Genomic DNA, 57671 nt, shown 5'->3' with positions numbered 1-57671 from the left:
AGAGAAAAGAATCCTGAATTATGGAAGCGTTGGAAGCTCTGGACGAATTTTTGTTTGGATAAAAATGATAGAAGCATGCGATCAGCTGAATGGTTGATTGTATGCTTTTATCATTTTAGTGTTCAAAATGCCGCATGGCTTTCCGCTTAAAACACAGGTCATCACACCGGACGATATGCTGACTGTTGACGCATGATTCAGAGGAGAGTATAATATCGGGAAAAGGGCTTGAAAAATTCTTCAAGTATATGGAGCGTGAAATATGGATAATAAAAAGCTTGTTGAAAATATAAGAAGAATATGCAAAATGCGGAATATCTCTGTGTCGGAGTTGGAGCGCAGCCAGAATTTTAGTCCGGGGTTGATCAGCCGATGGGTCAGGATGAGCCCTTCCTTGGATAAGGTATTGTTGATAGCCCGTTATTTGGGGGTTTCCGTAGATGAACTTGCCGGGAATGCAGCATGTGAGTTAGAGAATGATTTTGTCGGACTTTTAATGCAGATGACAGAGGGGGAGAGCCACGAAATTTATTGGAGACCCTTTGATGAAGAAAACTTCAAGTGTGATTATGCCAGACAGATGCTTGAAGATGAACTGGTGACAGAATATGAGGCATTTGCCTGTAATTTTGAAGATGGGATTTTTCTGCTGTTGAGAGGCACAGAAGACAACGGCGGGGAAATATATCGATTATATATTATACCAGGTGAGGATGAACTGGCAGTGATGGAAGAGGAGTCCGCAGAACGGCTGGAGCCTCTGTGGAACGTGATTGAAGCTGAGTGCAGAGGAAAACAGAGCCGAGAAAAAGCAGATGAATTAAAAGGCCGGTTTATAAAAGCATTTGGTTGTGAGAAAACGCTGTAAGCTGATTGGATACAAGGGTGGGCCGGTATTATGACAAAGCGAAAGAAAAAGGCACATAAATCTGTGAAAACAGATTATGCGAAGGCGCGCCCGAACAAGATGGATGAGGATGCTCATAGTTCCGGAAACGGAGTATATGAGCGGGTCATGGGGCTTGTGAAGGCGGGAAATAATATAGTCTCTGGAGTCCTGCTATTGATTGGCAGTGTTGCAGGGATATATAGTTATATTGTTGGTCACAAGATGATCGCCGGGTGCGTCATATCGTTGGTATTAGCTGTTATATTGGGGATGGTCCTGGCAGCTAAGTGGAAACAGAGTGCGGCTACATGCATTTTAGCAGCCATACTCTGTTTTGGTGTGCTAACAACAGCATCGTTGGCAGCAGGCGGGCATGTGCGGTTTCAGGGTAAGAATGCTGATGAGCCTTATCAGGGAGAATCTGGCAATCATGAACTGCAAGACAGTAATGCGGAGGCAGATGTAAGTCTTGCTGCCGAAGCAATGCATGAATCTGTAGATTCAACGGAAAGCCCTCAGTCTGCGTCTGAGGTTCCCTTTGAAGCGCAAATTGAATCTCGCGTATGGAGCGAACTCTTAAATGAGATGGGGCGGATTGGAGTTACGGGGACGCAGGAGAATTTTGAGTGTCTATGTGATGCGGTATTGAGAATTATGAACAACTATGTGCCGGATTTTGAATCCAGGGTTTGGCGTAGTGCGAATTACGGAAAGCTTGCGAAAAATGTGGATAGGGTACAGCAATTAGATCAAGGTACGGTGAATTGGGAAGCGCGTAAGGAGATCTGCTTCTGTCGGAAGGAAAACTTTAGGATTGAACCGGCTATGAATAATGCACATGCGATGGGACAGTCTGGTTTGGATTGTCTTTTTGAGATTGGGAAAGAAAACGTACAGAGAAAGGTAGGTGAGAAGTCAGATATATATACGATAGAAAATATTGTATTATATGGAGGAATTGCTATTGATGGATTTGCTGGATTCTGGCATTTGGCAAAGGAGAAAAAAGAATACGGCGGTGACAGCTATTTTTTAGGAGAGGCATTTCATCACCTGGGGGATGCCAGGGAACTGACAACAGAACCCTTTTCGATTTGCCATCTGATTTTGGCTGCTGTTTTCTACAAACAGGAGGTAGCCGAAGATGATATATACCTGAAGGGGCTGGCATCCGATGAACAGTATAAAGCCTGTAAGAATATTGCGATTGTCTTCGATAAACTTGATAATAAAATGGAACCGGAAGATCCTTATTTCCTTCAGCAGGCTGATAAATACTATACTTATGCATTGCATAACAGTAATTTAACGAGTAGGGACAGAGAAAAATTAGAACAGTATTCCAGCACGGTTGAAGAGAAAAAAAGAATGCGGGGGATTCCGCTGGTTCCACAAATAAGCTGATTGACGTGGAAGCGAATGCCTGTTTTACCAGAGACAGAGTAGCTCTATAAGACAGCATATCAAAGCTATAATTTAGATATGATATGTGGTGAATGTGGTTGGTGTGTAGTAAGTGCCAGATATTAGGGTGGCTGGTATTTAACTACCATTTGCCTCATAATGAGTACAGCTAGATGCAAGCATTTTACTCCCGAATCTCTTTTATGTTTGGATAGATGTTGGCATTTTACTACATAATTATGGAGGTGTTTCGAACAATATCTATTTACAATGCCAGAGTACCGGTCGACCAGCAGTATCAGCTGATCATGGGATCCATCCAGGTACTTTTTACATCTGGGTAAGCCGCCTGAAAAAGAAGGCTTGCCATGATATACCGGATACGGTTTCCAGGGAAAATCTTAGTCCTTCTGCTATGCAGGAAGTGGTCAGGCTGGACCCTGGTTCAAAAACAGACAGCAATCCAGGCAGCGTGCTGTCTGTTGGTACGATTCAAGCAATACCGGCATAGTCTCAATGTTCCCATGGATGTTATCGTTGACCACGAAAAAACTCGGAAGCCCAGGCCATCATCTGGCGTCAGTTAGACTGGTTGCTCAGCGGGCTTGTCGAACAGCCCAAAGCGATCCAGGCCTGACAAAGATCCGTTGTGAAATTGCTAAATTTTTCGGGTTGTTTCTCATTCAGGGTCGTGGATAACAAATCCGTGTTTGGGGATTTTGCGGATAAGTTTCCGAAAATCCACAGTTTAGCCTGATATGCCGCAGATCCAAAGGCTTATTCTGTGGCTGAAAGCCCATTTTCTGGCGCTGATCCGACAATCCCGGTAAGTTATCCACCGTCATTATGATGGGACTGCACTATGGCAGGATTCGCTTTTTTTATGATTTCTTTAGAAATACCAGTAATAAGAAAAAGGAATGCAAGTCCATAACACCCAGCGCTAAGGATATCCAGCTCAGGGAACTGAAGGATACGATCGTATAACTGAATACGACCATCCGTATCCAAAACGACCTGATTCTGTCTCTGCAGCGGGTGCTGGAAGAACGCAATACCAGGGATGATGAAAAGGACCGGAATTCGTTGAACTGAATACCGGTAAGAAGAAACGTAAGCTCAAAGCGAGTTAGGACGGGATGTTTGCGAATCTTTCAGTCCACCTCCACATGACAGCAAGTAAAGGAGGAAAATATAGCAGGGAATCTGATCTTGTTTGCCCATTACATAGACCGTGAAACGTACCGGGAACCATATCGGAAGCTTCTTGATGAGGTGACGGCAAGCGGCATTATGAAGAACCGGGTACATATTGGGACGTTGCACTCAGGGTATGTGGCTCTGGAATCTTATCGGATCTATGAGGAGGGGCAGGTTTCAGAGTTTATGAAAAACATGCTGTTTGCCGCGGCGGAGATAGGAACACCGGAGGATCAAAAGCTTGATGAGGAAATTGGCTTGAAATTGAGGGACGATCCGGAAGGGACTGGAGAAAAATATCTTGAGGACTTGTACCGGTCAGAACAGATGTATGGAATGGCTCAGAAGTAGATGTATCGGGAGTTTGACCGGTATTATAAAGAGAAATATGAGGGTGGTAAATTGCTGTGGGGGCAGGGCTGTGTGCCGGGACTTGGGAGCAGCAGGAGCAGGGCGGTTATAGATATAAAAATGACGATGGAACTTATCTGACCAACACATGGTTTCAAGAGAACGGGAAGTGGTATTTCTTTGATGAAAATGGCCTGCTGGTTGTGGATTATACTATTGAGGGCTACCAGGTAGGCGCTGACGGTGCAGAGATCTCAGGTGCGGCTGCGATTACCAGCCAATATCCGCAGGTATTGATTCCAGCGGTAACACAGCAGGAATCGCAGACAGCGCAGGCAACAGTTGGTGAACAGAAAATTCCGGAAACTACGGCAGCAGCGACGAAGGTTACCTATGTGCTGAATAAGAATACAAAGAAGTTTCATAAACCGAGTTGTTCCAGCGTCAGTGATATGGCGGCAAAGAATCGCCTGGATTCCGGAAGCAGCCGGGATGAAGTGATTGCGCAGGGGTATGTGCCCTGCAAACGGTGCAAGCCATAATTTTGATATGATATAGTGATGGATGTGATCGGCGTGTATCATCTTGAACAGATGTTACATGCCGATTTATGATATTGGGCATATATGGAATACCGTATCCTAATTATCGCCAGATTCGCTACTGTGAAATCCGCTGGAGGTTATGTGAAGCTTGAAGGTGCATTAAAGGAAAGATGGGAAAAATGCCAAAGTGATTTTGACATGATTAGAATTGTATATATCTCATAAAAATAATATGTTTTTTTAGATAGCATTTACCTTGAATCTATTATAAAATGAAGCCATGCTATTATTCTGAAAACAAAAGTGTCTTGATTTTTTCAAAAAAGGCATTAAAAACGAATGAAGAAGGGAAGAAGACAATATGATGATTCGCAGCTTTTTACCTGTTGGCCAGGGGGCGTTTTACTGTGAGCAGTTTAGTGTAGCCGGGCCTGAAAAGATAAACATTGTCTATGATTGTGGCTCTTTAACGAGTGTATCTTTTGTAGAACATCAAATAAAATATAATTTCCAGGAAGATGAAGTGATCCATGCGGTTTTTCTTTCCCATTTGGATGCGGACCATATAAATGGCTTGCCATATTTATTAAAATATTGTAACGTCAAAAAGATTTTCTTTCCGCTTCTTACTGAAGAAAACAAAACGCTTATGGAATTATATGGACTGGTTCGTGGTATAGACCCGGATGATTTTGCATTTGAATTTTTACATAACCCATATAGCGCACTAGGACGTTTAAATTTAAGGAATTTCCCAACTTTATATCAAGTTCAGGAAAACAATGAAGACAGTTATAATGGAATAGATGCGCAGTCGGTTCCTTCTGGTGAGAATGTTGCGGATCGGATAGGGGCGAATACTGACAGCACAATATTTATTAAAAATGACTGGCTATATATTCCATTTAATTTTCGACGCGAGGATAGAATTAAAACCTTGAAAAAGGAGCTTAGAAATATATTTAAACGAGATATGCATAATGAAGATTTAAAGGAGATATGGAAACGCGGTAATAGCGTTGAAAAAGATAACGTGAAAGTGGCATATAGAAAAGTAAAAGGGGGATTTAATGTTAATTCCATGACACTTTTTTCGGGTGACCAGAAGGGGATTGCGAGTCAGCTTGTTGGAACGACTCCTATATTGCCATATTGCAGACATGGTTTTTACTGTTGTGATGAAAAAAACGGGGGATGTTTGTATACCGGTGATTATAATGCAAATGAGGAAATGAATTGGGAGCAGCTAAGAGTTGCATACGATGAGCATTGGAATCAGATTGGATGCGTACAAATTCCTCACCATGGTTCAAGCGGAAGTTATAACTCTGAATTGGCAAATCTGGATTCATATTTTGTGATTTCTGCAGGGAGTAAGAACAGGTATGGGCATCCTCATGCGATCGTCTTAAAAGATTTATTATTTCATGGGCACTGTCCCTTGGTTGTTACAGAGCACAGCGGAAGTGCAGTACACATTGTAGTAGAGTTATAAAATATTATACATAAAGGAATACCCTCATGGACCCACACAAACACCTGATAATATTCAAATCCCAGGACAAAACAACCGAAATCCAATCCGCCGAGTTCGACCAGAAAACCGGTAAATGGACCATCCGTTTTCACGGAAATCCACAGGAATATCATTGCAATCCGGGGACGGTTGAAGTCTACCAGGACCCGGAGATTTTAAATCCTGATGAATACCGTTTTTTACGCAATGGGAGACCTTTGTACAAGATAAAAGAGGTTTTAAAATTCGGCAGGGAATACCGCTTCTGGTTTGAAAATGGGAGCAGCTTGCTGCTGCATGAGACGGATCTGGAGGTTATCCGTAACTGCTTGACCGGGATTACAGAAAAGCAGGCAATGGAATATTTCCATGTTATTTCTGAGGTAGTGTCATTGAAAACTGAAGAGGGAGAGGCATTACTCAGTAAACAGTTGGAGAATCTGGGATTTATCGGCAGGAATGTTGTGCTCTCCTCCTATCTGAATTCGCAGAAGTATCCGATCCGGACATATGAACCCCGGCCTTTGATCTTTCCATTTGGCTGCAATGAAAGCCAGAAAAAAGCAGTGGAACAGGCTTTCACAAATCAGTTGACTGTGATTGAAGGGCCTCCGGGGACGGGGAAAACACAGACGATTTTGAATATCATAGCCAATGTATTGATCCAGGGGAAAAACGTGGCGGTTGTCTCAAATAATAATTCGGCAACGCTGAATGTGTATGAGAAGCTGAAAAAGAAGGACCTGGATTATTTGTGTGCGTTCCTGGGGAATCGTGAGAACAAAAATGCGTTTGTTGAGAAACAAAAAGCGAGGGTGTTTCAAACTCCAGTTATGACGAAGGAAGCGTGGGAGAAGAGTCTGGGGGAGGCAGACGAAGCACAAAAGGCGCTTAGCAGATACCTTGCCCTGCAGAACGAACAGGCCCAGCTGGAGACGGAGTGCCAGGAATTGGAACTGGAACGGAAGCATTATTATCATTATGTAAAGGAAACCTTTGGTGAGAAAGAGTTTGGAAAAATCCCCTTAAATCTGAGCAGCACGCAGGTGCTGGGTTTAAAGGTATCTCTGGAGGAATATGCGGAAAAATATGGGCGGGAGGCGCTTTCCTGGATACGGAAACTGTGGTTATATATTGGTTTTCATATCCGGAATCGGATGTTTTTAAGCCGCACAATCGGGGAGATTTTGACAGAATTTGAATGGCAATATTATGACCTTAGGATGCATGAGATTGAGGAACGGCAAAAGTTCATTCAAAAGAAACTGGGGACTTTTTCTTTTGATGAAAAGATGGAACAGATGGAGCAACTCTCCATGTTGGTCCTGAAAGAAAAGATGGCGCAAAGATTTGAGGAATATCCGGAGCGGAAATTTTCGCAGGAGGATTTATGGAAGCATCCGGATGATATTTTAAAGCGGTATCCGATTATTTTAAGCACGACGCATTCCATTCGTACCAGCCTTTCAGACACTGTGTATGATTACCTTATTGTGGATGAAGCATCCCAGGTTGATCTGATCACTGGTGTTTTAGCCATGTCATGTGCCCGCAATATGATCGTGGTGGGTGATGAGAAACAGCTGCCTAATGTGATCGCGAGTCGGGACATGGAGAGGATTGCGCTTATTGATGGGAAGTTTACTGTGCCGCCTGGTTTGTGTTATGGAGAACATAGTTTACTGACCTCGATGCGGCAGGTATTTCCAGATGCGGCGCATGTGATTTTGAGAGAACATTATCGATGCCATCCGAGGATTATTAAGTTTTGCAACAAGAAATTTTATCAGGATCAGCTTATTATTATGACCGAGGATCGACAGGAACCGGACGTGCTGAAGGTTTATAAGACGGTTGTGGGAAATCATGCACGGGGCAGGGTCAATCAGCGGCAGATTGATGAGATTAAGGAAGAGATACTGCCGGAACTTTTATCTTGCACGATTGAGGAAAAGGATATCGGTATTATCAGTCCATACCGCGATCAGGCCGATGCAGCAGCCATGGAGGTCTCTGACCAGTTGGCCGTGGACACGGTGCACAAGTTTCAGGGGCGGGAGAAAGAGGCCATTATCATTACCACAGTGGACAATGTAATCACAGAGTTTGCAGACAATCCGAATCTTTTGAATGTGGCGGTTTCCAGGGCGGTGAGCAAACTGCGGCTGGTGATTTCGGGCAATGAACAGAATGAGAATACGAATATCGGAGCGCTGGTCAATTATATTGCTTATGAAAAGGGGGACGTGATACAGGGAACTGTTTTTTCTGTATTTGATCTGCTTTACAGTCAATACCGTGAGGTGCGGGAGGCCTATTTGAAGAATAAGAGGCGGGTTTCACAGATGGAATCAGAAAATCTGTTCTATTATTTTTTGCAGGAACTGTTTTTGCGGGAAAATCTACAGGATTTTGCAGCAGCAGTCCATGTGCCGCTGCGTGAGATCATCAAAGATAAGACCAATCTGGACGAAACGGAAAGGAAGTTTGTACAGAATACCTGGAGTCATGTGGATTTTCTGATCTATCGGAAGGTAGATAAAAAACCGAAGTTGGCTATTGAAGTGGATGGCGCGGCTTTTCATAAAAAGGGCAGTGTGCAAAAAGAAGTCCGGGATAAGATAAAGGATCGAGTTTTTGATAAATGCGGGATGCCGCTTTTGCGGTTGTCAACAACGGGAAGCGGAGAGGCGGAGCGGATTATGGCGATGCTGAAAGGTTAAATTAAATAAAAAATGCTTTAAAAATTCTGAAATATAAATAGATTTTATTCAAATTAGTGTATCCTCTTTTAGCGGATGGTACATGCCGCCTCATTGTATTTGATTTAGATAATCATGAAGAAGATGCAGAAGATAATCTGATGCGCGTGAGCAGTAAGGCGATTGCTGCGGAGTTTTTGGAATTGACATTTGGGAGTTGGGGAGATGATGGTTATAGCGTAGATACTATTGTGATCTAGTATTTGTGATGCCTTGAATGTGTCGGCTTAAAGGGCTGGCAAACAAACCATATATGGCATTGTTAATAATACATAAAAATAATCCGGTTATTTGGCAAGTAATTACACTCTATTTATTATACAATAAAATTATATTTATGAATATATGATAATACGAGATTATCCTTTATAAAAACCAGAAAAGAGGGATTAAGCAAATGATAAATAGTTATATAATCGCTGTCAATAATTCTTATGAATTAATATCCAATTTTATGGTTAACCTCCTTGCGTCTACATCCAATGTGGATGAACTGATTATCATTTTGGATGGTTGCCAAAATCAGCAGACAAATACCTATTTGCAGACATTGTCCGAACAATATAAAAACATAAAACTGCTTTCTTTGCAGGAAAGGAGCGGGTTTGCGGCAGCAAATAACTATGGGGTCAGGCATTCAACCGGTGAAAATCTAATTTTTATGAATAGTGATGTTTTTCCCCAAAAAGATTGTATTTCAATTTTATTAGATAAGCTTAATTCATCTGAACAAATAGGGGCAGTACAACCACTCCTGGTCTATCCGCAGACAAACCGTGTACAAAGCACTGGTCATCTGTTTATTGACTACGAAAGCAGGCAGGTGTTTCATATGCAGGCTCCCCATGCTCCTTCAGTACAAATTTCTGGTAGCCGACAGTCACTTACAATGGCATTGTGTGTTATGAAACGGGAAATTTACGATAAATTTGGAGGGTTGGACGAGTATTATTTTAATTCTCATGAGGGAATGGAATTAACACTCAAAATCACATTAGGAGGGTACGATTGTATCTACTGTCCGCAGGCTGTCGCCTATCATTGCAGTAAAGGATCACGTAAGCATGTTCAGTACGATGAGATAAGACAGAAAACCCATTTTTACACAAAGTGGAAAGCGGAAATTCAAACAGATCTTGCACGTTATTTGGCCATGCAACTGGATCAGGATATGCTTGATGCATCTTATTATGTGATCAACTTTAGCAAATCACGTATCTGGGAGTCTGTGTTGAATCAACTTGAAATTCGATACGAGAATTTTACAGATTCAGATGGGAAATACGACGACAATATAAATCTGTATTATTATTTTCCATATCAGACCCTGCAGTATCCCGGACGATATCTTTTTCTATGTGATGAGATAACTCAGTTGGAAAATAATTATAACTGGGGTTTTCTTCGTGGACAACATAAGGATCTGATTTTTGATACCAATGGAAATGTTGTATATTTTCAGACGCTTAACAGGGAGGAGCCTATCTATGAAAAAACTATTATTTCTGACTAAGCACCTCCGCATAGGCGGTGCAGAAATATCGTTGCTTCGTCTCCTGCGTCAAATAGACCGTACTCAATATGAAATTGAAGTAAAACTGGTATTTCGAGATATCCAATACAATGAGTATTTTCCTGATGATATAAAATTCAGCTGGATTTTTCCTGAGATGACAGAAAAAGCAAAGTCATATGTGCGAGATGACCCTCAAACACTATGCAGGCGTTTTATCTCGGACAGCTATGATATTGTTATTGCTTTCCTGGAAGGATATCCCACTCGGATCCTCAGCTTCTATAACGCACCGAACTTGGTGAAAATTGCATGGATACATACGGATTTTAGAAATAATCATCATAGTATGAATGCATATCATACACTGGAAGAAGAGATGGACACATATAAAAAATTTGATCATATTATGTTCTGTTCTCACGCAGCACAAACCGGTTTCCAACAAATGATTGGCTTAAACCCTGGAATAAATCAAAAAGTATACCTGCCGCTGCCGGACGCAGAGGAACTGAACTTACTCTCTCGGGCTTATCACATAGAGGAATCCGTTCCATATTTTTGTACCATGGCTAGATTGGCTCCGGAAAAAGGGTTGGAAAAAATCCCTTATGCTGCAAATGCTCTAAAAGAAAATGGATACCTTTTTAAATGGCTGATTTTCGGGGATGGACCACTCCGCCAGCAGTTGGAGGATCATATCCACCGACTGCGGCTGGAGAATATCGTCCATTTAAAAGGCATTTGCGAAAATCCATTTCCATATTTAAAAAACAGCATGGCATATGTCTGTACTTCCAGTGGAGAATCCTTAGGACTGTCTGTGGTAGAGGCTCAGATGCTGTCTGTACCTGTTATAGCTTGCGACTCATCTGGAATCAGGGAAGCGCTTAACGGGATACAAACGAATTATCTAGTGCCAAATAGTGTGGAAGGGCTTTTAAGCGGAATACACCAATTTCTTAAAGAGCAGGATCCGTTTACCAGATTCTCGGATCGATCCACCAGCTGACAGAATCCACCATATTTTTAAAGCAAACCGTCACTTGGTTCCTTTCCGGTTCTTTAGGAAGGGAACGGTTGTGACGCACGATATGCTCATAAGAATTGCCGCATTCCTGAATGCTGTTTCCCGCTTGCTCCAGACTGCTTTGTACGGCGTTATAATCTCCTTTTAAATAAGCGAGCAGACCCATGAGGCTATACACCAAAAACACTTCTCTGCCTGCCAGCCGCGCATTGGTGGTAATGATAGCTTCATAAATATTGTTTTCCAGTTCCTCTATGTATGTTTCTTTGTCAGAATCTTTACGTTTCAATTCTTCTTGATAAATAAATACTTTGCAAAAGCATAGTTTGATAATTGCTTTAAAGTACTCACTGTAAAAACGTTCCTCCTTCAGTTTTTCAATGAGTGTTTCTATTTGCATAATCACTCCAGTCACGTCGTGCTGATACAGACACTTCAGGACAATCAAATCCAATTCACATAGCAAAACACGCCGCAGATTAATATCAGGATTTAAAAGTTTTTTACTCTCTTCCATACATTGAATAGCAAGATCCGGATTTTCATACGCCATGCCACGAGCAAAATCAAGCAGCCATTCCCCCCACATTGAGGAGTAGCGATCTGCTTCATCTGTCATCAAAAGCTGTGGATAAAACTCGTAAAAATTTTTAATTTTTTCACGGGCAGACTGATATTGATCTTTCAAAAGATACATGACCATTAAACGATTTTGACAAGTGGAAAGCGCAATATAGGTATCCAGTAAATGTTCCGGTTCTTTTTCACTGACGGTCTGTGATAAAAAACAGAGATCTTTTTCCAACTCAATGGCAAACAACTCATATCCCTGCGTGTTAAAACGCCAAAATCTGCTATTTAAGATTTCTGCACCTGCCATATATCTGGCAATAATGGTTTTCGGCGCTTTATCAAAAATATACTGAAAAACTTTCGAGCCTTTATACTGCAAATCACAATGCATCATACAAATACCGCTGTAAAATAATTGGATCCAGTCTTCTCCGTCTAAAAATTCTTCTTCAGACATAACAAATTCATAGTAGGCTTCGGCATAGAATACAGCGTTCTTGTATTCTCCTGAAAAGTATAATTGATGAAACCTTTTTCGAATTTCCCTGCCATAATCATCATAAATATTTCGATCACATTTTGTTAAAATAGTAAAGGCCTGATCGCTTTCAAAAGGATAATTTCTATCTGGCAGCATCAAAATGCGAATAAGTCTTTGAGCCAATTCATTTGTAAACAGGGCTTTTCCACGAAAATCCAGATAAGCTTTTCTGTATATAGTATGACGTGCAGTTACCTTTCCATTTTTCTGTGCGCAGAACTCACTGCATTTTACATTATCAATCAATGCTGCCTCAAAACCTGCATCTCGTAGGGCCAAATGCGAGATCCCTTCTGCAAAGATATAGATCATATCCATCAATTCCTGCATATCATGTACAGAGGAAAATTTGACAGAATACAGTTTATTGTCTCTACAGATTGTGTTGTACCGATGAATAATTTGAAGCAGGTTATTGCCGGAAGACTCCTGTTTTAGTATCGTTAATATATCGCTGACAAGAATCGGTTTAAGTGGAAATTGCCTTATAACATTGTCCGTCAGCCTCGAATTTTTGATATCTAAATTCTCCCGTATTGAATCCTTTATATCATTAAATGAGAGCTGGTCCAGTTCCCATACAGCCTGAGTATGATAAATAGAAGTATCTGTGTGTATGCCAGATAATACGATAACAGCATTTGTATACTTTTCACTTTGATTCATTATGGTCTTAAAGACTCGTTTCTGGCTCAGGTTTAAATATTGAAGATCATCACATAAGAGAATGCGGCTGACTGTACAATTTTGTGGGTGAATCAGATGTTGAGTTAAATATTTTTTTGAATCCACTGTATGAATAAAATCGCCGGCATCAATGGCGTTCAAACAGCCATTGACCAGTTGATCAATCCATTCTTTGCTAAACAAAACCTGACTTTGTGAATGCAGCAGTTGATCACATAGGTTTTTTATGTCGTTATCATCCATTTCTTCACTCAGATAATTGCCAATTGCGCCAAAATTTAAGTACATAATAATTCTGCATAGACGCACATTGTTGATGTGGACATCATCCAAAAAAGTGATTTTTGTAATATCTCTGTCAGCAAAAAATTCCTGTAAAAGCATATCCAACACATAGCTTTTACCACTTCCGTCAGGCCCCGTCAACCAAATAATACGACTGCGTTCTGATATGTTGCGGTATTTCAAAAATTGATACAAATTGATAAACGTGTCATTTTGTTTTGCATAAACTAATTTCGGTACAAATTTATAATAACAGCGGCAAGGAAAAACATGAGCCAGAGACACTCCATCCGGCAAGTTAACATTCATTGTTATATTGCCATTAAAATTACCAGTTACCTTGATAAGAAATTTTATATTATGAATTCCAGGCGTTATACTACATTTCTTTGGATTAGAATAAGTCGGGGCTTCACTGAATTGGATAGGGGAGTCTGGAGGCAATGTAATCTCAACTATTTCATTAACCACGGATTGAAACATGATATTCAATTGATAGAAATTGCCATACTCCAAGTCTATTGTCTGAAAGGGCATTCTCAGATCTTCATTTTTTTGATTTAGAAATGAAACAAATTCTATACTTACAGCCGGGATTGTCTCTTTGTCTGCGCTTGACAATTGCCGTTTGAAGAACTCTTTATAAATATCTTCATGGTTATACAGCCAATATTCCAACTGCGTTTTTGAAATGAAAATAACTGCAACATTATAATGAAAACTGAACTGATTTACCCGGTCTGTAATCGTATGCGGGATAGTAGTATTGGTAATAAATACTATGACACGAAGCTTACCATTGATAAGTCCAGACACAAAGGTACTGTCAATATCCTGACGTTTCAGTGGTGACAAATTTTTCTTATATTTTGCTTCCGCCCAAATATAATCGCATACTATAGATGTAAAATCCTTATTGCCATCCCATGATCCCGGCGTCTCTTCCCAATTATATTGTGGATACGTTTTTTGGAGATATAGCTTTGCCAATTTTTCAAATGCCATACCAGTTTTTTTATTATTTTTTCCATTTTCATTATATAGAATTTCCCAGTCAATCATAATTTCTCCCGTGGCTTACTATGTTTTTCGGCTGTTAAAAAAGATATTTAAAGGATAATCTCGTATTATCCTTTGTGCTTTCCGGTTTCAGCTAAAAAAAACTTGAATTTATGGGGCATTAAGATTGCAGCCAACCACATTGCATGATACTATAAAATAAATACAAAGGAGGCGCCGCTTATGGGAACACCTACATCGCTCAAGAGCAAAAATGAATACCAAACCATCAAAACAGGGGTCATATATGAACGCGTATATCAGGAATTTCAGGAGTTTACAGAGCAGCTGGAACCAGGGCAGATTGCGTGGCTGAACGACATTTTCTATGAACTCATCGGCAACAGACTGATCAATGAAGGCTACGTGGATGTGAGCCTGTTCCTGGACTATCCGATAGCAAAGCAAGCCCATGCACTGGAGTGGAAACGGAACCTGTCCTGCATATACCAGCTGTTCAGAGCGCGGACGGCAGGAACAGATAAGAGCCAGACAGCGGTGTTTCATGAATTTTGGAAGAAATATTCTGGCTCTGGGGAGCAGCTTTCAAGAAAAGGGCAGGAAGCGGTCATATACTGGTTCTTCACAAAGTATAGTGGGAGACTCCAGAGCCGAAAGGCCCTTCTAGTTGCGATGATAGAACATTTTTGCCCGGAAGATACGGAGCGGGAATGGAAGCTGGCAGGGAATATTTTGAGTAATGTTTTCTGTTGTGAAGTCATTACGGTGTCATCTTTGGAGGAATATGTGGATGTAGTAGCCGGTTTCCAGGCGGAATGCGGAGACGGAAAGCTCTATTACAGGGGACATGCTGATGTGAATTATGATCTGCTTCCGAGTATCAAACGGCAAAAAAACTGGGCAAGGAATGAAGACCGGATGTACCATGAATTGTTAGTTCGGTGTCCCAATGATTTTCGGGACTGCAAGTGTCATCTGGACTATCTTGTGGAGATGCAGCACTATGGATTGCCCACAAGGCTTTTAGATATTACCGAAAGCCCTATGGTGGCGTTGTATTTTGCCTGCTGTGATAGTGTAAAGAAGACAGGAGAGGTTATTTTGTTTCCAGCCAGACAGCATGAGGTGAAGTATTTTCACAGCGATACGGTGGCGGTTTTGGCAGCATTGTCTACCAGGACCTGGGAATACAGGGAAGAGCTGCGTCAAAGTGTGGATGAAGGGGATAAGAAAAAGGCGGAAAAGCTGCTGAAACAGCTTGCCCGGGAGATTAAATCCAAAAATCCAGCTTTTGAGCCGGAGATACATATGGAAGATGTAACGAGGAATCTGTTCGTCAGTCCTGTAAAATCCAACCAGAGAATTGTGAAGCAGGAAGGCGCCTTCATAATCTGCGGGCTGGACACGGAAGATACTGATCAGAATTCATTGCGGGAGCTGCGGATCCGGGAGTATGAGGGGGAAAGTGATCCTGATAAAAAGGGACGGATTGTGGTCTGCGCCGTGGAAAATAAAGGGGACATACTGGAGCAGTTAGATCAGTTTGGAATCAATCAGGCGGCGCTGTTCCCGGAGATTGACCAGGTGACGGGGTATATTAAGCGCAGATATTTATAAAGATAATACTGTTTCTAAGGGCATAGAATCATACTGATTGCGACTCCAACTAAATGGTTAAATAGAGTCGTTAAATATATCCCGGATAATCATGGGACGTCTTAAAATTCATTCCAGTCCGAACTGACTGGCTGAAATTTTAAGACGTCCTATCTTTCAGCAGCTGTTTTACTAACTTTATGTTTGAGCAGTTGAGCAGACTACGGCGCTGCAGAAACTGCCGGTTCTGAGGCGTTTGCAGCCCCATTGGCTGTTTCGTTTCCATCCAAATTACTGTCTGGACTTCCAGATCCCCCGGCACTCCTCTGCTCAAATTCCAGATTATCAAACCCGGTAGCAGTGCAGATTCCGTTTTCGCTGTCTATATACCTGATTGATACCTCATCGCCCGGCTGGGTCAGCGCCAGCTCATTGCTCAGCTCATAAGAAACTGTAAATATCCTGGAAGGCTGGCTTTTCAGGATGATCTTGTAGGTCAAAATATCCCCGACACTTTCCGAGGCGATCCGCAGTACTTCTCCCGTGGTCTCATCGGAAGTCTGCCCGGTAACGATGCCGCCGGAGCTGCCGCGCACCTGATGGAAATCGCGGAGGGCGCTGTCGATGGTCTCGCCGGTGCCTACGGAGGTGTAGTTGGCCACGGATACGAAGGCGTACTGTTTGATCAGGCCGGCATTGTCCTTTAAGGTCATAAAGTAAGTGGGCTGACCGTCTAAGTTGATGATCATCGGGAACGAGGCAAAGTAGCCGTACTGCTGCACCTTGCCTTCCGCGGAGCGCTGGGCGGCTACCTCTGTAGCGCCGCTCATCTGATAGCGGTAGGATTCCTTTGTCACCATGTCCACCAGGATAAAGCCGATGGCGGACTCATCGGAGCCTACGCTGGTCAGGCCGGTGAACAGGTAGCAGCGGTCGTCGTTGTAGATGATGATGTTGCCGTAGCTGGGGCGGAATTTGTCCTGGTTGGAAAAATTGAAGATTCCATGGACATACCGGCCCTGGTTGTCGATCTGCTGCATAATGAAGGATTCCGGCTGTACACGGTCCACCCACTCCGGGACTGCGTTGGTGTCATAATAGTTGCTGTCTCCGGTGGTGGCGTTGACGATCAGGACTCCGGATGCTTCCGGAAGACGGAACAGCCAGCGATTTTTATAAACGGTCAGGACCCAGTAAGGGACGCCGTCGTCGTCCAGCTCGAAGGAATAATCCGTCAAACCTTTGAACAGTCCGCCGCCAAAGAGCCGGACATGGCGGTTAAGATCGTCCAGGATATAGGCGTTGGCCTGGTATTTGATCTTGTGGTCAGTGACTAAGGTCACGTCGTTCACGCTGTTGGCGGCAACAACGATATAACCTGCGGAGCCGTCCATGTTTTTCAGCCATTTAAAGAAGCCGGAATGCTCCAGCGGAACTACCCAGACAAGCTTATTGTCTACTTTCTGGATCACGGGCGTGCCAAGGGTGACCTGGCTGCCAAGCCCCGGGTTCTCGCCCAGTTTTTTGTCAGCCAGCTCCCGTGCCAGAGCCTGGTCTACGATAGGAAGCTGATCAAGGGCGATAGGCTGCACGGTATCACTGAATTGCGAGATATTGGATGTGCCCAGCTGGTCCCGGTATGCCTTGTAATGAAACAGAGGCATGGAAATGAAGGCGACTGCAAAATACAGTACCCACAGGATTGCCAAAAGGATAAATCCGTTTTTTACGCCCTTCACTCCTCTGTCCATAGTGACCATGGTCTTGCCGAATTCGTTTGTGGTTAAACGCAGGCTGCCCAGACAGACAAAAAAGTTCAGCGCAACATAGCAGCTGATCATGAAGCACCAGCTGAAAGCCCCTTCCTGATAAAGCGGGTTTAGGTTGGGGCCCTGTACGATGACGGCCAGCACGAAAAACAGTGTGAGAGCCAGGTTGAGCAAAAATTGTGTCTTTTTCTTCATAGGTTCCTCCTGGAAGCGAAAACAATAAGGTGATTTTATTATATCGTCCCAGAGAAAAAGTACAAGGGCCTTTATGGATTCTTAATGTGAAACGGAGAAATACTTCCTTTTTTCTCGCCTCTGCAAACCCTCCACAGCAGAATAATGCTGATCAGCGTAACCCCAATGGAGTCAATCATCACATCCGTGACCATGCCGGCCCGGCCCGGGACAAAAAGTTGGTGGATCTCATCGGTACAGGCATAGAGCACGGTGATGATCCAGGCGGCAGCGATCCATTTCCGCCCTTTCATAGACCAGACATGGAGCGCGTACAGGATAGATATATTCAGTATACTGAATTCCAGGATATGTGCGCTTTTCCGGACGGGTGTTTCCATCAATTCGCATAATGCAGTTATGTTGGCATTTTCCAGACTGGCGAGTTGGAGCAGATCGGCAAATTGCAGCAGAAGACGGCTGATCTGGCTGCTGCTGGCCGTGGATACATCCGCCGGCTGGCTTGAAAAATAAAAGATCATTATAGCTATGGTCAGGGCGGGAGCCCAGGCCAGATATTTCTTTATGGAACTGCACATGAGACAGGATACCTTTCTGTATGATCCGGTGTTTTGGTAAAAATGCTTAATCCTTATAATATCATATCTTGTGTCCGGTGACCAGATTTCATTGGGATCAAAAGGTCTTTTGACCCTGGTAACCTGATATGATATTATATAAGAAAGAGATACTTTGCGGGGATTCGATCATTCCCTATGTATCAAAACACGCAGATGAAAGGCAGAAAGGTGAGGAAACGTGATCAGAGAAACGGATAAAACAAAATTGCAAGAATACTGTAGTCAGAATCCCAACGGTCTGTCGCCGGAGCAGCTGGATAAAATCTGTGCGGAAATGGAGCATCCCAAAGAGAAGACCATAACGGATGAATATCTTGATTTTACACTCTGGTGCAGAGGGCTGCCTTCCAGGCAGGAGAGCTTTGCTGCTTATATTGAGAAAGAGTTTCCGGCCACGAAGGGGAAACGGATACTGGAGGTTGGAGGCGGAATACATGGCAGGCTGTCGCTGCTGCTGGCGGAGAAAGGCTACTGCATGACCTGCATGGACCCGGAGCTTGATCTGCATTGTTCCGGGAGTGAATATAGAAGCTTGCCTGATCGTAATCGTAGTCATAGTGATAGCCGGACAGGCGCCAAAGTAGAGTTCAGGAAAGAATTGTTTGATTACACAGCGGTGGATCTGTCGGGGCATGATTGTGTGATTGGACAGGAGCCCTGTGAAGCGACGGAGCACATTATCAGGGCATGTACCATTCAGAAAGTCCCTTTTATGGTTTTAATGTGCGGGGTGCCGCACCGGCTGATATCCGGGGAATTGCCGGATGATGTCTGGGCGTGGTACCGGTATCTGCGGGAAATAGACCCGGAACATACGGTGATGGAGCTTGTAGACCTGTATGGATTGGTGAATACGGCTATGATAAGGAGTAAAAAGGATATATTTGAGCAATAGCGGGAACGCCATGCGCAGAATAGGGAAGATTCCATGGAACAGTTTTATACTGCTCCCACGGTATCTTCCCTGTTTTTTGTGAAAAATGCAGAAAAGTAGCCTTTTTTGTAAAATATAAGGGTTTAGTTTACAATATGGTAGTAATTGGAAATAAAAATGTATTAAAATAGAGGCAGTACCATTTGCGGAAAGGAAAGGCTTATGAGTGAACAGGAATTGTTATCACAGCGAATACAATATTATTGCAAACTGCGCCGCATGAGCTATTATAAGCTGGCCAGCCGTTCGACGGTGCCGATGAGTACGGTGCTGCACATCGTAAACTGCGTCACGAAGAACCCGGGGATATTTACCCTTGCCAAGATCTGCAGTGGATTGGATGTGAGTATGTCGGAATTTTTCAATGCGGAGGAGTTTGAAAACATAGAATATAATGTCGAATAGATTACATGCAGCAAGGAGGAAAACCCATGATTACGGCATTGGTTGTTGACGACGATATTGGTTTTTCAAAAATATTGCTGGATGCAATAACAGAAGTGTCCCGGCAGCTGCATATGAATTTGGAGGTGCATGTGGAGAATCATCCGCTGCACTGTCTGGAGGCTCATCAGGTTTATGATATTTATTTTCTGGATATAGAGATGCCGGAGCTGTCAGGGATCGATCTGGTAAAACGGCTTCGGGAGAAGTATGTGAACAAGGAATTTGTGTTTGTCAGCGCCCATGACGATTACATGCGATCCTCCATGTTTGTAAAACCCAGGGCGTTTGTGAGGAAAGATCACCTGATGGCAGATCTGACAGAGACGCTTCATGTATTGAATGAGGTATTCAGGAAGTGCGACGCAGAGATCACTGTAAAAGATAATCTAAGGGATATCCGTATCAAGCCCAGTCAGATTGCCTATATGAAAAGTGAAGAGCATTATGTGAGGATCTGTGCCGCGTCAGGAGAGGACCTGCTGATCAGGAACAAACTCCGGATGCTGGAGACGAGGATGAAGGAATATGATTTTTTGAGGATCCATTTAAGGTACCTGGTCAATCTGAACTATGTTCAGGATTATTATAAATACAAACAGATGGTGCTGAAAAGTGGGGAGGAGCTTCCCATCAGCGCCCCTTACGCAAAGCATGTAAATGAGATTTTCATGAACTGGGTGATGGCTGGAGAGCGTTGACATGGCTGCAGAATTGTTGATAGATGTGTTGGAATCATGGATCTATGCGGAATTCATTAACCGCTACCATGGGCAGACACGGACCGGTGCAGTCCGGTGGTGCGGAACGCTTGGGCTGATGGGGCTTTTGTTTTTAAACATTGCACTGGCGGATATGGTCACATTTTTTCATTGGTCTACAGTTTTGGTGGACTGTGTTATTGTTTTTATTTACGGACACTTTTTTCTAAATGGCTCCCTGGTGTCCCATGCGATGAGTGTGGCGCTCTTCAGCCTTGGGCTGGTGGCGGGTGTTTCCTGTTCCATGAGCATCAGTGCGGTGCTGGGTGAGAATGGTGTACGTATGTGGATGGAAGCCGGGTCTTTGGGACGGGGAGTATTGTTGGTGGTCAGTAAACTGTTCCTGGCGGGATATGCCTGGGTAGTCCTGCGGATCAAGCGGGAACTGGATGGCAGGAAGGGCCGGATGATCTATGGTATGGCGCTGGCCAGCCCGGTGTTCGTGGTAGTCATGGCGAGCCTGCTTATACAGATGCTGCTCAAGGCTGATGGGGCAGGTGAGAATGCGGCGGCTTATGTGATGATCTTGGCAGGCATCGTGACGCTTGTTGCCATTATTTTTTATCTGGGTGTGTATGCACTGAGACAGGAGTCTGAGAACAGGAAAAACCAGCTGCTGAAGGATATCATGGAATCCCAGAAGGAGCTGTTTAAAAAAGAGATAGAGGGATATGAGCGGGTCAGGAGGGCGGAACATGATATGAAAAACCATCTCCTCGGGATCCGGTACTATTTGGAAAAAAATGATACGGCAGGCGGGTTGGAATATCTGGAGAACCTGATCCGGCAGACCGCTGGTGACAGCGGCGAAGGTTCCAGGATCATGCAGCGGGATTCCCTGTGGGAGGCAATGATCGACCTAAAGCTCTCAGAAGCTGAGGCCAGAGGGATCCAGACATCGAAGCGGATACTGCCGGGGCGTTATGAAAAAATAGCCGCTATGGATCTTTGCGTGATTCTGGGCAATCTGCTGGACAATGCCATAGAAGCGGAGGAACGCAATTCCTTTAAAAAAGAGATCTCTGTTGAGCTGAAAGAAACTTGCGGTGTGGTCTGCATCCAGATAAAAAACTGGGTGGACAGCGAGGAGATCCAGCAGGCCAGCAGGATGGTCTCCGGAAAGGAAGACAGGATGTTCCATGGCCTGGGGCTTCAGAATGTAAAGGAAACCGTGGCTAAGTATGACGGCAGGCTTAAAAATGAGATTGTGGGCAATTACTTTACTTCACAGGCAGTGCTTCCGAGAGCCTGTTTGGAGATAGGTGGGGATATGAAGCATGATTGATGAATTATCCAGATATGCTGCAGATTTTCTGTCAGAAAGAGATGGGCTCCTGGAGGACAGGACGAAGCTTTATCAGATTGGCGTGGATGTGGTCCTGTCTACCGGGATTACATTTGCAGGTATTGGTATCCTGGCAGTGTGGCTTGGCAATCTGGATGGGGCCATGCTGTTTTTAGCCTGTTTTATAACGGTCAGAAGCTATTCGGGGGGCTATCACGCATCAACGCGCACAAGATGTTTTTTTCTTACCTGCGCAGCATATCTGTGTACGTTCTGGGGCGCAGAGGGGATGCTGGCAGCCGTGCCGTTATTGCCGGAGTGGGGACTGCGGCTGGTCGTTTTTCTGGCCGCAGCCGCGGATATCGGTGTTTTTGCAGTGTTTGCGCCTGTGGAAAACAGGCATAAGCGGCTTCCGCCTGACTGGAAAGCCCGCAATCGGAAGCGGGCGTGGTATGGCCTGATTGGCTGGATGTCGGCGGCAGCTGTGCTCAACACGGTAAGACCTGATCTGTCATTGCAGATATGGATGACAGAGGCAGTGATTACAATATTAATATTATGGTGCAAGCCATGGAGGAGGAACATATGAGAGAAAAGATGAAACGTATGTTATTTAAATTGACATTGCTGGGGGTATATGTGATCGGGATCTCTACGGTTGATGCTACCTCACGCTTTACGGGCTACCAGCCGGAGGAAGGCGAAGATGTGATGGAGATGGTCAGAAATGCAAAAATGTCTGGTTTGGATAAAAAAGTGTCATAAAACAGAGGATTTGGTCTAATATATGGTAGTTGTGAAAAAATAAAATATATTAGAATAGGCACAGTACCATATTTGGAGAGGAAAAGCCTATGAATGAGAAGGAACTGTTGTCACAACGAATCCAATATTATTGCAAGCTGAGACGGTTCAGCTATTACAAATTATCCACCCGGTCATCTGTGCCGATCAACACGGTGATGCACATTGTGAATGGCGCGACCGTAAATCCCGGGATATTCACCCTCGCGAAACTGTGCAGCGGACTGGATGTCTCGCTGATGGAATTCTTCGATACAGAAGAATTTGAAAACATGGAGTGTGATCTGGAATAAGGTTCTGCCGGCTGAAAAATGTGATGTCGGAAAAACAGGCGGCGTTTTGACTTGGTATGTCAAAGCGCCGTCTTGTTTTTTTGTTGCGTTTTTTATCGAATAAAGTATAATTAAGAATGACCCCAGTATAAAAAAGTCTGTTAAAATGTCTTTATGTGCAGTATTTGGGAGTGGTGAGGGGCAAAAAAGTATTACAATCACCTTATCATACAAAAGAAAGGTGATCGTACTATGAAACAGCAGGAATTATTGTCGAAGCGTATTCAGTACTACTGTGAGAAGAAGGGGCTGACCTATTACAGGCTGGCTTACCGGTCGGCAGTACCGTTAACCACTTTGCTGCATATTATTGACTGTTCCACGAAAAATCCGGGGACATTTACCCTCATCAAAATCTGTAACGGACTTGGGATCAGCATGGCAGAATTTTTTGACGTGGAAGAGTTTAAAAACATAGACTGGTATTCTGATACGGAGTGACCGGGTAGAACAGGACGCCGGGCCGTATCAGATGTACGGGAAAGGGTGAATGCATATGACTCCGTGGGAGAACACGTTTGTCAGGAACATGATATATTTTGCTCTGTTTGGAACCGGTGCATATGCGGATAGACGAGTGTCACTTCCAGGGCGGCAGGAGCCTCTGGATATGGGAGACCTGGTGGTGGATTACCTGCGTCGGGGCCAGAAGCATTTTGAGAAGCGGCATAAAGAATATTTGATCCTGGAGACGGAATGGTTTCAGAATTTTATGAAATATAACCAGCCGTTTCCGGAAATATGTAAATATCTTTACATGAAGGATAAAGCCGCGGACAGCCGCGGCGCCTTTTTGGACAGGATGCTTCAGGCGGTGAGAGAGTATACGGTATTTGATACCAGGCAGGTGCTTTCTTCGCAGGAGAAAGTGCTGCGGGATTATTTCGATATACTTATATCGATTGTGGGGAACATCCTGAGGGCATCTCAAAAAGCGTACCGGACCCGGCATGCTCCGTTTATAGAAGCTTCCGGCCGGGAAGTTATGGAGGAAAAGATCCGGAAAAGGGATCAGCAAGCTGCTTATCTTCAGGCATTGATGGATCAGAATGCTTATCTTGCACTGGCGGAGGAGTTCCTGGAGTTGGGAGAACGTACGGATTGGGACCGGAATACACTGCATGAATACCCGGTGTCTGTACTTCGAAACCGATATGATCTGAATCTGCTTTTGTCAGAATATTTTAATACCATGGGAAGTCAGACCGTTCGTGAATGGCTGTCGCATCTGGCAGGAAGACAGTGGGAACACGAGTCGGCATACTATTTAATGCACTGGATTCGCAGGCGTGAAAATTCTGAAATTCCGGAGCCGCTCAGGCAGTATATTATTCAATATTATAATCGGAATATAGAAGAGATGGATTTCTATCTGGAACCATTTGCATGCGGAGAGGATGAGCCACACCGGAGGGGACTTCAAATAGAGGCAATGCTCTATTTCGCGGTACATTTTTCTCTGGAAATTCCGCATAATAAAATTGGCGAGCTTTTATTTTTGTGCAAATATCCGCCGGAGGATGGCTGTGAATGGCTGCCTGCCAGATATATGACGGAGGAGGAGCTTCGTACCCGCATCCTTAAGAACCTGAAAGCGGGCATTGCAAATGAGACTGTTTTAAGCTGGCATATTTTATACTGCATGGATCATCCGGATGAGTGTTACACGGATGTGACCGCCCGTGTGGCAAGAAACCAGCTGCGGAAAAAGTGGGTGCGCCAGATCGCGATGACGTACACCTGCAGGAAGATGGATGCGGACATGGTCTGTGACCAGATCCTGCCAAGGATGCAGGGGGATATGTTTTTCTTTGTGGCGGAGCAGTACCGCCGGGCGGGAAGTGAACGGCTTGCGGGTATGGTCTGGAGATATGGAGAGAAATACGCCACTCACAAGCTGCGCTGTGATATACTGCTGATCCATCTGCAGAACCGGCGGGGGATCAACAGCTTTATCAATCATATTGAAAAGCGGCGCCAGCTTCCGGCGGAATGCAGGGAATACAATGCTGCAGAGGCAATACGGAATATCAATGCGCCGGAATTGATCGATGAGCTGGAGCGGTTTTTCTGTCTGGGATTAAAGGACAGCTTCCGAGATGATCCGGTGGACAGCATATTGGAGGCATCGGCGGATGCGCTGGTCCAGATGGCGGTCTCAAATCCCCAGATGTGGGAGGCGGTACACCAGTTTTTTGAACGGTGTCTGGCGGAACATGGAGATACTGCGTGGAAACGTGAGGCCATACTTGAGTTTATACGTCGGATGAGCGGCTGAATTATGAAGATTTCGTGACATTTTTCGAAAACCCCTATTCAAACCGGCAGGTATCGTTTATAATACTAACTGCCTGTTTTATATGTAAGGAGGATTGAAAGATGATAAGAACGAGAGTAAAGACTCTGATGCTTGCAGCTGGATGCGTGGCGCTGCTGTGCGGTTGTACCAAGAGCAATATCGTACAGCCGGATCCAACAGAAGGTCCGGACTTCAATATGTATATGAACATAGAGATCGATGAGGACCAGCTTCATGATGACGTGGATGATATCTATCTGGACCCGGATGACTATCCGATGGGAGCTGCGATTGATTTTGAACTCCATCTGGATGAGGAGTATGTGGACGTCATTGCAGTGGTAAAGGACGGTACCTCACCGGAGGATACGGCATTCTTTGCTGATGCAGCGATCAAGGGTATCAACGATCAGGTGGCAGTGCAGGATTTCTCTTATGGGGAATCTGACACAGATACCTTCGGCGGATTGTACCAGGACAATGAGATCAATTTGAAGGTCTATACGGAGTCTGAGTACAAAGCGCAGGGAGCGCCGCTGTATGAGACAACGATCCCGAAAGATACTTATGTGAAGATTGAGATTGAATAAGCTACAAAGATGCACAATAAAAAAGCTGCCGTTGACGGGCAGCTTTTTTATTGCTGTGCGCCTGACGGCGCACGTTCATAGAAGATATGATCACACTATGCAAGAGTGATATTAAACAGCAGTGTCTTCACCAGCTGTCTCCTCACCCGTGGTCCCCTGGTCATCAGTACCAGCAGTATCCTGGGTGGCGTCATCCTGAGTCTGGGCAGCCTGGCCGGCTACGATGACGGAGGTAGTGGAGACGGTGGTATCTGCAGTGTCAGCTTCCGGAGTCTCGGTTGCTTCGGTATCGGCAGGGGCCTCGCTCTCGGGAACGATCTCGCTGCAGGTAACGGTAATGGTAACCAGGCCGTTTCTGTAGGTCAGCTTGTAGGAGTTGCCGGTATCGGTGCTGCCGGTACGGTCGAAGCTGGAGCTGCCGTTGTTGCGCTCGGTCTGGACATAATCCAGAACAGCCGGGCCTTCGGCCTCGCCCAGGGCAGAGATTGCCAGCTGATTGTATACGTTGTCAAAAACGCTCATGTCCTTGGCTGCTGAATCAAAATGATAGGACATCTCAAACGCGTAGTCTTTATAGTTGACAGCGGTAGCCTTGGCGCTCTTCCAGATGGTAGAGCTGATGAAGCGGTAGCCGTCCGGGTTCTTAAAGCCGTAGGTAACCTCGGTGTTGTCCTCGCTGCCGTCTACCTGTACCGTAGTATCTGTGCGCTTGGTCTTTGCTTCATTGAACAGCTTCTCCATGAATACTCTCATCTCAGCCTGGTAGGAAGAGCGGGTAGTACTGGAAGCGGTGGAAGAAGACTTTGCAGCGGCAGCGGCCACTTCTGCAGCGGCATGCTTTTTAGCGGGACTTGGACGGGTTGCAAGTTCAGCTTTTCTCTCGGCAGCCCTCTGAAGATCCTCCTCGGTCGGTTCAATGCGGCGCCCCTGGTCGTCGGTGCGGTAGGTGCCCATATCGGAATTGATCATCACATAGCCATCCGGGTCCATACCGTATACAACACCGTCTGCCGGATCGGTGAACCAGCCTGCGTATACAGGACGGCTTCCGTCATCGTTCTCGTAATATCTGCCGAGAGCATCCTCCTTCCAGGTGCCGGCGAATGCGGTGATTCCTGTAGACAGGGTCAGCGCCGCCGCAAATACGGTAATGCCAAGTAGTTTCTTTCTCATATAATCTTACCTCCAAATAAATTTTCGATGTTTGTTCTTGGGGAAAATACTTCAACATAGAAAGCATAGCATAAATTGGAAGAGTGTACAACTATCTAAAATATGAAGTTTCTATGACATTTCACTCATACAAATGTCAGGAAATCGTAAAAAAGCAGGAACCTTACAGCTCCTGCCCCTTTCATCAGCCGCGCGGCTGATCAGAAATCCCTGTTGCACTTCGTATTCAACGCTTCTTTTCGTAGCATCCGTTTTCATCTACGTAATAGTTATCTACCCAGGTATTCGTCGCCATGACGCCGTCCTCACCCAGATAATACCAGGCGCCGTCTTCCTTCTGCCAGCAGTTGGACTTGCGGTTCCCATTCTCATCCAGATAATAGCGGTCACCATCTATCTCAATCCATCCGGTTGCCTTGCTTCCGTCGTCCTGAATGTATTGCCACTGATCCTCACTCGTCCTGCGCCATTCGCCTGCCATGGCAGGGAATGCACTGAGCAGAAGACAGGTAATGGTTAAAACCAAGGTTAAGCCTGCTTTTCGTCTCATCACAGTTCACCCTTTCTTTCATCTTGTTGGTGACTTCATTATAGCAGTCGTGGAAATGGCTGGCAATACCCTTGGGCGGATTGTAAGGAAAATACAGGAATCGTAAGAAATTCGTTATGAACAGGCATGAAAACAGGAATAAAATAAAATTTTTTTTATAAAAAATTATTGGATAAAACATAACAGGATTTTTGGGAATTACTATAGCTAGTACGAGCGCCAAATAAAAAATGACAGATGTAGTAGGTCGACAAAGAATTTCCGAAAACTATGAAATAATTGTCGATTTCTGCGATTTGTTCCCTCTTTTCAAATTACAAAAAAGGTCTTATATTGATAGTGCACTTGAAATTTAAGGAGGAGAATCATGATGAGTATATCTATGGAAGAAGTGGAGCGACTGACGGAGGAGAACCGAAAATTGAAGGCGGAAAACGACATGCTTCTGAATGTTGTGGTTCAGATGAAGGTGACCTTGAACCGTTTGGTGACCCGTTACGTGACGGAAGAAAGAGACTGATGACAGGCATCAGTCTGAGTCAGGGGGGTTGGCGGGCGGGTCTGTTTGCTCAATCTGGCGCTGAAGCTCTTTATTACGGGCCAGCAGATCCCATATGGTTTGATGCATCCATTCCACAGTATCGTTCAACTGCCGGTTTTCAGATTCCAGTTCCTGGATCTGGGCGTTCATGGCAGCGATCAGCTTTCGGTTGTTGTGGGCGCGTTCGGCGGCTGTGATGCGGTTGGTGATGGAACAGTCCCGGGAGAGGATATTATGTATCAGAAGATGATCACGTTCTTCCAGGGTAAGCTTCATAAAATCCTGATACCGCATGTCCAGCAGTTTCATTTTTACAGCACAGGACGGACATACTGCATTCCGTACCAGCTGAAAATAGCCATAGTACCCGCAGCGCGGGCAGTAATAGACTGACAGTTCTCTCATGGCAAAATCCTCCCACAATTATTATTAATATATAACGCAGAAAATGTGAAAATATAACAGGATTTTTGACAAAAAAATAAAATTATTCAGAAAACGAAAGAAGGAGCCGCGGAGGGCTCCTTTTTCTGAACGGATGAAATTGTGATTACTGCTGGATAACGCCGTTTACATTGACGGTCCAGATCTTATCATTTGCGTCTTTGACATCTTTAAAACCGCTTCCCAGTTCCGGCTTTGCGGAAGACTTGGAGGAGGAAGATGCTTTCTGGATCGCTCCGGTTGTGTTGACCAGATAGAGGGTTCCGTCTAAGTCGGCCGGTGCATAACGTAAATCCCGGTCAGCGTCCAGGCGCAGGCCGTAGCGGTACACGTTGTTGTCGCGTACGCCGTGGAAGCCGCGGCCCTTGTTTCCGCCGTCGGTGTAGAAGAACCAGGTCTGGGTCTCATCCAGATCCTCGTCATAGATGGACTGCTTGCCGGTCTTCATGACGCCGTCGCTGCCAAAGTAATAGTTGGCGATCTCGCCTTCATCTGTAGTTACCACCTGCAGGCCGGTCTGCATCTCGCCGCGGGTGTTGAAGCCATAACGTTTGGAATCTACCGTAAATACCTGCACGCCGGTAGCTGCATGGTATGGGCTTCCGTTCTTAAAGTAGAATGTGAAGGTCTCGCCTTCCTCGCTGATGTCCGGTGCGCCCTCGATCTGGTACCAGCCGTCAGCACGTTTTCCGTCCTCCTCATAGTACTGGTAGGAAGCGATCGCCGGAGCTGCTGCAGTTGCATCGGATGCGGTAGCGGATTCAGCCTCTGCGGTATCTGCGGCTGCCGGAAGCTTGTACCAGCCAGTCTGTAAGATACCGTTCTCGAACGTATAGTAATTGCCGTTTATCTTCCGGTCAACCTGGTTCATCACCATTCTGCCGTTGTTGTCAAAATAATGCCATACCATGTCCTCGTCCAGCTCGTCGGAATCATGTTCAAGCTGTACCCAGCCCTTCTTCATGACGCCGTCGTTGTCTTCGCCCAGATAATAGGTGAAGCCATCCAGCTCGATCAGTCCGGTCTGCATATGGCCGTCCTCGTTAAAGTAGTAGTTTTTGCCTTCGATGGTCTGCCATTTGGATACAACGGATTTTCCGTCCTTTCCAAAGTAGTACCAGTAGGCTTCGGGAGCGTCGTCGTCCCATTCATCTTCGTTGGATACGCTGAGCCACTGGTTGATGACACGTTTTCCGTCTTCATCTACATAGTACTCGTCCACCATGGTGGAGCGGCTTACGAATCCATCTTCGTTTAAGTAGTACCACTCGCCGTCTTTTTTCTTCCAGGTATCGGTCAGGAAGTAGCCGTCGCCGTCTTTGTAGCGCAGCTCGCCGTCTTCCTCCGTCCAGCCCACAGTTGCTGCAAAAGCAGTCTGTGCGAAACCGGGAATTACAGTGGCAAGGTCAGGGGTTACCGCGGTCATCACCGCCGCGGTGGATAATACAGCCAGGAACTTGAATTGTTTTTTCATAAATTTAATGCTCTCCTTTTTGAAATTGCAGATTCGCTTTTTTGCGATCCGCTGTGGCCGAAAATCCATAGTTGCATTACTCTGCGATTATAGCCTATCCCTGCCGCTATGAAAAGTGCAGGTTGCTGGAAAGAAAGGAACAAGGTGCCATTCCCTGTGAAAGCCGTCATCATAAAACCGTCAGAGGATTTTAAGATGCAAGGCGGGAAGATGTGTGTTATACTATAAAGAAAGCGCATAAGGGGGAGGGGTTACCTATGAAAATAAAAGTATCCAACTATATTGCACAAAAGCTCGTGGAGGCAGGGATCAACCAGGCATTTACCGTAACCGGCGGAGGCGCCATGCATCTGAATGACGCCCTGGGCCACCAGCCGGGGCTTCGCTGCCTGTATGAACATCATGAGCAGGCCTGTGCCATGGCGGCGGAAGCGTACGCGCGGATCCATAATAAGATAGGACTGCTCTGTGTGACTACAGGTCCTGGAGGTACCAATGCCATCACCGGCGTGGTCGGCGGGTGGCTGGACTCCATCCCCATGCTGATCTTGTCGGGGCAGGTGCGCTATGACACGACGGCGCGCTGGTCCGGCGTGGGCATCCGGGCCATGGGAGACCAGGAGTTCGACATTACAAAGGCAATTGACTGCATGACAAAATACAGTGAGATGGTGATCGATCCGCTGCGCATCCGTTTCTGTCTGGAGAAAGCCCTTTATCTGGCATGCTCCGGGCGGCCGGGCCCTGCATGGCTGGATATCCCGCTGAACGTCCAGGGGGCGTTTGTGGATACGGAACAGCTGGTGGGCTTTGACGCGGCGGATTATGAGGCGGGCGGTACCGGCTGGGCGGTGCATGCAGTAGGCATGGATCACACATCCGGAGCGCCGGTGATCGCCGGGGCGGCGGAACAAAGCCTGAAGGCGGCAGTGCTTTCCGGCGGTTGTACAGATGGTACGGTGACGGTGGTAGAGCCTCCCCATGCGATCCGGGAGGATTATGCAGGCTGTGGGGAGAAACGGCAGGTGCTCCCGCCGAAGGCTTCCAGGGCGCAGGCAAAGGAGATCATCGAGAAGATCCGCTGCGCGAAACGTCCTGTCTGGAATGCCGGCAACGGCATCCGTATTGCCGGCGCGCACAAGGTATTTATGGAAGTTGTGGAACGTCTGGGTATGCCTGTGGTGACCGGATGGAACAGCCAGGACTGTATCTATGATGACCATCCGCTGTACGCGGGCCGGGCAGGCGGCATGGGAGACCGCCCCGGCAATTTTGCCATCCAGAACAGCGACCTGGTGTTTTCTGTGGGCAGCCGTCTGAGCATCCGCCAGGTGGGGTATAATTATCAGACATGGGCGCGTGCGGCATATGTGATCGTCAATGACGTGGACGAGGAGGAGCTGAAAAAGCCCAGCGTCCATGTGGATATGGCGGTCCATGCAGATGCGAGGGATCTGTTGGAGACGATGGCAGCGGTGCTGCGGGAGGAATATGGCAGTGCGGCTGATGGCAGCCCGGAGACGAAAGAAGGCGGTGCGGACGGAACTCCGGTATTTGACGGAGGCGAGGGCCTTCCGGGGATGACCTGGAATGAGACCTGCCGGCTGTGGCGGGAGAAGTATCCGGTCATCCAGCCGAAGCATCTGGTTCAGGACGAGGACCGGGAAGCCAATGTCTATGCCCTGGTGGAAGCCCTGAGCAGCCGCCAGAAGGAAAACCAGATCACGGTAGTCGGCAACGGTTCTGCCTGCGTGGTGGGCGGACATGCCTATATCATAAAGAAAGGGCAGCGCTTTATCAGCAATTCAGCGATTGCCTCCATGGGATACGACCTGCCGGCGGCGATCGGCGTATGTATGGCGGCCCATGACCCGGAGTATGCGGGGGATGGGATGTCTAAAGAGGATATCATCCTGCTGACCGGTGACGGCAGCATCCAGATGAACCTTCAGGAGCTGCAGACCATCATCCATCACAGGATGCCGATCAAGATCTTTCTTATCAACAATGGCGGTTATCATTCCATCCGGCAGACACAGAAGAATTTCTTTGGCGAGCCGCTTGTGGGGATTGGTGTGGACAGCTGTGACTTAAGTTTTCCGGATATGGAGAAGCTGGCGGCAGCGTATGGCTATCCCTATGTGGCGGCTCATCACAATGGAGAACTGGCGGAAGCAGTCGAGAAGACCCTGGCCCAGGAAGGGCCTGCCATCTGTGAGGTCTATGTGACCACAGATCAGAATTTTGAGCCAAAGTCTGCGGCCAAACGGCTTTCGGACGGCACGTTGGTATCGCCGCCGTTAGAAGATCTCTCCCCGTTCCTTCCGGACGAGGAGATGGATGCGATGATGATCATCCCGCGGATTAAATGACCGAAAGGACTTAACTATGAGGGTAGTGGTAACAGGCGCAACGAGTTTTATCGGAGCGGTGACAGTCAGGCGGCTTTTGGAGGCGGACCATCAGGTATATGCGGTGGTACGCCCCGGCTCCCGCCATATGGCGAACCTTTTGGAGCAGATACCGGAGGAGTCCCGCAGACGTGTGGAGCAGATTGCTCTGGACCTGCGGGAGATAGGACGGATCAGTGAATTTGTTTTGGATGGACGGATGGATGCCTGGGTTCACATTGGCTGGGACGGGGCAGGCAGTGACAACCGGACGAAACGGGATGTGCAGCAGGAAAATGTACAGTATGCCCTGGCGGCAGTACAGGCTGCTGCCGGACTTGGCTGCCGGCGTTTTTTATTTACCGGTTCCCAGGCGGAGTATGGCGTCTGCCATGAGCTGATCGGGGAGGAGACCCCCTGCCATCCGGTATCGGAGTACGGAAAGGCGAAGCTGGATTTCTATGATCAGGCAAAAAGCCTTTGCAAAATTCTGAAAATGGAGTATATTCATACGAGGATATTCAGTGTATACGGCCCGGGAGACCATCCCTGGTCCCTGGTGCAGTCCTGTCTGCGGACCTGGCAGGAGGGAGGCATCATGAAACTGGGGGAATGCACCCAGAAGTGGAACTTTTTATATATAGAAGATATGGCAGCGGCACTGGTCTGCCTGTTGACAGAAGGGCAGGCTGGTGTCTATAATATTGCCGGTAAGGATACCCGGATACTTAAGGACTATATCGAGGAAATGTACAGGCTGTGCGGAAGCCGCGGCAGCTATCTTTACGGGGAGCGCCCGCAGAATGCGGAAGGACCGGCGGACTTAATGCCGGACATCAGCAAAATCTGCCGGGAGACCGGGTGGCGGCCCCAGACTACATTTGCGGAGGGAATTCATGAAACATTGCATAGCCTGCGGCCATAGTCTGCCGCAAAGATGCCTGTTTGAGCTGAAAGACGCCCCGGCATCAGCACAGGATATACCGGATCAGGAAGAGGTAAAGACGGACCAGGGGATGACGCTCCACTTATACCAGTGTGAGCGCTGCGGTCTGGTCCAGTTTGACTGCGAGCCTGTACCATATTACAGGGACGTCATCCGTGCGGGCGGATTTTCCACTACAATGACAGAATTGCGGCGCAGACAGTACCGTCATCTGATCGAGACGTATCACCTGGAAGGAAAGAAGTTCCTGGAGGTGGGCTGCGGCAGAGGTGAATTTATCAAAGTCCTGACCGAGTTCCCGGTGCAGGTCTACGGCATGGAACATAAGCCTGAGCTGGCAGCGCTGGCGCAGGCAGACGGACTTGAGGTCTGGCAGGAGTTTCCCGAGCAGCCGGACCAGCTGTTTGCAGATGGACAAAAAGGCCGCTTTGACGTATTTCTGTCCTTCAACTTCCTGGAACATCAGCCGAGACCCGACGTAATGCTCCAGGCCATCCATCACAATCTTGCAGATGACGGAATGGGGCTTGTCACGGTGCCCGCTTTGGAGTATATTCTGGAAAAGGGCAGTTATTACGAACTGATCCGGGACCATATCGCGTACTACTCCTTCGGTACTCTCCGGGAACTGCTTGAGCAGAACGGCTTTTGTGTCCTGGAGGAGGAGATGATCAACCGCGACACGATCTCCATGATCGTGAAAAAGATACCCGCCGGACGGGTGTCCGTCAGCCAGCCATCACCAGACCGGATCTCGGTAGAGCCGCTGTTGAACGGCTACGAGACCACCAGCCGCGAACTGCGGGATATAGTGGACGGACTGGCGGCGGAGGGCAAAAGCCTTGCCGTCTGGGGGGCCAGCCATCAGGGCTTCACGCTGGCTGCCACAACTCTGCTCGGTACCGCGGCAGAATATATCATAGATTCTGCCCCCTTTAAGCAGGGGCGGTTCGCCCCTGCGTCCCATCTGCCGATCGTGCCGCCGGAGTACTTCTTTGAGAAACCGGTGGATGCAATCCTGATCGTCGCACCGGGATATACAGATGAGATTGCCGGAATCATCCGAAATCGCTTTGGCAGTCAGATTCAGGTGATGACCCTGCGCACCGCCCATGTGGAATGCCTGTAGCAGACAGGCAGCGGGAGGATGTGTAAAGTCCCGAAGCCAAACAGATAATGAGGTAAACCTATGATAGAATTAAAAGATAAGCGAATCGTGATGACCGGAGCCACCGGCTTCATCGGAAGTCATGTCGCCGGGATTTTGCTCTCGCAGGGAGCATCGGTCTATGCCATTGTGCGAAGGGAGTCCCGGCAGAAGGACCGTCTCCCTTTCCATCCGAACCTGCATCTGGTCTCCGGCTCCATGGCAGACGTGCTGTCCTGCATCCATGAGATCGGCAGTGCAGACGCATTTCTGCACTTTGCATGGGGCGGTGTAAACCGTGAGGAGATCGATTCCCCCTCAGTCCAGGCCCTCAATATCACAGGCTCCATCGACTGTGTGCGCGCCGCGCGCCAACTGGGCTGCAGCATTTTCATGGACGCCGGTTCCCGGGTAGAATACGGTATCACAGAAGACGGCACCATGGAAGAATCTATGGAATGCCATCCGGTCAACGAGTACGGCAAAGCCAAGCTGGAGTTCTACCGCCAGGCAGAGCCTCTCTGTAAAAGCTGGGGCATGACCTACTATCACCTCCGGTTTTTCAGTGTATACGGAAACGGAGACCATCCCTGGTCCATCATCTCCACCCTGGTGAGAGACCTGCCTCAGGACAAAACCGTAAGCTTAAGCGCCTGCCGTCACCGCTGGAATTTCATGGATATAACAGACGCAGCCAGGGCAGTAGTCGAGCTATACCGACACAGCGACCGCTTCCCGGCCCAGACCCACACTATCAACATTGCCAGCACCGACACCCGCCCCCTGCGCGAGTTCACCGAAGAGATCCACACCCTGTGCGGAGGCCGCGGCCACTTAGAATACGGCACCTTCGCCCAAGCCAAAGAAGGCCCCCTCTCCATCTGCCCCACCACCAAGCGTCTGCGGACCCTGACAGAAGGCACCTGGAGCGAAGAGACCCCTTTCAGCGAGGGCATCCGCCGCATGTTAAAAATGAATGACAACACAAAACTAAACGACAAATAAAAAATCAACCACAAACAAACCAAAATCAACGAAAAGTTACCCCAACACCCCATCCCTGGTGGCAGCGACACCCTAAAATACCGCCACCCCGTTGCGATTCAGCCCAATGCAGTCGCCCGGGAGGGCGGGGAGCTGGCAGAATCTGGAAGTGACATTGGAGCCCATCGGCACTTAGGCGCCGTATTTCAGGCGCCTTAGTACCGCTATGCGCTCCACTAAGCGCGAGCGGTCACTGGAAGATTCTGGCCAGCTCCCCACCCTCCCGCCAACGCACTTTCCCGCGCTGAATCGCAACGACCCCACCTTTGGAGGCTGAGATGAAAAAAATCAGTATACTGATCCCCTGCTATAATGAAGAAGAAAACGTAGAGCCCATCAGTCAGGCTGTCTTGGAGACCCTTGAGCGGGATCTTCCCCAGTACGACTATGAGCTGGTATTTATAGACAATGATTCCCAGGACAATACCCGTCCGATCCTGCGCAGGCTCTGTGCCTCTAACCCCAGGATCAAGGCCATATTCAACGCCAGGAACTTCGGACAGTTCAACTCTCCGTATTACGGAATGCTGCAGGTGGACGGCGACTGCGTGATCGAGATGGTAGCGGACTTCCAGGACCCGGTGGAGCTGATCCCCCAGTATGTGAAAGCATGGGAGGAGGGCTACAAGATCGTCATTGGGATCAAGACCAGCAGCAAAGAGAGCCGGATCATGTACGCCCTGCGAAGCTTTTATTACAAGACCATCAAGAAATGGTCCGACGTGGAGCAGATCGAGCATTTCACCGGCTCCGGGCTATACGACCGCGACTTTATCGAGGTCCTGCGAAAACTGGACGATCCCACCCCGTTTTTACGCGGGATCGTGGCGGAGCTGGGCTACAAACGCAAGGAGATCCCCTATGAGCAGCCCAAACGCCGCGCTGGCAAGACCCACAACAACTTTTACCGGCTTTATGACGCCGCTATGCTCAGCATCACCTCCTACACAAAGGTAGGCCTGCGTCTGGCGACTTTGATCGGCGGGATCAGCGCATTTTTCAGCATGATCGTGGCTATAGCCTACCTGGTCATGAAGCTGATCTGGTGGGACCGTTTCCCTGCAGGCATGGCGCCCATGCTGATCGGTATGCTGTTCCTCGGCTCCGTTCAGATATTTTTTATCGGCGTCGTGGGAGAGTATGTGCTGTCCATCAACCAGCGGGTCATGAAACGCCCTCTTGTGGTAGAAGAAGAACGGCTGAATTTTGAAAAAACCGGAGAAGAAGGATAAGATCAGATGAAATATAAGATCGATGTGGTAAGAATACGGGAAAATTCCATAGAGCTGAATGGATGGGTGATCGGAAAGACTCCGGAGTCCAGGGCGGAATTTGCGGTGCTGGATGCGAAGAAGAAACCGGTGGAGTTTAAGCTGGTGTCCACCCGCAGGGACGATGTGAGCCAGATCTACTATAAGAAGGTATATGACCGGGATTACGGGTTTGATATCCGATTCCCCTACACCCGGGGCGAGGATTACTGGCTGTGCATCACCTGTGACGGGAAGACCGCCCGCGTGAAATACAATGAAGAGCTGATCGGCAAACGGGCCAGCGTCGCCCACAAGCGTCTTGAGAAGATCAGAGACTTAATGAATATGGAAACGGTCCGCGTGGCGGCGGAGTTTGGAAAAAAACACGGCCTGAAGGCCCTTATTTTAAAATCCAGGCATAAGCTGCAGGGGCTGGACAATGATTATGATTATGGCGAGTGGTATGATCTCACCAAACCCACCGAGGAGGAGCTTGCCAGGCAGCGGGAGATGGTGTTTTCTTATGAACCTCTGCTCTCCATCGTGATCCCGGCGTACAAGACCCCGGAGAAATACCTGCGGGAAATGCTGGACTCCATCCAGGCCCAGACCTATAAGCATTTTGAGGTGTGCGTGGCGAACGGAAGCCCGGCGGGGGAAGGGAAGATCGTAGAGAAGGTCATGAAGCAGTATGCCCAGAAGGATGCCCGGTTCCGCTATGAGAATCTGGGCGAGAATCTGGGGATCGCAGGCAATACCAATGCTGCCCTTAGGATGGCAAAGGGTGATTTTATCGTGCTGGCGGACCATGACGATACCCTGCCGGAGCATGCGCTCTTTGAGGTGGCGGCGGCGATCAACGATCATCCGGCCTGTGATGTGATCTATTCCGATGAGGACAAGCTGGATATGGACGGCGGGGCGCTGTTTGACCCGCATTTTAAGCCGGATTTCAATGGGGATCTGCTGACCAGCGTCAATTATATCTGCCATCTGTTCGTGGTCAAACGTGACCTTTTGAAAAAGGTGGGCGGCTTCCGCCAGGAATTTGACGGGGCGCAGGACTATGATTTCATCTTCCGGTGTACGGAAGCGGCTGCGGAGATCCATCATATTCCCAAGGTGCTGTACCATTGGCGCTGCCATCAGGAATCCACGGCCAGCAACCCGGAGAGCAAGCTTTATGCGTTTGAGGCCGGGGCAAGGGCGGTCATGGCTCATTATGAGCGGTGCGGGATCCAGGCGGAGAAGGTGGAGAAGGGCGTGGATTACGGTATCTACCACACGACCTTTAAAATCCAGGGGGAACCGCTCATCTCTGTGGTGATCCCCAATAAAGACCATACCGGGGACCTGGATCTTTGCATCCGCTCCATTCTGGAGCGGGCTACGTATAAAAACCTGGAGTTTGTGGTGGTGGAAAACAACAGCACCGAGAAGGAGACCTTTTCCTATTATGAAAAGATCCAGCAGGAATTTCCCCAGGTGCATGTGGTCAAATGGGAGCGGGAGTTCAATTATTCCGCTATCAACAATTTCGGGGCGACCTTTGCAAAAGGCGAGTATCTGCTGTTCCTCAACAACGATACGGAGATCATTGCGCCGGGCATATTTGAGGAAATGCTGGGGTTCTGCCAGCGGGCAGACGTCGGCATTGTAGGCGCAAGGCTTCTGTATCAGGACGACACGATCCAGCATGCAGGCGTGGTCGTGGGCTTCGGCGGGATCGCCGGGCACACTTTCATCGGGCTTCACGAGGCGGAGAACAGCTATTTTCACCGGGCCATGTGTGCCCAGGATTACAGCGCCGTCACGGCGGCCTGCATGATGACAAAGGCGGAAGTGTTCCGCACAGTGGGCGGTTTTACGGAGGAGCTGGCGGTGGCCTTCAATGACATTGATTACTGCATGAAGGTGCGCGCTGCCGGGAAGCTGGTGGTCTATGCGCCCTACGCGACCATGTACCACTACGAATCCAAGTCCCGAGGGCTTGAGGACACTCCGGAAAAGGTGGCTCGGTTCAACCGGGAGATCGCCATTTTTGCCCGCAGATGGCCGGATATCCTGCAGGATGGAGATCCCTATTATAACCCGAATCTGACTCTGCGCAAGTCCAATTTTGCGCTGCGGGACCTTTTGAAAGAAAAGATCGGGGAGCCGTACAAGCTGGAGGTATGATGAAAAAGGCGACAATTATTATTCCAAATTATAATGGGCTCCAGTTTATGGAGCCCTGCATGAAAGCCCTTGAAAAACAGACCTGCCCTGATTTTGAACTTCTGGTGGTGGACAACGGTTCTACTGACGGAAGCGTGGAATGGCTGAAGGAGCATGATATCCCGTCCATATTTTTGCCGGAGAACACCGGATTTTCCGGTGCGGTGAATGTGGGGATCCGGGCCAGCAGCACTCCATATGTGATCCTTCTCAACAATGATACGGAGCCGGAGCCGGAATATGTGGAACAGCTTGTAAGGGCGATCGAGGCTTCCACGCGGATTTTCTCGGTCAGCCCGAAGATGATCCAGCTCCACCACAGGGATCTGATGGACGACGCGGGGGATATGTACAGCATTATGGGCTGGGCTTATCAGCGGGGCGTGGGACAGGAGGTGGAGCGGTATGACCGTCCCTGCCATATTTTTTCCTCCTGCGCGGGAGCGGCCATTTACCGGAGAGAGATCTTTGAGGAGATCGGATATTTTGATGAAATGCATTTTGCCTATCTGGAAGACATCGATGTGGGATACCGGGCCAAGATTGCGGGATACTATAACCGATACTGTCCGCAGGCGGTGGTATACCATGTGGGCAGCGGCACCAGCGGCTCCAAGTACAATCCGTTCAAGGTGAAGCTGGCGGCCCGGAACAACGTCTACTTAAACTACAAGAACATGCCGTTTTTCCAGCTTTTGGTTAACAGCCTGCCCATCTGCATGGGAATCCTTGGGAAATATTTTTTCTTTAAAAAGCTGGGGTTTGAAAAGGACTACTTAGAGGGCGTCAGGGAAGGGATCCTGACGGCACACAAATCGAAAAAGGTACCTTACAAAAAAGAGTGCCTTGGCAATTACCTGGCGATCGAGTGGGAGCTGATCTACGGCGCGGCCCTCTATATCTACGAATTTTCACGGCGGCAGGTGCGCAAAGCGGCAGCCGGATGTAGGAAATAAGAAAGAAATGGGACGCATATTTAAGAGAAATTTAATGGTGTAAACAGAAAAATTCATGTATAATCGTTACCATCGAGTTATTATGCATTCTGATCACGCGGGTTTGCGCCCGCAGATGCTGGAAAACAAGGTGAAACAATATGATAAAAGATAACCAAACGAGATTTAACCGCCTGCATGTGCTGCTTGATGCGCTGGTGATCGCGGCGGCGTATGTCTTTAGCTGGTTTGTAACGTTAAAAAGCGGCTGGTTCGGCACTGTGGGCGTGCTCCCTACCTGGTTTTACATGCGGGCGTTGTTTATCATCGTGCCGGTATACCTGCTCTTATATGCCATATTCCATCTGTTTACCCCCAAGCGGGTGCAGGGCCGGAGGCTGGAGTTCGCCAATATCTGCAAGGCGAACATCATTGGCCTGTTCCTGCTTGGCACTGTGCTTTATCTGGGGAGGAAGAATCCGTATCTGGAGCATTTCTCTGCAAAACTGGTAGTGGGCTTCTTCCTGACTAATATTACGGCGGAGACCCTGGAGCGGAACCTGATCCGCATGATGCTGCGTTCCATGCGCGCCAAAGGCTACAACCAGAAGCATGTGCTTCTGATCGGATACAGCCGGGCGGCAGAGCATTACATCGACCGGGTCCTGGCAAATCCAGAGTGGGGCTATCAGATCCGGGGGATTCTGGACGACCATATGCAGCGCGGTGAGGATTACCGGGGAGTCCGCATCATCGGACCGATCACCAATTTAAAGACGATCTTGAGCCTGAATGTGCTGGATGAGATAGCTATAACCCTCAGCATCAAAGAATACGGCTGCTTGGAGCAGCTGGTAGCAGAATGCGAAAAATCCGGCGTGCATACCAAATTCATACCGGATTACAATAATATCATACCGACGAAACCCTATACAGAGGATCTTTTGGGTCTTCCGGTCATCAATATCCGCCGCGTTCCCCTCAATGATATGCTGAACGCCACGATCAAGCGTGTTGTGGATATTTTTGGGGCAGTTGTGGCGTTGGTGCTGTTTTCGCCGTTCATGGTCCTGACAGCTGTCATTATCAAGCTGACGTCACCGGGGCCGCTTATCTATAAACAGGAGCGGGTCGGGCTTCACAACCGGCCGTTTAAGATGTACAAATTCCGCTCCATGGAAGTCCAGGAGCCGCATAAGGAAAAAGGTCAGTGGACCACTCCGAATGATCCGCGGGTGACTCCGATCGGGAAATTCATCCGCAGGACAAGTATTGATGAAATGCCCCAGCTCTTTAATGTGCTGGTGGGCGATATGAGCCTGGTGGGGCCCAGGCCGGAGCGTCCGTTTTTTGTGGAGCGTTTTAAAGAAGAGATCCCCAGATATATGATCAAGCATCAGGTGCGTCCGGGCATGACCGGATGGGCGCAGGTCAATGGCTACCGCGGAGATACTTCAATTACAAAGCGGATTGAGCATGACCTGTATTATATCGAAAACTGGACTTTGGGATTTGATTTTAAGATTTTGTTTTTGACATTTTTCAAAGGTTTTATAAATAAAAATGCGTATTGATCCAAAGACTGTGACATGGGCATGAGATGAAATGAGGTAACGGAATGAGCCACGATTACGATGATGATTTTGAGCGCGGGACAGAGCGCAGGAGCCGCCGGAATCCCAGACTGAGGGAAACGGAAAGCGGAGCGTATCAGACAGGAGGCGGCAGACCGGCTCCGGGACAGGACAGAACCAGCGCTGCGGGCCGCAGTGAAAGGGAAGACGGGGGAAACAGACGCCGGCAACCTTATGGGAATCCGGGCGATGAACTGGATATCTTAGGGGACCCGTCTGTCCGTCCGGTGAGGCCGCAGAGCGCCGGCAGGCAGGAAAGCTACCGGGACGCATCCGGTATGGCAGGAGGGCGTCCAGGCGTATCAGGTCAGAATCGGAGCCGTCAAAGCGCATCAGGCCAGGCTGGCAGCCGTCAGGGAGGTCCGCGTCAGGCGGGCGACCGGAGAAATGCATCCAGGCAGACAGCAGCGTCAGGAGGAGGCCTTCCTCCGCGTATGGAGGCGCAGATCGCCAGAAAGAAGAAACGCCGCCGCATGATCGCTATGATCATAGCAGAATGCTTTGCGCTGGTGTTTATCTTCGGTTACGGGTTTGTGGCCAGGACCATGGCAAAGCTCCAGCGGCCGGAGGATATCAAGATAGAAGAACTGAAAAGTAATGATATTGCAGAATCTGCGGTGGAGACCATGAAGGGATACTGGACCATCGCGATCTTTGGTGTGGATGCCCGTGACAACGCCATACGCAAAAGTACCAATGCGGACGTCAACATGATCTGCAATATCAATCTGGATACCGGTGAGATCAAGCTGGTTTCCGTTTACCGTGACTCTTACTTAAGCCTTTCGGAAAACGGTCCTTTAAATAAGATCAACCAGGCTTATTTCCTGGGCGGCGCAGAGCAGGCAGTAGAGGCCCTGAACCGGAATCTGGATTTAAAGATCAATGATTTTGTGACCTTTAACTGGAAGGGAGTGGCCCAGGCTATCGATATCCTGGGTGGTGTGGATGTAGAGCTGAGCAAGGCTGAGTTTTACTATATCAACTCCTTTATCACGGAAACTGTAAAGGCGACCGGTATCGGCTCCCATCAGCTTACCCATGCGGGGATGAACCATTTGGATGGCGTCCAGGCGGTGGCTTACGGGCGTTTGCGTCTGATGGATACGGACTATGCGCGTACGGAACGCCAGAGGAAGATCATTGCCCTGGCCTTTGAGAAGGCGCAGAAAGCAGATTTCCAGACGCTGTATACGCTGATCGGTACGGTATTCCCCAATGTTTATACGAGCCTTTGGGTGGACGACCTGGTCAACAATGCAAGGAATATCAACAAGTTTTATCTGGGAGAGACCACCGGCTTCCCCAACCAGCGCGGGGATGCCAATATGGGCAAAAAGGGTGCTGTCGTGGTACCGGCGACGCTGGAGAGCAATGTGATCCGGCTTCATGAATTCCTGTTTGGAGATTCGGAGTATGTGCCGTCCGAGACCGTAAAGAGTCTGAGTGCAAAAATATCCTCGGATACAGGGGTATATAAAGAAGGGCAGGTAATAGACAAAGTCGGCACCAGCGGCGGCGTGATCCAGCCTCCGAAGACCAAGGCGGCAGAGACCGAGGCCACAAAGAAATCCAACGATGACGAAGGCTATCAGTATATCTATGAGACTGATGCAGATGGCAAGAAGGTAAAACGGAAAGTGAAGCTGGAAACGGATGAGGACGGCGATTATATTGAGATAGAGACCGACGAGGACGGTTTCCGTTTGGAGGATACGACGAAGAGTACGGTTCCCACCCGTCCTACGACTGTCGTGCAAACAGATGAGTATGGGAATCCGATCGAGACGGAGAGTCATACCGGACGTCCAGGAGACCCGACGGAGAGCAGTGCGACACGTCCGACCGGAGCAGACGGCCTTCCTTCCACGAGACCGGGAGAGTCTGCAGGACACAATGGAACCGCAGATTATCCCACCACATCTGATCGTCCAGGGACGGTCACAGAGCCAACTACCGGTTCTGGCCAGAGGCCGGGTGGAACCACAGAACCGACCTCCGGCTCCGGTCAGAGGCCGGGCGGGGCTACAGAGCCAACCTCCGGCTCCGGTTTGAGACCGGGTGGGACTACAGAGCCAACCTCCGGTTCCGACAACCGTCCGGGCGGCGGTATCACGGGAGCGCCGGGTACTTCCACAGCACCGACGGCGGCGACTGGTCCAGGAAGCGGGACTACGGCAGCGGATGTTCCGCAGTTCCCGGGCGGGAACGGTGCGGAGACCGTGGGACAGCAGGGGCCAGGCGGACAGAGCGCAGTGAATCCGACGCCAGGGGCGACCGGCACAGTGGCAGCGCCGGGGCAGTGACCGGGACAGTGATTTTTGAAGCTGTGCAATTCACAGTTATATTATAATTCCATCACAATTTAGTCACATTTCATTGTTATATTCTACGTATAGCAACAATGAAATACAGGAAAGGGGATTATAATTATGTACGATGATGACAGAAATGATATCAACAGCAGAAATGATTTGCAGGAATCCGGGCAGGCTCCGGGACAGGCTGAATATATGGGACACGACAACATGGAGCGGAGCCGCGACGAGTACCATTACTCCGATTACCATCATGCGGATCGGGAACAGATCCCGGGCGGCGGCTGGGAACAGAACAGCCGCATGAACATGTCCCACATTCCGCAGGAGCGGGAGCGCCGGGAACCTAAGAAACATTCTGTAGCGGCAAAGGTAGCCGGCGTGACTGCGGCGGCGCTGCTGTTCGGTACCGTATCAGGCGCCACCATGTTTGGCGTGAATACGGTCGGTGAATATCTGAAAGGCCAGTATGCACCGCAGGAGACGCAGGCAGAAGCCAGCGTGACTGTCGGGCAGGCAGAGACCGCAGGACCTTCCAGCGTCCAGGCAGGAGCGGCTGTTACCCCGGCAATCCAGACGGATGTATCTGCGATCGTAGAAAAAGCGATGCCGTCTGTTGTCGCCATCAACAATACGATGCTGATGCAGCAGCAGACCTGGTTTGGCCCGACCCAGACGGTGGAGGTGCCAAGCAGCGGCTCCGGTATCATTGTGGGGCAGAACGACAATGAGCTCCTGGTGGTGACCAACAATCATGTGGTCCAGGATTCTAAGGAGCTGACCGTGACCTTTATCGACAATGAGCAGGTCAGCGCAGCCATCAAAGGAACGGATTCCGACAGTGACCTGGCGGTGATCGCGATCCCGCTGGCAGACATTCCGTCAGATACCATGAGCCAGATCAAGGTGGCAACGTTAGGCGACTCTGATTCCCTGAAAGTAGGCCAGGGCGTTATCGCTATCGGAAATGCACTGGGGTATGGGCAGTCTGTGACAGTTGGATATGTCAGTGCACTGAACCGTGATGTGAAGGCGGAGGATTCCACCAGCAGGAACCTGCTTCAGACCGACGCAGCCATCAATCCGGGCAACAGCGGAGGAGCGCTGCTCAATATGAATGGCGAGGTGATCGGCATCAATGCCGCAAAGTATTCTTCTACCGCAGTGGAAGGCATGGGATATGCGATCCCGATCTCCCAGGCACAGGATATCATCAATGAGCTGATGAACAAGAAGACCCGCGTGGCGGTTGATGAGGAAAAGCAGGGATACTTGGGTATCCAGGGGCAGAACATCGACGAGATGGCAGCTTCCATGTATGGAATGCCGCGCGGTATCTATGTATATAAGATCGTGGAAGACAGTGCAGCGTCCCAGTCAGATCTAAGAGAAAAGGATATCATCACCAAGTTTGATGGGCAGACTGTGCGGACTATGGCGGATTTAAAGGATATGCTGACCTATTATGAGGGCGGCGATACTGTAAACCTGACAGTCCAGTCTCTGGACAATGGACAGTACATGGAACGTACCGTACAGATCACCCTCGGGAAGAAACCGGCGGCTGAAACAAATTGACAAAAGCCGGCGTAAGGCCGACGGACTAAATACTCAGAGTGCAGAGATGTACTCTGAGTATTTGTGCAATAAAACCTTAAAAATAATCAGGAAAAGTGAGGAGAATAAATGGACGAGAAAGAAGGGCTGACGGACGTAAACGGCGGTGATGCAAACGAGCAGGAGCAGGAGTATGAAAAAATCTGTTACATCTGCCGGAGACCGGAGAGCAAAGCCGGGAGCATGATCGTCATGCCGGGAAATATGTGCCTGTGCCATGACTGTATGCAGAAGGCATTTGACTCCATAATGGGAAATGGGATGGATTTATCGAAGATCGATCTGTCCAAAGTGGATCTTTCACAGATAACGAATATGCCGTATATGAATATGAATTTCAGCAATCCCGGCAGTGTGGATGAAAATGTAGATATACGGATCCCGAAGAAACAGCAGGTTAAAAAGAAAAAAGGGAAAACTGCGCCTGATTTTGAGCTTAAGGATATCCCGGCGCCCCATGTCATCAAACGGCGTCTGGACGAGTATGTGATCGGCCAGGAGCGTGCAAAAAAAGCGGTTTCCGTAGCGGTTTATAATCACTACAAGCGCGTCTATGCAGAGGGGCTGAGCGCCGGGCGGCAGGAGGCAGAGGATGACGGTATCCATATTGAGAAATCCAATATCCTGATGATCGGTCCTACGGGAAGCGGGAAGACCTACCTGGTAAAGACTCTGGCAAAGCTGCTGGATGTGCCGCTTGCGATCGCAGACGCCACTTCGCTCACCGAGGCAGGATACATAGGTGACGATATTGAGAGTGTGGTATCAAAGCTTCTCACAGCAGCAGGGAACGATGTGGAGAAAGCAGAGCATGGCATCATCTTTATTGATGAGATTGACAAGATCGCCAAGAAAAAAGAAACCAATACCAGAGACGTCAGCGGGGAATCGGTGCAGCAGGAGCTGCTGAAGCTTTTAGAGGGCAGCAATGTGGAGGTGCCGGTAGGCTCCAACCAGAAAAATGCCCTGACTCCAATGACCACAGTGAACACAGACAATATCCTGTTTATCTGCGGAGGAGCATTTCCGGATCTTGAAAATATCATAAAAGAACGGCTTTTGAAAGCGTCTTCTATCGGTTTTGGCGCACAGCTGAAGGATAAGTATGAGAATGATACTGCCATCTTAAGCCGGGTGACGAACGAGGACCTGCGCACCTTTGGCATGATCCCTGAGTTCCTTGGACGCCTGCCTGTGGTGGTGACCCTGGAAAAGCTGACAAAGGATCTTCTGGTGAAGATCTTAAGAGAACCGAAAAATGCTATTTTGAAGCAGTATATGAAGCTTTTGGAGATGGATGAAGTGAAGCTGGTCTTTGAGGATGAGGCCCTGGAATGGATCGCTCAGGAAGCCCTGAAGAGGGAGACGGGAGCGAGGGCGCTGCGGGCGATCCTGGAGGAGTATATGCTGGATATCATGTACGAGATTCCCAAGGATCCCAATATCGGTTCTGTTGTCATCACCCGCCCTTATCTGGAAAAGAGCGGCGGGCCGCTGATCCAGATGCGGGGATGACAAAAGGGATGGATCATTCTCTGAAGTCCAGGAAAGACTGGTAGAGATTGAGGGTTCCGTAGCCCCATTCGCGGTTGGGATACCGGAATGCAGGGTTCCGTCCGGCGCCCCGGATCAGCATGGATTTTACTGAGACACCGGTGATGTTTTCGTCATTTTTATCTGTAAATCCCCAGGAAAAAATATCAGCTACAGCTCCGGCAGTGATCGCTGCGGCGATCGATGACCCGGAGCGGCGGGTGAAGGCGGGCTCCGGGCCGTCAGAGAGCGCAGGACCCTGGACGTCTACGCCGGGGGCGGCCAGGTCCGGTTTGATACGGAGGGAACGGGTGTAGCCGCGGCTGCTGTGTATGAAGATACTGTTGTTTGTATGGTTGTAAGTGCTGACTGTCAGCGGTGTGGCGCCGTTGCCGGGGTCTGTGATCGTGGTGTCCGGATTGGAGCGGAGGAAGATTGTCTGCTCGGACACAAAGCCATGCATGGGGAGCCAGATATGGAAGGTTCCTGCTATGGAGAAGGAAGGATAGACCCGGATGTGCCAGATACCGGGGGCGGGAGTCTCAAAACGCATGAAGATCAGCTGGCTTCCGGATCCGGCTTCGTAGTTCTGATAGGCAAGGGCAATACGGGTGGAATCCAGGCGGAATGGGATCAGTGTCTCATTGCCGAGGATGATGGGGATCCGCTCCACAACTTCGCCGGACGGCGAGACAAAGCCCACAGTATAGAGTTCCGGAGCCCGCGCCCATAATTCTGCGCAGAAACCGGGATCGTCAGCGCCAACCCGCAGTTCAACATCTTCGTATTCCTGGTTTTCTGATGTGTTTCCGAGATAATGGTGATGGTAGCCCACTTCATTGCCAGCGCTTGTCACTGCAGCGAAGCCCCGGACGGTCAGAGTCTGGATCTGAATGGACAGCGGTGAAGTACCGTCGTGTCCGCCCTGGCTGGTACCGATACCCAGATAGACTACAAGCGGTATCTGATATATGTTAGCCAGGCCCAGGAGGTAGCTCAAGCCTGCCATGATGTCATTTTCCTGATATGCCGGCACGTCCTGCGGGATCAGGAAAAAATCGCGGAGATACTGTTTGGCGGGCTTGAGTTTTACAACGGCAAGACTGGCGTCAGGCGCTGCACCGGAAAACGAGGTTGGGCGGGTGATGCGGTTGCCGGCAGCGACACCTGCCATGAAAGTCCCATGTCCGTCGGTATCCCGGGAAGGGACGATGGAAAATGGATCGTCGGAAGCCAGGGCCTGGTTGATCTGTTCCTGACTGTAGGTGGTCCCATAAAAGGGCTGAAAGCCGGAAACAGGAGGGGGCATTTGCGCACCCTGGATGCTCTGGTCCCAGATGGACAGAATGCGGCTGGTCCCGTCGGGCAGTCGGAACAGCGGATTGGTGTAATCAATGCCGGTATCAATGATGCCGATCATGACACCGCGCCCGGTAGCACGCAGGGAGGGCTGATCAAATACCGGAGTTATGCCGCTGCTTTCCAGGGCAGTCGTGTCCTCGAGCCCATAGAGCTTGGGGATCGTGGAGTATGTGTCGCGGGCGATGCTGATTGGCTCGATCAAGTCTAATCTTGCGTGGACGATGGCGAAATCCCGGCTTATGATATTGATGCAGGTAGCCCGAGTCATCTCTTCAATGTTTTCTGTAGACCGTGTGGAATATTGAAAAATAAAATCGGCATATTCTTCCGATGCCGGATATAATTCACATGCAGGCATAAGATTAACCCCGGTGTCTTTGTGCTATTATATGATATAAGAAAGTAAAACGGGATTAGTTTGACGAATGTTTCTGCAGATAGTAAAATAGAATCAGAACAGCCGGGGCCGGAAACGGGGACCGGAATATCCGAAAGGAGACTGGATTATGGCATATGTGGTGTTGATCGTAATATTGGCGGCAGGAGATCTGGCACTGAAGTGGTTGATCGAGCGGCAGGAACCAGAGCGTTTCCCGCGCCCGCTCGAGCATACAAAAGAAAGGATCTGGCTGTACCGGAACCACAATGCCGGTTTTCCTTTTGGGTTTCTGGAGAAATACGGGGAATTGGTGCGGACGTTCCCGCTGGTCGTCATTTCTGCACTGGGCGGAGTACTCTGCTATCTGATTCCCAAAAAGGGCAACGTGGTGCAGAAGCTGGGACTGGCAATCCTGCTGGGGGGCGCTTTGAGCAACCTCTATGACCGCTATGTGCGCCGCTATGTAGTGGATTATTTTAGTGTCCGGTTCGGTTTCTTGAAAAAGGTTGTCTTCAATCTGGGAGATATGTTCGTTTTCCTGGGCTCCGGGATACTGCTCGGTCTGGAGATCCTGGAGGAGCTGCGTGGGACAGCTTCCGGAAAATGGCAGGAATCCGGGCAGACAACGGCCGGAACCGGCAAAAACACAGGCAAGTAGTAGTTGACAGAATAAGGAAAACATTGTACAATCGAATGCAATTTATATAAATCATAAAAAGAAAAGGAGATTAATTTTAATTTATGTTAGATCCAGGAGACAGTACGGGCATACAGATTTTCACGGTAGTTGTGTTACTCTGTCTGTCCGCTTTTTTTTCATCGGCAGAGACGGCGCTTACAACGGTAAATAAAATGCGTATCCGGACGCTGGCAGAGGCGGGGGACAAGCGCGCCATCACCCTGACAAAGGTGATCGAGAATCCGGGTAAGATGCTCAGCACTATTTTAGTAGGCAACAACATTGTGAACCTTTCGGCATCCTCCCTTATGACTACGCTGACCATGCAGCTTTTCGGCAGCAGGGCCGTGGGGGCGGCAACCGGAATCCTGACCCTGCTCATCCTGGTCTTTGGCGAGATCACGCCGAAGACCTTATCCACCCTTTATGCGGAGAAGATCGCGCTGGGTTATGCCCGGATCGTGTATACGCTGATGGTCCTGATGACCCCGGTCATTTTCTTTGTGAACCAGCTCTCTATGGGCGTGCTTTTCCTGATGCGGGTCGATCCCAACAAGAAGCGGGACGCCATCACCGAGGATGAGCTAAGAACCATTGTCCAGGTGAGCCATGAGGAGGGCGTGATCGAGACGGAAGAAAAGAAGATGATCAACAACGTGTTCGACTTCGGGGATTCCGTGGCAAAAGATGTGATGGTACCGCGTATCGATATGGTCCTGGTGGATGTGAATGCTTCTTATAAGGAACTGATGGATGTCTTCCGTGAGGAGAAGTTCACCCGGATTCCTGTATATGAGGATACCACGGACAATGTGATCGGCATAGTTAATATGAAGGATCTCCTTTTATATGATAAGACCCAGGAGTTTTCCATCCGCAGCCTGCTGCGCCAGCCGCTCTATACTTATGAATATAAGAAGACGGCAGAGCTGATGGTGGAGATGAGAAAGACCTTCAACAACATTGTGATCGTTCTGGACGAGTATGGAGCAACCGCAGGGCTGATCACCCTGGAGGACATGCTGGAGGAGATCGTCGGGGAGATCCGTGATGAGTACGATGAGGATGAGGAAGACGAGGTGACTGAGATCACACCGGATGAATATCTGGTGAGTGGTTCCGCCAAGCTGGATGATTTGAATGAGCAGTTGGGGCTGGATCTGGAGTCTGAGGATTACGATTCTATCGGCGGTCTGGTGATCGGGCTTCTGGATCATCTGCCGGATGCCGGTGAGAGTGTGGATTATGAGAACCTTCATCTGATCGTGGAACGTGTGGAGAAGAACCGTATTGACAAGATCCGCCTTCAGATCCGCAGTGAAGAGGAAGAAAAAGAGGCGGAAGAACCGCCCCTTAGCTGACCATACCTCCTACCGTGCCGCCGGCTGCGCAGCATGCCAGGACTGTGAAGATACGCGAGGTATCGAGTGCTGTATCCTGTTTCATCAGCCACGAAACGGCAAACAGCACCAGGAAATACAGCAGTCCGGTGAGCAGTCCCCAGAAAAAACGCCGGTTCTGCAGCGCCTTGCCGCTTAAGATACCACCCACCAGACAGGCGATGACATAGACTGCATAGACCGCCGTATTGATCTGGGCCTCCTTCAGTTTCAGCTTATAGAGTGCGAAGGACATGACCAGCAGCAGGATGCCGGACAACAGGTAAGAGATGAGAAGGGAACGCAGGAGCGCTTTCGGTTTCGATGGGCTCATAAGAAATTCCTTTTCTTCAAAATCAGGTTTGTATCAGTCTATTCCCGGATGTCCGTATTTATACATTTTTGGTGGGGCTTCGGTTCGGCACGGGGGGGATTGTGGCGGCCGGGAACCTGGGGCTGCGGTTCGGCAGGTAGGGTACTGCACCGGAGAAGGTGATGTCCGCAGGACTGCTTCGGAGGGCGCTCTCGCTCGGAGGAGCGCATAGCGGTACGTAAGGCGCCTGAAATACGGCGCCTAAGTACCGATGGGCTCCTACGCCCCTGAACGCATCTCCCCCGCCCCTCCCTCCCCTGAAACACCCCTACGCTCCCCAGCTAAAAAAACAAAATAAAAAATCCCTTGACATGAAATGGTAATGCAGATATAATGATATGGCGTGCAAAAATCACGTCATATTTTTTTGTGCGCAAAAGCTGAACGCAATACAGCAACCAACAGACAATATCACAGGAGGTGAAAGGAATGCCAACATTTAACCAGTTAGTGAGAAAGGGAAGACAGACCGCAGTTAAGAAGTCCACTGCACCGGCTCTGCAGAAGGGTTACAACTCTTTACAGAAACGTGCTACCGATACTTCTTCTCCTCAGAAGAGAGGCGTCTGCACCGCAGTTAAGACTGCTACCCCGAAAAAGCCGAACTCTGCACTTCGTAAGATCGCAAGAGTACGTCTTTCCAACGGTATCGAGGTAACCAGCTACATTCCGGGAGAGGGTCACAACCTTCAGGAGCATAGCGTGGTTCTGATCCGTGGCGGCAGGGTAAAAGACTTACCAGGTACCAGATATCACATCATCAGAGGTACATTAGATACCGCTGGTGTAGCTAACAGAAGACAGGCCCGTTCCAAATACGGCGCAAAGAGACCGAAAGACGCTAAGAAATAAGCATTTTCGGTAAGACAAGCAACAAAATTGTACCACTAACGTAAATAAAACAGTGATTGCGGGAAGTCTGTTCCCGTTGTGTGCCGGAAGTTGATATTGACCTGTGGTTGCAGGAAATAGAAGATTACCGAGCGCGGACACATTTTATGGAAACATGTGAGTACCTGTGAGCTAATCAATTATTCATGATTAAGGAGGGAAGTAACGTGCCACGTAAAGGACATATTCAGAAAAGAGACGTATTGGCAGATCCTTTATACAACAATAAGGTTGTAACCAAGCTGATCAACAACATCATGCTTGATGGTAAGAAGGGTGTTGCACAGAAGATTGTATACGGCGCATTTGGCCGTGTGGAAGCAAAGACCGGCAAGCCGGCAGTGGAAGTCTTCGAGGAAGCCATGAACAACATCATGCCTGTTCTGGAAGTTAAGGCAAAACGTATCGGCGGCGCTACCTATCAGGTGCCGATCGAGGTTAGGCCGGAGAGAAGACAGACCCTGGCGCTTCGCTGGATCACAATGTTCTCCCGTAAGAGAGGCGAGAAGACCCAGGAAGAAAGACTTGCAAACGAGATTATGGATGCAGCTAACAATACCGGCGCATCTGTAAAGCGTAAAGAAGACATGCACAAGATGGCAGAGGCTAACAAGGCCTTCTCCCATTTCAGATTCTAATAGGAGGAAAAAGCTTTGGCTGGAAGAGAATATCCGTTAGAGAGAACCAGGAATATTGGTATCATGGCTCATATCGATGCTGGTAAGACCACAACGACTGAGCGTATCCTGTATTACACTGGTGTAAACTACAAAATCGGTGATACTCACGAAGGTACCGCTACCATGGACTGGATGGCTCAGGAGCAGGAGAGAGGTATTACGATCACTTCTGCAGCTACAACCTGTCACTGGACATTGCAGGAAAACTGCAAACCGAAAGCAGGTGCTTTGGAGCATCGTATCAATATCATTGATACCCCTGGACACGTTGACTTCACCGTAGAGGTAGAGCGTTCTCTGCGTGTTCTTGATGGTGCCGTTGGTGTATTTTGTGCCAAGGGCGGTGTTGAGCCGCAGTCCGAGAATGTATGGCGTCAGGCTGACACCTACAATGTACCGCGTATGGCATTCATCAACAAGATGGATATCCTGGGTGCAGACTTCTATGGAACCGTAGAGCAGATCAAGACCAGACTGGGCAAGAATGCCATCTGTCTGCAGGCCCGATCGGTAAAGAGGATGAATTTAAGGGCATTATTGATCTGTTTGAGATGCAGGCTTATATCTATAATGATGATAAGGGCGATGACATCACCATCTGTGAGATTCCGGAGGATATGAAGGATGACGCAGAACTGTACCGCACTGAGCTGATCGAGAAGATCTGTGAGCTGGACGACGAGCTGATGATGACCTACCTGGAGGGCGAGGAGCCTGCTGTTGAGGATCTGAAGAAGGCTCTGAGAAAAGCTACCTGTGAATGTACAGCGATCCCGGTTTGCTGCGGTACCGCTTACAGGAACAAGGGCGTACAGAAGCTTCTGGATGCAGTTATCGAGTTTATGCCGTCTCCGCTTGACATCCCGTCTATCAAGGGTGTTGACATGGATGGCAACGAAGTTGAGAGACATTCCTCCGACGACGAGCCGTTCTCTGCTCTTGCATTTAAGATCATGACCGACCCGTTTGTTGGTAAGCTGGCATTCTTCCGCGTATATTCCGGTACTATCAATTCCGGTTCTTACGTGCTGAATGCTACCAAGGGTAAGAAAGAGCGTGTTGGACGTATCCTTCAGATGCATGCCAACAAGAGACAGGAGCTTGAGAAGGTTTACTCCGGCGATATCGCTGCTGCAGTAGGCTTCAAGGTTACTGGTACCGGCGATACCATCTGTGACGACCAGCATCCGGTTATCCTGGAATCCATGGAGTTCCCGGAGCCGGTTATCGACATCGCGATCGAGCCGAAGACCAAAGCAGGTCAGGGCAAGATGGGCGAGGCGCTTGCGAAGCTGGCAGAGGAAGATCCGACCTTCCGTGCATCTACCAACACCGAGACTGGTCAGACCATCATCTCCGGTATGGGTGAGCTGCATCTGGAGATCATCGTAGACCGTCTGCTGAGAGAGTTCAACGTAGAAGCAAATGTTGGCGCTCCGCAGGTTGCATACAAAGAAACCTTTACCAAGGCCGTGGACGTAGACAGCAAGTATGCGAAGCAGTCCGGCGGACGTGGTCAGTATGGTCACTGTAAGGTTCGCTTCGAGCCGATGGATGCAAACGCTGAAGAGACCTTCAAGTTTGAGTCTGCGGTTGTAGGCGGCGCGATCCCGAAGGAGTATATCCCGGCTGTAGGCGCTGGTATCGAGGAGGCTTCCAAGTCCGGTATCCTGGCTGGATTCCCGGTACTGGGCGTGAAGGCTACTGTATACGACGGTTCCTACCATGAGGTTGACTCTAACGAGATGGCATTCAAGATTGCCGGTTCCATGGCATTCAAGGACGCTATGCAGAAGGCAGGCGCTGTTCTGCTTGAGCCGATCATGAAGGTAGAGGTTACCATGCCTGAGGAATACATGGGTGATGTTATCGGTGATATCAACTCCCGTCGTGGCCGTATCGAGGGTATGGATGATTTAGGCGGCGGCAAGATCGTAAGAGCATATGTTCCGCTGTCCGAGATGTTTGGTTATTCCACCGACCTGCGTTCCAAGACCCAGGGTCGTGGTAACTACTCCATGTTCTTCGACAAGTACGAGCAGGTTCCGAAGTCCGTACAGGAGAAAGTTATCAGCGAGCGGAAGAACTAAGTTGTGTTAAACCACTACTCCGCAGTGCATCCGTGCTGCCAAATGGTGTAACAAAATAGGCTTGAAAATATTGCAGAAATAGCATATAATAAAAAACAGCCTAACTATAAATTAATAGCCCAAAGAGGCCCAATTAAGGAGGACGTTATAAAATGGCAAAAGCAAAGTTTGAAAGAAACAAACCGCATTGTAACATTGGTACCATCGGCCACGTTGACCATGGTAAAACCACTCTGACCGCAGCTATTACCAAGACTCTGCACGAGAGATTAGGTACCGGTGAGGCAGTTGCTTTCGAGAACATCGATAAAGCTCCTGAGGAGAGAGAGCGTGGTATCACCATCTCTACCGCTCACGTTGAGTATGAGACCGAGAAGAGACACTATGCACACGTTGACTGCCCAGGACATGCTGACTACGTTAAGAACATGATCACCGGTGCAGCTCAGATGGATGGTGCTATCCTGGTAGTTGCAGCAACCGATGGTGTTATGGCTCAGACCAGAGAGCACATCCTGCTTTCCCGTCAGGTAGGCGTACCGTACATCGTTGTATTCATGAACAAGTGCGACATGGTTGACGATCCGGAGCTGCTTGAGTTAGTAGACATGGAGATCCGTGAGCTGCTGAACGAGTACGAGTTCCCGGGCGATGACACCCCGATCATTCAGGGTTCCGCACTGAAGGCTCTGGAAGATCCGACCAGCGAGTGGGGCGACAAGATCCTTGAGCTGATGAACGCAGTTGACGAGTGGGTTCCGGATCCGGAGCGCGAAACTGACAAGCCGTTCCTGATGCCTGTAGAGGACGTATTCACCATTACCGGTCGTGGTACCGTTGCTACCGGCCGTGTAGAGCGTGGTACTCTTCATCTGAACGATGAGGTTGAGATCCTTGGTATTCACGAGGATGTTAGAAAGACTGTTGTAACTGGTATCGAGATGTTCCGTAAGTTACTGGATGAGGCTCAGGCTGGTGATAACATCGGTGCTCTGCTTCGTGGTGTTCAGAGAACTGACATCGAGAGAGGCCAGGTTATTGCAAAACCGGGTTCCGTTAAATGTCACAACAAGTTTACCGCACAGGTATACGTTCTGACCAAAGACGAGGGCGGCCGTCATACTCCGTTCTTCAACAACTACCGTCCGCAGTTCTACTTCCGTACAACTGACGTTACCGGCGTTTGTGAGCTTCCGGCTGGCACCGAGATGTGCATGCCTGGCGACAACGTAGAGATGAGCGTAGAGCTGATCCATCCGGTAGCTATGGAGCAGGGTCTTCGTTTCGCTATCCGTGAGGGTGGCAGAACCGTAGGTTCAGGCCGAGTAGTTAGCATTGTTGAGTAATTACAACAAACTATAATAGATACAGAGAGACCGCGTGGCAAGCTTGCTTGTCAGGCGGTCTCTCTGTATCTATTTTTATAGGGGTAAGCCCGTTTCTTGATCACTAAATTGCATTCTCTCAAAAATTAGTTCTGACGCATGTATTCGTCATAAGCTTCTTTTTTTGCCAGCCGTGACGCCTCAGCTGGAATGGAGTATGTAAAGATTATGGAAGTGTAATCCGGTGCATAGCGAAATGATGCATCTGACAACCCATCTGTTCTCATAAACAGCTTTAACATCAGCAGATTACCTATATCATAATAAGCAGCATGATCAACTCCCTCAGGAATCAAATAGATAACCTCGTAACTGTTTCCTTTTGTAGAATCATTATATTCCACGAAAAGATCGTCAGTAATATTATATTTAGCAAACTCAGCATTCCAAGCCAATTCATCTGTTTTTGTCCATCGCGAACCATTATAATTCTGAGTATAATTATACCATTTTTCAAATACATCAGCTGGAATTTCATTGTCATTCCATACACCATCAGAATCATATGACCCGGTAAAAAAAGCAGTATTAGTGCACAATTGTCCTAAAGTATCGGGCTCCACGGATAAATAATAGCGCTTACCATCCTGAGTTATAGTACCGATATTAAGATAATGGTTTTCATCAAAACTGTACCATTTATTATCAATCAGTTTCCAACCAGGTGTTGCTAAACTTTCATCATCATTAATATATGTCCATTGCCAGGCATCTGGTCCATCATACCTCCATGTTCCTGCATAGGCAGTCAGGTTAAAGATAAAAGCAAGTGATACAGTAGATAGTGCAAGTGCTAATTTTTTCTTACTCATTCTATAATCCTCCTTTTAAAAAGATAAGCTATATTTCTATATTACACATTTAATGTAGTATTAACAAGTATTCTATAAAAAACGGCGGAGGAATTCCCCCCCGCCCAGTGGACCGTGAACTTTTTACCATTCCAAAACTATTCAATCAAAAAACTCCAGGCTCATCCTACAAAACTCTTCCGGATTAGAAAGTATCGCTGGATGTCCTCCATGCTCAAACAAACACATTTTCCCATGCCTGGCCTTTTTGATCATATCTCCATAAACATGATCAAAATAGTCCGGCAGTACGCCCGATACAAATTCATCCTCCTTACTGCCAGTTAAAAGGAACTCTGCCTCCAGGCATTCCATTGGCTTATGAAAGAATCTTCCAATCCCCCTGTCATGCCGGATAATAGCATCTGTATCATTGTCAACGACTTGTTCCCAATCAGGGCCGTGCATATATTCATAGAACATCCTGGCGTCATCGTCGTG

The 57671-nt window shown here is 48.4% G+C and carries 47 protein-coding genes and 1 pseudogene (1 of these 48 running past the window's edge); 37 read left to right on the top strand and 11 right to left on the bottom strand.

The genetic code is table 11. The features are described from left to right. Nucleotides 1-262: 262 nt before the first annotated feature. From AB1I67_RS01215 to AB1I67_RS01180, 8 genes are all read left to right on the top strand, one after another. Nucleotides 263-868 (top strand): helix-turn-helix transcriptional regulator, encoded by a 606-nt coding sequence (locus AB1I67_RS01215; RefSeq protein ID WP_367027999.1) that lies wholly within the window; start codon nucleotides 263-265, stop codon nucleotides 866-868. 30 nt (nucleotides 869-898) lie between these two features. Next, nucleotides 899-2293, top strand: a complete 1395-nt coding sequence (locus tag AB1I67_RS01210) for a hypothetical protein (RefSeq protein WP_367027998.1) — start codon at nucleotides 899-901, stop codon at nucleotides 2291-2293. A 1212-nt stretch (nucleotides 2294-3505) separates the two neighbouring features. Then, on the top strand, nucleotides 3506-3844 hold the full coding sequence (locus AB1I67_RS01205) for a hypothetical protein (protein ID WP_367027997.1): 339 nt from the start codon (nucleotides 3506-3508) through the stop codon (nucleotides 3842-3844). A 56-nt stretch (nucleotides 3845-3900) separates the two neighbouring features. Then, entirely contained in the window at nucleotides 3901-4386 is a 486-nt protein-coding gene (locus tag AB1I67_RS01200; RefSeq protein ID WP_367027996.1) for an Ada metal-binding domain-containing protein, read from the top strand. 364 nt (nucleotides 4387-4750) lie between these two features. Next, on the top strand, nucleotides 4751-5884 hold the full coding sequence (locus tag AB1I67_RS01195; protein ID WP_367027995.1) for an MBL fold metallo-hydrolase: 1134 nt from the start codon (nucleotides 4751-4753) through the stop codon (nucleotides 5882-5884). A gap of 239 nt (nucleotides 5885-6123) precedes the next feature. After that, entirely contained in the window at nucleotides 6124-8628 is a 2505-nt protein-coding gene (locus tag AB1I67_RS01190) for an AAA domain-containing protein (RefSeq protein WP_367027994.1), read from the top strand. A gap of 436 nt (nucleotides 8629-9064) precedes the next feature. Continuing rightward, nucleotides 9065-10180 (top strand): glycosyltransferase, encoded by a 1116-nt coding sequence (locus AB1I67_RS01185; protein WP_367027993.1) that lies wholly within the window; start codon nucleotides 9065-9067, stop codon nucleotides 10178-10180. Then, nucleotides 10155-11192 (top strand): glycosyltransferase, encoded by a 1038-nt coding sequence (locus tag AB1I67_RS01180; protein ID WP_367027992.1) that lies wholly within the window; start codon nucleotides 10155-10157, stop codon nucleotides 11190-11192. The genes AB1I67_RS01185 and AB1I67_RS01180 overlap by 26 nt, the downstream gene beginning before the upstream one ends. Here AB1I67_RS01180 and AB1I67_RS01175 read toward each other — a convergent pair. Next, nucleotides 11161-14358, bottom strand: coding sequence for a hypothetical protein (locus tag AB1I67_RS01175; protein WP_367027991.1), 3198 nt, complete (start codon nucleotides 14356-14358; stop codon nucleotides 11161-11163). The genes AB1I67_RS01180 and AB1I67_RS01175 overlap by 32 nt on opposite strands. Nucleotides 14359-14538: 180 nt before the next feature. On the opposite strand from AB1I67_RS01175, the gene AB1I67_RS01170 reads away from it, so the two are divergent. Beyond that, complete coding sequence (locus AB1I67_RS01170) at nucleotides 14539-15933, top strand: FRG domain-containing protein (RefSeq protein WP_367027990.1); 1395 nt, start codon at nucleotides 14539-14541, stop codon at nucleotides 15931-15933. A gap of 200 nt (nucleotides 15934-16133) precedes the next feature. Here AB1I67_RS01170 and AB1I67_RS01165 read toward each other — a convergent pair whose 3' ends face one another. Both AB1I67_RS01165 and AB1I67_RS01160 read right to left on the bottom strand, forming a co-directional pair. Continuing rightward, the gene (locus tag AB1I67_RS01165; protein WP_367027989.1) at nucleotides 16134-17876 is read right to left on the bottom strand and encodes a hypothetical protein; all 1743 of its coding nucleotides are present in this window, start codon (nucleotides 17874-17876) and stop codon (nucleotides 16134-16136) included. A gap of 71 nt (nucleotides 17877-17947) precedes the next feature. Beyond that, nucleotides 17948-18454, bottom strand: coding sequence for a VanZ family protein (locus tag AB1I67_RS01160; protein ID WP_367027988.1), 507 nt, complete (start codon nucleotides 18452-18454; stop codon nucleotides 17948-17950). A 220-nt stretch (nucleotides 18455-18674) separates the two neighbouring features. Between AB1I67_RS01160 and AB1I67_RS01155 the strand changes: the two genes are divergently transcribed. The 10 genes from AB1I67_RS01155 (at nucleotide 18675) to AB1I67_RS01110 (ending at nucleotide 25945) form a co-directional block, all read left to right on the top strand. After that, entirely contained in the window at nucleotides 18675-19391 is a 717-nt protein-coding gene (locus AB1I67_RS01155; RefSeq protein WP_367027987.1) for a hypothetical protein, read from the top strand. Between the two features lie 201 nt (nucleotides 19392-19592). Beyond that, the gene (locus AB1I67_RS01150; RefSeq protein WP_367027986.1) at nucleotides 19593-19835 is read left to right on the top strand and encodes a helix-turn-helix domain-containing protein; all 243 of its coding nucleotides are present in this window, start codon (nucleotides 19593-19595) and stop codon (nucleotides 19833-19835) included. A 26-nt stretch (nucleotides 19836-19861) separates the two neighbouring features. Then, a complete protein-coding gene (locus tag AB1I67_RS01145; protein ID WP_367027985.1) occupies nucleotides 19862-20575 on the top strand; it encodes a LytTR family DNA-binding domain-containing protein in 714 nt (237 codons plus the stop codon). 1 nt (nucleotide 20576) lies between these two features. Then, complete coding sequence (locus tag AB1I67_RS01140) at nucleotides 20577-21920, top strand: GHKL domain-containing protein (RefSeq protein ID WP_367027984.1); 1344 nt, start codon at nucleotides 20577-20579, stop codon at nucleotides 21918-21920. Further along, entirely contained in the window at nucleotides 21913-22509 is a 597-nt protein-coding gene (locus tag AB1I67_RS01135; protein WP_367027983.1) for an accessory gene regulator B family protein, read from the top strand. Before AB1I67_RS01140 ends, AB1I67_RS01135 begins: the two co-directional genes overlap by 8 nt. Then, nucleotides 22506-22685 carry a hypothetical protein gene (locus AB1I67_RS01130; protein ID WP_367027982.1) on the top strand — a complete coding sequence of 60 codons (180 nt, stop codon included), beginning with the start codon at nucleotides 22506-22508 and terminating at the stop codon, nucleotides 22683-22685. Before AB1I67_RS01135 ends, AB1I67_RS01130 begins: the two co-directional genes overlap by 4 nt. Before the next feature lie 89 nt (nucleotides 22686-22774). Next, nucleotides 22775-23017, top strand: a complete 243-nt coding sequence (locus AB1I67_RS01125) for a helix-turn-helix transcriptional regulator (RefSeq protein WP_367027981.1) — start codon at nucleotides 22775-22777, stop codon at nucleotides 23015-23017. Between the two features lie 231 nt (nucleotides 23018-23248). Next, nucleotides 23249-23497, top strand: a complete 249-nt coding sequence (locus AB1I67_RS01120; protein WP_367027980.1) for a helix-turn-helix transcriptional regulator — start codon at nucleotides 23249-23251, stop codon at nucleotides 23495-23497. Between the two features lie 169 nt (nucleotides 23498-23666). After that, nucleotides 23667-25334, top strand: a complete 1668-nt coding sequence (locus AB1I67_RS01115) for a hypothetical protein (RefSeq protein ID WP_367027979.1) — start codon at nucleotides 23667-23669, stop codon at nucleotides 25332-25334. A gap of 101 nt (nucleotides 25335-25435) precedes the next feature. Further along, nucleotides 25436-25945, top strand: coding sequence for a hypothetical protein (locus tag AB1I67_RS01110; protein WP_367027978.1), 510 nt, complete (start codon nucleotides 25436-25438; stop codon nucleotides 25943-25945). A 111-nt stretch (nucleotides 25946-26056) separates the two neighbouring features. On the opposite strand, the gene AB1I67_RS01105 is transcribed toward AB1I67_RS01110, so the two are convergent. Both AB1I67_RS01105 and AB1I67_RS01100 read right to left on the bottom strand, forming a co-directional pair. After that, nucleotides 26057-27118: a hypothetical protein gene (locus AB1I67_RS01105; protein ID WP_367027977.1), complete on the bottom strand. Its 1062-nt coding sequence runs from the start codon at nucleotides 27116-27118 to the stop codon at nucleotides 26057-26059. 226 nt (nucleotides 27119-27344) lie between these two features. Beyond that, nucleotides 27345-27668, bottom strand: coding sequence for a hypothetical protein (locus AB1I67_RS01100; protein ID WP_367027976.1), 324 nt, complete (start codon nucleotides 27666-27668; stop codon nucleotides 27345-27347). Nucleotides 27669-28035: 367 nt separating this feature from the next. Between AB1I67_RS01100 and AB1I67_RS01095 the strand changes: the two genes are divergently transcribed. After that, complete coding sequence (locus AB1I67_RS01095) at nucleotides 28036-28188, top strand: hypothetical protein (RefSeq protein ID WP_367027975.1); 153 nt, start codon at nucleotides 28036-28038, stop codon at nucleotides 28186-28188. Between the two features lie 9 nt (nucleotides 28189-28197). On the opposite strand, the gene AB1I67_RS01090 is transcribed toward AB1I67_RS01095, so the two are convergent. Next, entirely contained in the window at nucleotides 28198-28614 is a 417-nt protein-coding gene (locus tag AB1I67_RS01090) for a teichuronopeptide (protein WP_367027974.1), read from the bottom strand. 145 nt (nucleotides 28615-28759) lie between these two features. Continuing rightward, entirely contained in the window at nucleotides 28760-30127 is a 1368-nt protein-coding gene (locus AB1I67_RS01085) for a cell wall-binding protein (RefSeq protein WP_367027973.1), read from the bottom strand. A 257-nt stretch (nucleotides 30128-30384) separates the two neighbouring features. Between AB1I67_RS01085 and AB1I67_RS01080 the strand changes: the two genes are divergently transcribed. From AB1I67_RS01080 to clpX, 11 genes are all read left to right on the top strand, one after another. Further along, complete coding sequence (locus tag AB1I67_RS01080) at nucleotides 30385-32499, top strand: thiamine pyrophosphate-binding protein (RefSeq protein WP_367027972.1); 2115 nt, start codon at nucleotides 30385-30387, stop codon at nucleotides 32497-32499. Nucleotides 32500-32515: 16 nt separating this feature from the next. Then, complete coding sequence (locus AB1I67_RS01075; protein WP_367027971.1) at nucleotides 32516-33442, top strand: NAD(P)-dependent oxidoreductase; 927 nt, start codon at nucleotides 32516-32518, stop codon at nucleotides 33440-33442. After that, complete coding sequence (locus AB1I67_RS01070; RefSeq protein WP_367027970.1) at nucleotides 33414-34592, top strand: class I SAM-dependent methyltransferase; 1179 nt, start codon at nucleotides 33414-33416, stop codon at nucleotides 34590-34592. The genes AB1I67_RS01075 and AB1I67_RS01070 overlap by 29 nt, the downstream gene beginning before the upstream one ends. A 60-nt stretch (nucleotides 34593-34652) precedes the next feature. Further along, nucleotides 34653-35615, top strand: a complete 963-nt coding sequence (locus AB1I67_RS01065) for an NAD(P)-dependent oxidoreductase (protein ID WP_367027969.1) — start codon at nucleotides 34653-34655, stop codon at nucleotides 35613-35615. A 317-nt stretch (nucleotides 35616-35932) separates the two neighbouring features. Continuing rightward, entirely contained in the window at nucleotides 35933-36886 is a 954-nt protein-coding gene (locus AB1I67_RS01060) for a glycosyltransferase family 2 protein (protein ID WP_367027968.1), read from the top strand. A gap of 6 nt (nucleotides 36887-36892) precedes the next feature. Then, nucleotides 36893-39085, top strand: coding sequence for a glycosyltransferase family 2 protein (locus AB1I67_RS01055; protein ID WP_367027967.1), 2193 nt, complete (start codon nucleotides 36893-36895; stop codon nucleotides 39083-39085). Further along, nucleotides 39085-40080 (top strand): glycosyltransferase family 2 protein, encoded by a 996-nt coding sequence (locus tag AB1I67_RS01050; protein WP_367027966.1) that lies wholly within the window; start codon nucleotides 39085-39087, stop codon nucleotides 40078-40080. The genes AB1I67_RS01055 and AB1I67_RS01050 overlap by 1 nt, the downstream gene beginning before the upstream one ends. A 140-nt stretch (nucleotides 40081-40220) precedes the next feature. Then, nucleotides 40221-41633, top strand: a complete 1413-nt coding sequence (locus AB1I67_RS01045; RefSeq protein ID WP_367027965.1) for an undecaprenyl-phosphate glucose phosphotransferase — start codon at nucleotides 40221-40223, stop codon at nucleotides 41631-41633. A gap of 44 nt (nucleotides 41634-41677) precedes the next feature. After that, entirely contained in the window at nucleotides 41678-43999 is a 2322-nt protein-coding gene (locus AB1I67_RS01040) for an LCP family protein (protein ID WP_367027964.1), read from the top strand. A 126-nt stretch (nucleotides 44000-44125) separates the two neighbouring features. Next, nucleotides 44126-45589: a trypsin-like peptidase domain-containing protein gene (locus AB1I67_RS01035; protein ID WP_367027963.1), complete on the top strand. Its 1464-nt coding sequence runs from the start codon at nucleotides 44126-44128 to the stop codon at nucleotides 45587-45589. 108 nt (nucleotides 45590-45697) lie between these two features. Then, complete coding sequence (clpX, locus tag AB1I67_RS01030) at nucleotides 45698-47143, top strand: ATP-dependent Clp protease ATP-binding subunit ClpX (protein ID WP_367027962.1); 1446 nt, start codon at nucleotides 45698-45700, stop codon at nucleotides 47141-47143. A gap of 13 nt (nucleotides 47144-47156) precedes the next feature. On the opposite strand, the gene AB1I67_RS01025 is transcribed toward clpX, so the two are convergent. Beyond that, on the bottom strand, nucleotides 47157-48881 hold the full coding sequence (locus tag AB1I67_RS01025) for a S8 family peptidase (RefSeq protein ID WP_367027961.1): 1725 nt from the start codon (nucleotides 48879-48881) through the stop codon (nucleotides 47157-47159). Between the two features lie 148 nt (nucleotides 48882-49029). Between AB1I67_RS01025 and AB1I67_RS01020 the strand changes: the two genes are divergently transcribed. Beyond that, entirely contained in the window at nucleotides 49030-49560 is a 531-nt protein-coding gene (locus AB1I67_RS01020) for a signal peptidase II (RefSeq protein ID WP_367027960.1), read from the top strand. An 83-nt stretch (nucleotides 49561-49643) separates the two neighbouring features. Continuing rightward, on the top strand, nucleotides 49644-50942 hold the full coding sequence (locus tag AB1I67_RS01015; protein WP_367027959.1) for a hemolysin family protein: 1299 nt from the start codon (nucleotides 49644-49646) through the stop codon (nucleotides 50940-50942). Here AB1I67_RS01015 and AB1I67_RS01010 read toward each other — a convergent pair. Further along, nucleotides 50935-51294 carry a TIGR04086 family membrane protein gene (locus tag AB1I67_RS01010; protein WP_367027958.1) on the bottom strand — a complete coding sequence of 120 codons (360 nt, stop codon included), beginning with the start codon at nucleotides 51292-51294 and terminating at the stop codon, nucleotides 50935-50937. The genes AB1I67_RS01015 and AB1I67_RS01010 overlap by 8 nt on opposite strands. Before the next feature lie 468 nt (nucleotides 51295-51762). On the opposite strand from AB1I67_RS01010, the gene rpsL reads away from it, so the two are divergent. From rpsL to tuf, 4 genes and pseudogenes are all read left to right on the top strand, one after another. Beyond that, entirely contained in the window at nucleotides 51763-52185 is a 423-nt protein-coding gene (rpsL, locus tag AB1I67_RS01005; RefSeq protein WP_367027957.1) for a 30S ribosomal protein S12, read from the top strand. A gap of 206 nt (nucleotides 52186-52391) precedes the next feature. After that, nucleotides 52392-52862: a 30S ribosomal protein S7 gene (rpsG, locus tag AB1I67_RS01000; protein ID WP_367027956.1), complete on the top strand. Its 471-nt coding sequence runs from the start codon at nucleotides 52392-52394 to the stop codon at nucleotides 52860-52862. A 15-nt stretch (nucleotides 52863-52877) separates the two neighbouring features. After that, nucleotides 52878-54994 (top strand): annotated as a pseudogene (gene fusA, locus AB1I67_RS00995) (elongation factor G). A gap of 152 nt (nucleotides 54995-55146) precedes the next feature. Continuing rightward, the gene (tuf, locus tag AB1I67_RS00990) at nucleotides 55147-56340 is read left to right on the top strand and encodes an elongation factor Tu (protein WP_367027955.1); all 1194 of its coding nucleotides are present in this window, start codon (nucleotides 55147-55149) and stop codon (nucleotides 56338-56340) included. Between the two features lie 125 nt (nucleotides 56341-56465). On the opposite strand, the gene AB1I67_RS00985 is transcribed toward tuf, so the two are convergent. Continuing rightward, on the bottom strand, nucleotides 56466-57191 hold the full coding sequence (locus AB1I67_RS00985; RefSeq protein ID WP_367027954.1) for a hypothetical protein: 726 nt from the start codon (nucleotides 57189-57191) through the stop codon (nucleotides 56466-56468). Between the two features lie 141 nt (nucleotides 57192-57332). Then, nucleotides 57333-57671 carry the 3' portion of an alpha/beta fold hydrolase gene (locus AB1I67_RS00980; protein ID WP_367027953.1) on the bottom strand. Its footprint extends 423 nt past the window's final position, so only the last 339 of its 762 coding nucleotides appear in the window; the start codon falls outside the window, past its right edge — the gene reads right to left on this strand; its stop codon occupies nucleotides 57333-57335.

It is taken from the genome of Clostridium sp. AN503 (genome assembly GCF_040719375.1).
Taxonomy (GTDB): Bacteria; Bacillota; Clostridia; order Lachnospirales; family Lachnospiraceae; genus Brotaphodocola.
The sequence above is the reverse complement of the archived record's forward strand: the minus strand, read 5'-3'. Positions and strand labels throughout refer to the sequence as shown.

Coding starts and splice junctions, on each gene's coding strand:
- AB1I67_RS01070 (WP_367027970.1), top strand. CDS start 33,414: ATGAAACATTGCATAGCCTGCGGCCATAGTCTGCCGCAAAGATGCCTG.
- AB1I67_RS01080 (WP_367027972.1), top strand. CDS start 30,385: ATGAAAATAAAAGTATCCAACTATATTGCACAAAAGCTCGTGGAGGCA.
- AB1I67_RS01035 (WP_367027963.1), top strand. CDS start 44,126: ATGTACGATGATGACAGAAATGATATCAACAGCAGAAATGATTTGCAG.
- AB1I67_RS01095 (WP_367027975.1), top strand. CDS start 28,036: ATGATGAGTATATCTATGGAAGAAGTGGAGCGACTGACGGAGGAGAAC.
- AB1I67_RS01055 (WP_367027967.1), top strand. CDS start 36,893: ATGAAATATAAGATCGATGTGGTAAGAATACGGGAAAATTCCATAGAG.
- clpX (WP_367027962.1), top strand. CDS start 45,698: ATGGACGAGAAAGAAGGGCTGACGGACGTAAACGGCGGTGATGCAAAC.
- AB1I67_RS01170 (WP_367027990.1), top strand. CDS start 14,539: ATGGGAACACCTACATCGCTCAAGAGCAAAAATGAATACCAAACCATC.
- rpsL (WP_367027957.1), top strand. CDS start 51,763: ATGCCAACATTTAACCAGTTAGTGAGAAAGGGAAGACAGACCGCAGTT.
- AB1I67_RS01175 (WP_367027991.1), bottom strand. CDS start 14,358: ATGATTGACTGGGAAATTCTATATAATGAAAATGGAAAAAATAATAAA.
- AB1I67_RS01050 (WP_367027966.1), top strand. CDS start 39,085: ATGAAAAAGGCGACAATTATTATTCCAAATTATAATGGGCTCCAGTTT.
- AB1I67_RS01065 (WP_367027969.1), top strand. CDS start 34,653: ATGATAGAATTAAAAGATAAGCGAATCGTGATGACCGGAGCCACCGGC.
- AB1I67_RS01145 (WP_367027985.1), top strand. CDS start 19,862: ATGATTACGGCATTGGTTGTTGACGACGATATTGGTTTTTCAAAAATA.
- AB1I67_RS01210 (WP_367027998.1), top strand. CDS start 899: ATGACAAAGCGAAAGAAAAAGGCACATAAATCTGTGAAAACAGATTAT.
- AB1I67_RS01105 (WP_367027977.1), bottom strand. CDS start 27,118: ATGAGAAAGAAACTACTTGGCATTACCGTATTTGCGGCGGCGCTGACC.
- AB1I67_RS01090 (WP_367027974.1), bottom strand. CDS start 28,614: ATGAGAGAACTGTCAGTCTATTACTGCCCGCGCTGCGGGTACTATGGC.
- AB1I67_RS01180 (WP_367027992.1), top strand. CDS start 10,155: ATGAAAAAACTATTATTTCTGACTAAGCACCTCCGCATAGGCGGTGCA.
- AB1I67_RS01085 (WP_367027973.1), bottom strand. CDS start 30,127: ATGAAAAAACAATTCAAGTTCCTGGCTGTATTATCCACCGCGGCGGTG.
- AB1I67_RS01215 (WP_367027999.1), top strand. CDS start 263: ATGGATAATAAAAAGCTTGTTGAAAATATAAGAAGAATATGCAAAATG.
- AB1I67_RS01135 (WP_367027983.1), top strand. CDS start 21,913: ATGATTGATGAATTATCCAGATATGCTGCAGATTTTCTGTCAGAAAGA.
- AB1I67_RS01010 (WP_367027958.1), bottom strand. CDS start 51,294: ATGAGCCCATCGAAACCGAAAGCGCTCCTGCGTTCCCTTCTCATCTCT.
- AB1I67_RS01100 (WP_367027976.1), bottom strand. CDS start 27,668: ATGAGACGAAAAGCAGGCTTAACCTTGGTTTTAACCATTACCTGTCTT.
- tuf (WP_367027955.1), top strand. CDS start 55,147: ATGGCAAAAGCAAAGTTTGAAAGAAACAAACCGCATTGTAACATTGGT.
- AB1I67_RS01060 (WP_367027968.1), top strand. CDS start 35,933: ATGAAAAAAATCAGTATACTGATCCCCTGCTATAATGAAGAAGAAAAC.
- AB1I67_RS01185 (WP_367027993.1), top strand. CDS start 9,065: ATGATAAATAGTTATATAATCGCTGTCAATAATTCTTATGAATTAATA.
- AB1I67_RS01130 (WP_367027982.1), top strand. CDS start 22,506: ATGAGAGAAAAGATGAAACGTATGTTATTTAAATTGACATTGCTGGGG.
- AB1I67_RS01140 (WP_367027984.1), top strand. CDS start 20,577: ATGGCTGCAGAATTGTTGATAGATGTGTTGGAATCATGGATCTATGCG.
- AB1I67_RS01165 (WP_367027989.1), bottom strand. CDS start 17,876: ATGAAGAAAAAGACACAATTTTTGCTCAACCTGGCTCTCACACTGTTT.
- AB1I67_RS01015 (WP_367027959.1), top strand. CDS start 49,644: ATGTTAGATCCAGGAGACAGTACGGGCATACAGATTTTCACGGTAGTT.
- AB1I67_RS01075 (WP_367027971.1), top strand. CDS start 32,516: ATGAGGGTAGTGGTAACAGGCGCAACGAGTTTTATCGGAGCGGTGACA.
- AB1I67_RS01120 (WP_367027980.1), top strand. CDS start 23,249: ATGAAACAGCAGGAATTATTGTCGAAGCGTATTCAGTACTACTGTGAG.
- AB1I67_RS01150 (WP_367027986.1), top strand. CDS start 19,593: ATGAGTGAACAGGAATTGTTATCACAGCGAATACAATATTATTGCAAA.
- AB1I67_RS01020 (WP_367027960.1), top strand. CDS start 49,030: ATGGCATATGTGGTGTTGATCGTAATATTGGCGGCAGGAGATCTGGCA.
- AB1I67_RS01040 (WP_367027964.1), top strand. CDS start 41,678: ATGAGCCACGATTACGATGATGATTTTGAGCGCGGGACAGAGCGCAGG.
- AB1I67_RS00985 (WP_367027954.1), bottom strand. CDS start 57,191: ATGAGTAAGAAAAAATTAGCACTTGCACTATCTACTGTATCACTTGCT.
- AB1I67_RS01045 (WP_367027965.1), top strand. CDS start 40,221: ATGATAAAAGATAACCAAACGAGATTTAACCGCCTGCATGTGCTGCTT.
- AB1I67_RS01025 (WP_367027961.1), bottom strand. CDS start 48,881: ATGCCTGCATGTGAATTATATCCGGCATCGGAAGAATATGCCGATTTT.
- AB1I67_RS01195 (WP_367027995.1), top strand. CDS start 4,751: ATGATGATTCGCAGCTTTTTACCTGTTGGCCAGGGGGCGTTTTACTGT.
- AB1I67_RS01125 (WP_367027981.1), top strand. CDS start 22,775: ATGAATGAGAAGGAACTGTTGTCACAACGAATCCAATATTATTGCAAG.
- AB1I67_RS01160 (WP_367027988.1), bottom strand. CDS start 18,454: ATGTGCAGTTCCATAAAGAAATATCTGGCCTGGGCTCCCGCCCTGACC.
- AB1I67_RS01110 (WP_367027978.1), top strand. CDS start 25,436: ATGATAAGAACGAGAGTAAAGACTCTGATGCTTGCAGCTGGATGCGTG.
- AB1I67_RS01115 (WP_367027979.1), top strand. CDS start 23,667: ATGGGAGACCTGGTGGTGGATTACCTGCGTCGGGGCCAGAAGCATTTT.